Origin of the sequence: Salinivibrio sp. ML198 (assembly GCF_001996015.1) — a bacterium.
Lineage (GTDB): Bacteria > Pseudomonadota > Gammaproteobacteria > Enterobacterales > Vibrionaceae > Salinivibrio > Salinivibrio siamensis.
In genome coordinates this window covers 1-57,466 of record NZ_MUEZ01000008.1, presented here as the reverse complement: position 1 = coordinate 57,466, position 57,466 = coordinate 1, and the positions used below count along the sequence as shown (strand labels likewise).

Annotated in this window: 56 protein-coding genes (1 of these 56 cut by a window edge); 47 read left to right on the top strand and 9 right to left on the bottom strand. The window is 51.7% G+C overall.

Going from position 1 to position 57,466, the window contains the following annotated elements; all coding sequences use genetic code 11:
- From fliF to BZG25_RS07100, 26 genes are all read left to right on the top strand, one after another.
- Positions 1-1,194 carry the 3' portion of a flagellar basal-body MS-ring/collar protein FliF gene (gene fliF / locus BZG25_RS07225; RefSeq protein ID WP_077578003.1) on the top strand. Its footprint begins 582 nt before the window's first position, so only the last 1,194 of its 1,776 coding nucleotides appear in the window; the start codon falls outside the window, past its left edge; it ends in the stop codon at positions 1,192-1,194.
- Entirely contained in the window at positions 1,184-2,239 is a 1,056-nt protein-coding gene (gene fliG, locus BZG25_RS07220) for a flagellar motor switch protein FliG (RefSeq protein ID WP_046074947.1), read from the top strand. Before fliF ends, fliG begins: the two co-directional genes overlap by 11 nt.
- Before the next feature lie 22 nt (positions 2,240-2,261).
- Complete coding sequence (locus tag BZG25_RS07215) at positions 2,262-3,224, top strand: flagellar assembly protein FliH (RefSeq protein WP_077578004.1); 963 nt, start codon at positions 2,262-2,264, stop codon at positions 3,222-3,224.
- Positions 3,224-4,543, top strand: a complete 1,320-nt coding sequence (gene fliI, locus BZG25_RS07210) for a flagellar protein export ATPase FliI (protein ID WP_077638749.1) — start codon at positions 3,224-3,226, stop codon at positions 4,541-4,543. The genes BZG25_RS07215 and fliI overlap by 1 nt, the downstream gene beginning before the upstream one ends.
- Positions 4,544-4,546: 3 nt before the next feature.
- Complete coding sequence (gene fliJ / locus BZG25_RS07205) at positions 4,547-5,002, top strand: flagellar export protein FliJ (RefSeq protein ID WP_077606539.1); 456 nt, start codon at positions 4,547-4,549, stop codon at positions 5,000-5,002.
- An 88-nt stretch (positions 5,003-5,090) separates the two neighbouring features.
- The gene (locus BZG25_RS07200; RefSeq protein WP_077638748.1) at positions 5,091-6,719 is read left to right on the top strand and encodes a flagellar hook-length control protein FliK; all 1,629 of its coding nucleotides are present in this window, start codon (positions 5,091-5,093) and stop codon (positions 6,717-6,719) included.
- Positions 6,720-6,741: 22 nt separating this feature from the next.
- Positions 6,742-7,233 (top strand): flagellar basal body-associated protein FliL, encoded by a 492-nt coding sequence (gene fliL / locus BZG25_RS07195; protein ID WP_077638747.1) that lies wholly within the window; start codon positions 6,742-6,744, stop codon positions 7,231-7,233.
- Between the two features lie 8 nt (positions 7,234-7,241).
- Positions 7,242-8,312 (top strand): flagellar motor switch protein FliM, encoded by a 1,071-nt coding sequence (gene fliM, locus BZG25_RS07190; protein WP_077638746.1) that lies wholly within the window; start codon positions 7,242-7,244, stop codon positions 8,310-8,312.
- A gap of 29 nt (positions 8,313-8,341) precedes the next feature.
- Positions 8,342-8,740, top strand: a complete 399-nt coding sequence (fliN, locus tag BZG25_RS07185) for a flagellar motor switch protein FliN (RefSeq protein ID WP_046074940.1) — start codon at positions 8,342-8,344, stop codon at positions 8,738-8,740.
- An 8-nt stretch (positions 8,741-8,748) separates the two neighbouring features.
- Complete coding sequence (gene fliO / locus BZG25_RS07180) at positions 8,749-9,132, top strand: flagellar biosynthetic protein FliO (protein WP_158010009.1); 384 nt, start codon at positions 8,749-8,751, stop codon at positions 9,130-9,132.
- On the top strand, positions 9,129-9,968 hold the full coding sequence (fliP, locus tag BZG25_RS07175; protein ID WP_077578010.1) for a flagellar type III secretion system pore protein FliP: 840 nt from the start codon (positions 9,129-9,131) through the stop codon (positions 9,966-9,968). The genes fliO and fliP overlap by 4 nt, the downstream gene beginning before the upstream one ends.
- Positions 9,969-9,979: 11 nt before the next feature.
- Entirely contained in the window at positions 9,980-10,249 is a 270-nt protein-coding gene (fliQ, locus tag BZG25_RS07170) for a flagellar biosynthesis protein FliQ (protein WP_046074938.1), read from the top strand.
- Positions 10,250-10,260: 11 nt separating this feature from the next.
- Positions 10,261-11,043, top strand: coding sequence for a flagellar biosynthetic protein FliR (gene fliR / locus BZG25_RS07165; protein ID WP_077638745.1), 783 nt, complete (start codon positions 10,261-10,263; stop codon positions 11,041-11,043).
- A 6-nt stretch (positions 11,044-11,049) separates the two neighbouring features.
- Positions 11,050-12,186, top strand: a complete 1,137-nt coding sequence (gene flhB / locus BZG25_RS07160) for a flagellar biosynthesis protein FlhB (protein WP_077578011.1) — start codon at positions 11,050-11,052, stop codon at positions 12,184-12,186.
- 151 nt (positions 12,187-12,337) lie between these two features.
- Positions 12,338-14,443 carry a flagellar biosynthesis protein FlhA gene (gene flhA, locus BZG25_RS07155; protein WP_046074935.1) on the top strand — a complete coding sequence of 702 codons (2,106 nt, stop codon included), beginning with the start codon at positions 12,338-12,340 and terminating at the stop codon, positions 14,441-14,443.
- Between the two features lie 25 nt (positions 14,444-14,468).
- Positions 14,469-16,019: a flagellar biosynthesis protein FlhF gene (flhF, locus tag BZG25_RS07150; protein ID WP_077638744.1), complete on the top strand. Its 1,551-nt coding sequence runs from the start codon at positions 14,469-14,471 to the stop codon at positions 16,017-16,019.
- Positions 16,012-16,899 carry a MinD/ParA family protein gene (locus BZG25_RS07145; RefSeq protein ID WP_046074933.1) on the top strand — a complete coding sequence of 296 codons (888 nt, stop codon included), beginning with the start codon at positions 16,012-16,014 and terminating at the stop codon, positions 16,897-16,899. The genes flhF and BZG25_RS07145 overlap by 8 nt, the downstream gene beginning before the upstream one ends.
- Positions 16,892-17,617 (top strand): RNA polymerase sigma factor FliA, encoded by a 726-nt coding sequence (locus BZG25_RS07140; protein ID WP_077638743.1) that lies wholly within the window; start codon positions 16,892-16,894, stop codon positions 17,615-17,617. The genes BZG25_RS07145 and BZG25_RS07140 overlap by 8 nt, the downstream gene beginning before the upstream one ends.
- Before the next feature lie 55 nt (positions 17,618-17,672).
- Positions 17,673-18,041, top strand: coding sequence for a chemotaxis response regulator CheY (cheY, locus tag BZG25_RS07135; RefSeq protein ID WP_046074931.1), 369 nt, complete (start codon positions 17,673-17,675; stop codon positions 18,039-18,041).
- 30 nt (positions 18,042-18,071) lie between these two features.
- Positions 18,072-18,806: a protein phosphatase CheZ gene (locus tag BZG25_RS07130; protein ID WP_046074930.1), complete on the top strand. Its 735-nt coding sequence runs from the start codon at positions 18,072-18,074 to the stop codon at positions 18,804-18,806.
- A 9-nt stretch (positions 18,807-18,815) separates the two neighbouring features.
- On the top strand, positions 18,816-21,044 hold the full coding sequence (locus BZG25_RS07125) for a chemotaxis protein CheA (RefSeq protein ID WP_077638742.1): 2,229 nt from the start codon (positions 18,816-18,818) through the stop codon (positions 21,042-21,044).
- Between the two features lie 18 nt (positions 21,045-21,062).
- Positions 21,063-22,199, top strand: coding sequence for a chemotaxis response regulator protein-glutamate methylesterase (locus BZG25_RS07120; protein WP_077638741.1), 1,137 nt, complete (start codon positions 21,063-21,065; stop codon positions 22,197-22,199).
- A gap of 10 nt (positions 22,200-22,209) precedes the next feature.
- The gene (locus tag BZG25_RS07115; RefSeq protein ID WP_046074927.1) at positions 22,210-22,992 is read left to right on the top strand and encodes a ParA family protein; all 783 of its coding nucleotides are present in this window, start codon (positions 22,210-22,212) and stop codon (positions 22,990-22,992) included.
- Positions 22,979-24,130 carry a chemotaxis protein CheW gene (locus BZG25_RS07110; protein WP_077638740.1) on the top strand — a complete coding sequence of 384 codons (1,152 nt, stop codon included), beginning with the start codon at positions 22,979-22,981 and terminating at the stop codon, positions 24,128-24,130. Before BZG25_RS07115 ends, BZG25_RS07110 begins: the two co-directional genes overlap by 14 nt.
- A gap of 34 nt (positions 24,131-24,164) precedes the next feature.
- Entirely contained in the window at positions 24,165-24,653 is a 489-nt protein-coding gene (locus BZG25_RS07105) for a chemotaxis protein CheW (RefSeq protein ID WP_046074925.1), read from the top strand.
- Complete coding sequence (locus BZG25_RS07100) at positions 24,653-25,087, top strand: DUF2802 domain-containing protein (RefSeq protein WP_046074924.1); 435 nt, start codon at positions 24,653-24,655, stop codon at positions 25,085-25,087. Before BZG25_RS07105 ends, BZG25_RS07100 begins: the two co-directional genes overlap by 1 nt.
- 21 nt (positions 25,088-25,108) lie before the next feature.
- On the opposite strand, the gene BZG25_RS07095 is transcribed toward BZG25_RS07100, so the two are convergent.
- Both BZG25_RS07095 and BZG25_RS07090 read right to left on the bottom strand, forming a co-directional pair.
- Entirely contained in the window at positions 25,109-25,408 is a 300-nt protein-coding gene (locus BZG25_RS07095; protein WP_371326850.1) for an EscU/YscU/HrcU family type III secretion system export apparatus switch protein, read from the bottom strand.
- Positions 25,408-26,217, bottom strand: a complete 810-nt coding sequence (locus BZG25_RS07090) for a hypothetical protein (RefSeq protein WP_077638739.1) — start codon at positions 26,215-26,217, stop codon at positions 25,408-25,410. The genes BZG25_RS07095 and BZG25_RS07090 overlap by 1 nt, the downstream gene beginning before the upstream one ends.
- A 120-nt stretch (positions 26,218-26,337) precedes the next feature.
- Here BZG25_RS07090 and ccmA point away from each other — a divergent pair, with 120 nt between their 5' ends.
- The 10 genes from ccmA to BZG25_RS07040 all read left to right on the top strand — a co-directional run bounded on the left by ccmA (position 26,338) and on the right by BZG25_RS07040 (position 34,188).
- Positions 26,338-26,955, top strand: coding sequence for a cytochrome c biogenesis heme-transporting ATPase CcmA (gene ccmA, locus BZG25_RS07085; protein WP_077578018.1), 618 nt, complete (start codon positions 26,338-26,340; stop codon positions 26,953-26,955).
- Complete coding sequence (gene ccmB / locus BZG25_RS07080) at positions 26,952-27,620, top strand: heme exporter protein CcmB (RefSeq protein WP_077578019.1); 669 nt, start codon at positions 26,952-26,954, stop codon at positions 27,618-27,620. The genes ccmA and ccmB overlap by 4 nt, the downstream gene beginning before the upstream one ends.
- A 28-nt stretch (positions 27,621-27,648) precedes the next feature.
- Positions 27,649-28,386 carry a heme ABC transporter permease gene (locus BZG25_RS07075; RefSeq protein WP_046074920.1) on the top strand — a complete coding sequence of 246 codons (738 nt, stop codon included), beginning with the start codon at positions 27,649-27,651 and terminating at the stop codon, positions 28,384-28,386.
- Positions 28,386-28,592 (top strand): heme exporter protein CcmD, encoded by a 207-nt coding sequence (ccmD, locus tag BZG25_RS07070; RefSeq protein WP_077638738.1) that lies wholly within the window; start codon positions 28,386-28,388, stop codon positions 28,590-28,592. Before BZG25_RS07075 ends, ccmD begins: the two co-directional genes overlap by 1 nt.
- Positions 28,589-29,074 (top strand): cytochrome c maturation protein CcmE, encoded by a 486-nt coding sequence (gene ccmE / locus BZG25_RS07065; protein ID WP_046074918.1) that lies wholly within the window; start codon positions 28,589-28,591, stop codon positions 29,072-29,074. The genes ccmD and ccmE overlap by 4 nt, the downstream gene beginning before the upstream one ends.
- Complete coding sequence (locus tag BZG25_RS07060) at positions 29,071-31,035, top strand: heme lyase CcmF/NrfE family subunit (protein WP_077606548.1); 1,965 nt, start codon at positions 29,071-29,073, stop codon at positions 31,033-31,035. The genes ccmE and BZG25_RS07060 overlap by 4 nt, the downstream gene beginning before the upstream one ends.
- Positions 31,032-31,583, top strand: a complete 552-nt coding sequence (locus BZG25_RS07055; RefSeq protein WP_046074916.1) for a DsbE family thiol:disulfide interchange protein — start codon at positions 31,032-31,034, stop codon at positions 31,581-31,583. The genes BZG25_RS07060 and BZG25_RS07055 overlap by 4 nt, the downstream gene beginning before the upstream one ends.
- Positions 31,580-32,146 (top strand): cytochrome c-type biogenesis protein, encoded by a 567-nt coding sequence (locus BZG25_RS07050; protein ID WP_077638737.1) that lies wholly within the window; start codon positions 31,580-31,582, stop codon positions 32,144-32,146. The genes BZG25_RS07055 and BZG25_RS07050 overlap by 4 nt, the downstream gene beginning before the upstream one ends.
- The gene (gene ccmI, locus BZG25_RS07045; RefSeq protein WP_077578023.1) at positions 32,143-33,354 is read left to right on the top strand and encodes a c-type cytochrome biogenesis protein CcmI; all 1,212 of its coding nucleotides are present in this window, start codon (positions 32,143-32,145) and stop codon (positions 33,352-33,354) included. The genes BZG25_RS07050 and ccmI overlap by 4 nt, the downstream gene beginning before the upstream one ends.
- A 75-nt stretch (positions 33,355-33,429) precedes the next feature.
- Positions 33,430-34,188 (top strand): VacJ family lipoprotein, encoded by a 759-nt coding sequence (locus tag BZG25_RS07040; RefSeq protein WP_077578024.1) that lies wholly within the window; start codon positions 33,430-33,432, stop codon positions 34,186-34,188.
- A gap of 83 nt (positions 34,189-34,271) precedes the next feature.
- Here BZG25_RS07040 and BZG25_RS07035 read toward each other — a convergent pair whose 3' ends face one another.
- From BZG25_RS07035 to BZG25_RS07025, 3 genes are all read right to left on the bottom strand, one after another.
- On the bottom strand, positions 34,272-35,624 hold the full coding sequence (locus tag BZG25_RS07035) for an outer membrane protein transport protein (RefSeq protein ID WP_077638736.1): 1,353 nt from the start codon (positions 35,622-35,624) through the stop codon (positions 34,272-34,274).
- Positions 35,625-35,898: 274 nt separating this feature from the next.
- Positions 35,899-36,603, bottom strand: coding sequence for a DUF3379 family protein (locus tag BZG25_RS07030; RefSeq protein ID WP_077638735.1), 705 nt, complete (start codon positions 36,601-36,603; stop codon positions 35,899-35,901).
- The gene (locus tag BZG25_RS07025) at positions 36,590-37,108 is read right to left on the bottom strand and encodes a sigma-70 family RNA polymerase sigma factor (RefSeq protein ID WP_046074910.1); all 519 of its coding nucleotides are present in this window, start codon (positions 37,106-37,108) and stop codon (positions 36,590-36,592) included. Before BZG25_RS07025 ends, BZG25_RS07030 begins: the two co-directional genes overlap by 14 nt.
- A 484-nt stretch (positions 37,109-37,592) precedes the next feature.
- Between BZG25_RS07025 and fadI the strand changes: the two genes are divergently transcribed.
- On the top strand, positions 37,593-38,903 hold the full coding sequence (gene fadI, locus BZG25_RS07015) for an acetyl-CoA C-acyltransferase FadI (protein WP_077606550.1): 1,311 nt from the start codon (positions 37,593-37,595) through the stop codon (positions 38,901-38,903).
- Positions 38,903-41,038, top strand: coding sequence for a fatty acid oxidation complex subunit alpha FadJ (gene fadJ, locus BZG25_RS07010; protein WP_077606551.1), 2,136 nt, complete (start codon positions 38,903-38,905; stop codon positions 41,036-41,038). The genes fadI and fadJ overlap by 1 nt, the downstream gene beginning before the upstream one ends.
- Positions 41,039-41,099: 61 nt before the next feature.
- On the opposite strand, the gene BZG25_RS07005 is transcribed toward fadJ, so the two are convergent.
- Positions 41,100-43,877 carry an insulinase family protein gene (locus tag BZG25_RS07005; protein ID WP_046075041.1) on the bottom strand — a complete coding sequence of 926 codons (2,778 nt, stop codon included), beginning with the start codon at positions 43,875-43,877 and terminating at the stop codon, positions 41,100-41,102.
- 142 nt (positions 43,878-44,019) lie between these two features.
- Here BZG25_RS07005 and sixA point away from each other — a divergent pair, with 142 nt between their 5' ends.
- Positions 44,020-44,508 carry a phosphohistidine phosphatase SixA gene (gene sixA / locus BZG25_RS07000; protein WP_046074906.1) on the top strand — a complete coding sequence of 163 codons (489 nt, stop codon included), beginning with the start codon at positions 44,020-44,022 and terminating at the stop codon, positions 44,506-44,508.
- Positions 44,509-44,556: 48 nt separating this feature from the next.
- Here sixA and smrB read toward each other — a convergent pair whose 3' ends face one another.
- On the bottom strand, positions 44,557-45,087 hold the full coding sequence (smrB, locus tag BZG25_RS06995; RefSeq protein ID WP_077638734.1) for an endonuclease SmrB: 531 nt from the start codon (positions 45,085-45,087) through the stop codon (positions 44,557-44,559).
- 120 nt (positions 45,088-45,207) lie between these two features.
- Here smrB and prmB point away from each other — a divergent pair, with 120 nt between their 5' ends.
- Complete coding sequence (gene prmB, locus BZG25_RS06990) at positions 45,208-46,140, top strand: 50S ribosomal protein L3 N(5)-glutamine methyltransferase (RefSeq protein WP_077638774.1); 933 nt, start codon at positions 45,208-45,210, stop codon at positions 46,138-46,140.
- A gap of 176 nt (positions 46,141-46,316) precedes the next feature.
- Entirely contained in the window at positions 46,317-47,390 is a 1,074-nt protein-coding gene (gene aroC, locus BZG25_RS06985; protein WP_077638733.1) for a chorismate synthase, read from the top strand.
- Between the two features lie 57 nt (positions 47,391-47,447).
- On the opposite strand, the gene BZG25_RS06980 is transcribed toward aroC, so the two are convergent.
- A complete protein-coding gene (locus BZG25_RS06980; protein ID WP_077638732.1) occupies positions 47,448-48,071 on the bottom strand; it encodes a trimeric intracellular cation channel family protein in 624 nt (207 codons plus the stop codon).
- A gap of 201 nt (positions 48,072-48,272) precedes the next feature.
- Between BZG25_RS06980 and BZG25_RS06975 the strand changes: the two genes are divergently transcribed.
- Together BZG25_RS06975 and BZG25_RS06970 are read left to right on the top strand one after the other, a co-directional pair.
- Positions 48,273-48,824, top strand: coding sequence for an elongation factor P hydroxylase (locus BZG25_RS06975; protein ID WP_046074902.1), 552 nt, complete (start codon positions 48,273-48,275; stop codon positions 48,822-48,824).
- Between the two features lie 4 nt (positions 48,825-48,828).
- A complete protein-coding gene (locus BZG25_RS06970; protein WP_046074901.1) occupies positions 48,829-49,107 on the top strand; it encodes a YfcL family protein in 279 nt (92 codons plus the stop codon).
- Between the two features lie 106 nt (positions 49,108-49,213).
- Here the strand turns inward: BZG25_RS06970 and mnmC are convergent, their stop codons facing one another.
- Positions 49,214-51,214, bottom strand: a complete 2,001-nt coding sequence (gene mnmC / locus BZG25_RS06965; protein WP_077638731.1) for a bifunctional tRNA (5-methylaminomethyl-2-thiouridine)(34)-methyltransferase MnmD/FAD-dependent 5-carboxymethylaminomethyl-2-thiouridine(34) oxidoreductase MnmC — start codon at positions 51,212-51,214, stop codon at positions 49,214-49,216.
- 118 nt (positions 51,215-51,332) lie between these two features.
- Between mnmC and fabB the strand changes: the two genes are divergently transcribed.
- The 4 genes from fabB to BZG25_RS06945 form a co-directional block, all read left to right on the top strand.
- Entirely contained in the window at positions 51,333-52,547 is a 1,215-nt protein-coding gene (gene fabB, locus BZG25_RS06960) for a beta-ketoacyl-ACP synthase I (protein WP_046074899.1), read from the top strand.
- A 254-nt stretch (positions 52,548-52,801) separates the two neighbouring features.
- A complete protein-coding gene (locus BZG25_RS06955) occupies positions 52,802-53,956 on the top strand; it encodes a 4-phosphoerythronate dehydrogenase (protein WP_046074898.1) in 1,155 nt (384 codons plus the stop codon).
- Positions 53,953-54,966: an aspartate-semialdehyde dehydrogenase gene (locus BZG25_RS06950; protein WP_046074897.1), complete on the top strand. Its 1,014-nt coding sequence runs from the start codon at positions 53,953-53,955 to the stop codon at positions 54,964-54,966. Before BZG25_RS06955 ends, BZG25_RS06950 begins: the two co-directional genes overlap by 4 nt.
- Before the next feature lie 283 nt (positions 54,967-55,249).
- Positions 55,250-57,466, top strand: a 2,217-nt coding sequence (locus BZG25_RS06945) for a FimV/HubP family polar landmark protein (RefSeq protein ID WP_305794078.1), incomplete at its 3' end; no start/stop codon positions are given.

The window sequence follows — 57,466 nt, the reverse complement described above, 5'->3', positions numbered from 1 at the left end:
GTGCGCCACAATCAAGAGGCATCGGCCACGGTATTCTTAACCTTGGGAGGGACGAACACCTTGGGTCAAGAGGAAGTGGACTCCATTGTTGATATGGTTGCCTCTGCCGTCCCCTCGCTAAAACCCACGCGCGTCACCGTTACCGACCAACATGGTCGCTTGCTAAATTCTGGCAGTGAAGATCCTGCGTCAGCGGCGCGGCGCAAAGAGTACGAATTGGAGCGTAAACAAGAACGTCAATTGCGCGAAAAAATCGACTCAATACTGATCCCCGTACTAGGGCTGGGCAACTATACCTCGCAAGTCGATGTGTCACTGGATTTCAGTTCGCTAGAAGAAACGCAGCGTCAGTTTAACCCCAACACACCGGCAACACGCAGCGAATATACGCGCGAAGATTATAATGGCTCGGATCGTGTAGCGGGTATTCCAGGGGCGTTAAGCAACCAACCGCCGGCCGATGCCTCCATCCCGGAAGACGTCAGGGATCTTAAAAATGGTGCAGGCGGTACCGGGTCAGTGAGCCGTGAAGCCACCCGCAACTTTGAACTCGACACCACCATTCGCCACCGCCGCGCACAGTCAGGCGTTATTGATCGGCAAACTGTTTCTGTGGCGGTGAACTTTAAACAAAGTGTCGATCCTGAAACCGGGGATACGGTCAAGCAGCCGTTGTCAGACGATGAATTGGCCAAAATCCGCCGTCTCCTAATGGGCGGGGTGGGCTTTAGCGAACAACGTGGGGATGTACTTGAAGTCATCGCCGTCCCGTTTGTTGAGCCAGAGCAAGCGGCAGAGCAAGATGTGCCGATTTGGGATCATCCCAACTTTAATGACTGGGTACGGTGGTTAGCGGCCGCCTTGGTGATCATTGTCATTATCGTGGTGTTGGTGCGTCCAGCGATGAAAAAGCTACTTTATCCAAATACCGACGAAGATGGCAATACCGTGGGGCCCAATGGCGAAATCCTTGGCCCAGATGGCTTACCTATCACCCCAGATGGGGATGATGTTGGCTTGATAGGCTCTGAGCTTGACGGCTCTAGCAACTTTGCGATGTCAGCGTCGGATGTGGAGCTGCCAAACTTACATAAAGATGAAGACTTGTTAAAAGCGGTGCGGGCGCTGGTGGCCAATGAGCCAGACCTGGCCGCACAAGCGGTGAAAAATTGGGTAACCGAAGATGGCAAATGAAGTCGCAACCACAGGCGGTGATGAGCAAGCAGGCTCAAACTTCGATATCAGCTCGTTGAGTGGGATTGAAAAAGCCGCCATTTTGCTGCTCAGTTTAAGTGAACAAGACGCCGCGAGTATCATTCGCCACCTTGAGCCGAAACAGGTTCAACGGGTGGGCGCGGCCATGACCTCGATGACTGACCTTAATTCGGACAAAGTGGCTGCGGTCCATCGTGCTTTTTTGGAGGAAATCCAAAAATACACCTCGATTGGGATGGGGAGTGAAGACTTTGTGCGCAACGCCCTGGTGGCAGCCTTGGGTGAGGACAAAGCGAATAACTTGGTCGATCAGATCTTGTTGGGTAGCGGCTCGAAAGGCTTAGACTCACTGAAATGGATGGATCCGCGCCAAGTGGCCAGCATTATTATCAACGAGCACCCGCAAATCCAAACTATCGTCTTATCCTATTTGGATCCCGAGCATTCGGCAGAGATCCTCTCGCAATTTGTAGAGCGCGACCGTCTCGATTTAATGATGCGGATTGCCAACCTTGAAGAAGTGCAACCAGCCGCGCTCCATGAGCTGAATGAGATCATGGAGAAACAGTTTGCAGGTCAAGCAGGGGCACAAGCGGCCAAAATTGGTGGCTTGAAAGCGGCAGCGGAAATCATGAACTACATGGACAACAGCGTCGAAGGGGTGTTGATGGACTCGATTCGCGATCAAGACGAAGAGATGGCCTCACAAATCCAAGACTTGATGTTCGTGTTTGATAACTTGATTGATGTGGACGATCGCGGCGTACAAACCTTGCTACGTGATGTACCGCAAGAAGTGCTGCAAAAAGCGCTCAAAGGGGCGGAAGATAACTTGCGCGAGAAAATCTATCGCAACATGTCTAAACGTGCAGCAGAAATGTTGCAAGATGATATCGAAGCCATGGGGCCAATCCGGGTTTCAGACGTGGAAGGGGCGCAGAAAGAGATTCTATCTGTCGCACGCCGTCTCGCTGATGCAGGTGAAATCATGCTTACCGGAGGCGGCGGCGATGAATTCGTCTAAGTCGTTTTTGTAAGGGGCAACGATGAGTTTAGAAAAACGCCGTGGCTATATCCGCGTCGATGAGGCCGATGCCGAAAGCATTGATAGGTGGGCACTGCCCCCTTACAACGAAGGCGAAAACCTGCCCAAAGAGACCGCACTCAATTACGACCCCAGTTGGGAGCCGGACGTTGAGGTGGAGCCGGAGGAAAACGAGCCAGCCCCCGAACCTTTAACCGCTGATGCCCTCGATGCTATTCGCCAGCAGGGCTATGACGAAGGGTATGAAGAAGGCAAGCAGCTGGGGCATGCTGAGGGGCTCGAAGCCGGTTTAGAACAAGGGCATGAGAAAGGCCATGAAGAAGGAAAAAAGGCAGGGTTTGAGCAAGGCCTCGCCGATGGCCAAGCGCTGATTGAAGCGCGTTGCCAGCAGCTTGACAGTATTCTCAATCAGCTAAGTCATCCATTAGAAAAGCTGGATATCGATGTCGAGCAACAACTGTTGGTGATGGTCCAGACCTTGACGAAATCATTGACAGGCGTGGAGCTAGACACTAATCCTCAGGTGATTCTACACACCTTACGGGCCGCCATTGCCGCTTTGCCAGTGGCCGACCACCCGGTTACTGCTGCTTTGCATCCAGATGACTATGCCATTGTCACCGACGCGTATGACGACGATATGCTGGCTGCCCGCGACTGGACTTTGCAATCAGAGCCCGCACTCTCGCGTGGAGACGTCCATGTAAAAGCCAAAGATTCAGTCGTCGACTATCGCTATGCTGACCGCGTGGACGCGTTATTAAGAGAGTTTCAAGGGCAGAATCAACCCCGGCAATCCACGCCATCAGACGGCGCAACGGTAGAGCCTGTTGATACTGGCGCCTATGCCAACGAATCAGCGACCGCTGAGCGCGAGCCGTCGAGTGACGAACCCGTTGAGCAAGACGCCACGGCCACGACGCAAGATGAACCCACATCGACTGAGGATCCAGGGCAATCATAATGAGCCAACTCGCTGAGCGGTTAAAACAATGTCAGCTTGATAATTTAGCCCCCAAGCCAGTGGCGTCGGGCAAATTGGTGCGTATGGTTGGGCTGACACTTGAAGCGATAGGCTGTCGCGCGCCCATTGGGTCTGTTTGTTCGGTTGAAACCCTTAATGGCACTATTGAAGCCGAAGTCGTGGGATTTGCCGACGAACTTTTATATCTGATGCCCAACGAGCAAGTATCAGGCGTATTTCCAGGTGCAAGAGTGACGCCTTTGTCTGAACGTAGTCAACTCTCGGTAGGTATGGAGCTGTTGGGACGAGTTATTGATGGCATGGGCAATCCACTGGACGGTAAAGGCGACATCTACACGGATAAACAGGCGAGCTTGGAGGGTATGCCCATTAACCCCTTATCACGTCAACCCATCCGTGAGCCGCTTGATGTTGGCATCAAAGCGATCAATGGTCTATTGACGGTGGGGAAAGGGCAGCGTATCGGCTTGTTTGCCGGCTCTGGGGTGGGTAAATCTGTCACCTTAGGGATGATGACACGCGGTACCACTGCACAAGTGGTGGTCGTGGGGTTGATTGGTGAGCGTGGCCGAGAAGTGAAAGAGTTTATCGATGATATCCTCGGAGAAGAAGGCCGTGCCCGAGCGGTAGTGGTTGCCGCGCCTGCCGACGCCTCACCGCTGGTGCGGTTAAAAGGCTGCCAAACGGCGTTGACCATTGCTGAGTATTTTCGCGATCTGGGTCTTGATGTTCTCTTATTGATGGACTCGTTAACGCGGTTTGCGCAGGCTCAGCGCGAAATTGCGTTGTCTGTGGGCGAGCCACCCGCGACCAAAGGGTATCCGCCTTCGGTGTTTGCGCGCTTACCCTCATTGGTTGAGCGCGCGGGGAACGGTGCCGTTGGGCAAGGGTCGATCACGGCCTTTTTTACCGTGCTGACCGAGGGGGATGATTTACAAGACCCTATTGCCGATGCAGCACGAGCGATACTCGATGGTCATATTGTGCTATCGCGCGAGTTAGCAGATAGCGGTCATTATCCTGCCATTGATGTTGAGCGTTCAGTGAGTCGAGTGATGCCCAATATTACCAGCGATGAGCAAATTTTGATGTCGAAAGCGGTGCGGCAAGTGTTGTCCGTGTGCCGTAAAAACCAAGATCTGGTCTCGATAGGCGCCTACAAACCTGGCAGTGATGCGGCGGTTGATCAGGCGTTTAGCTTGAAGCCCAAGCTCGACAATTACCTGCAGCAAGGGATCAAAGAAGTGGTTCCTTTTGATATGTGTGTCAACATGTTGCGTTCAACCTTACAGGGGTAACCGATGGCCGATCACGCACTTCAGTTGCTGTTAGACAAGGCGCAAGAAGATGAAAAGCAGGCCCAGCTCAGTGTGAGCGCGGCTCAGCAATCACTTGATGATTACTATCGCCAGTTGGAGCAAATTGAACAGTACCGGCTTGAGTATTGCCGTCAGATGTCTGAGCGTGGTCAGTCAGGCCTATCGGCCAGCGCCTTTGGTCATTTAAATAAATTCATTGTTCAGCTTGATGAAACCTTGGCAAAACAAAGAGATGCAGAGCATCAATTTAAAGATCATTTAGAGCAGTGCCGTCAGACATGGCAACAAACCCGCCAGCACCGGCAATCACTAGAGTGGCTGATAGAAAAACGAGAACGTGAGGAAGCAGAGCGTGCTCGTTACCAAGAACAACGACAAATGGATGAAATGGCAGCGATTATCGCACGTCGACGCCCCTCGTCCTTCTCTTCACAATAAAATGGCGCGATAATTGCTTTCTCATTACCGACGCGCCAGCTGATGCCAAGCTGACGCATAGGTAACCATAGGTAATGATGAGAAACTTATGACGCAGTCAATGCTGACACTTTCCAATGTTTCGAGTAAAACCCTGCCTGCGCCGAGTGAGGGCGCGTCCAGCGAGGTGAAAGGAGAGCAAAGTGCCGGCTTTTTGTCCGCTTTGCATCAATCCCTCGATGGAAGTGAAGGACAAGGGGAGTCTATCAAGCTAACCCCTGATGGCAAAACATTACTCGTCGATGGTCAGGCCATTGATGCGGAAGCCATGTTGGCTGACGGTGTTTTCAGCGAGGCGGAGATGGAAAAAATTGCCGATATGACGGCAATGGAAGAAAGCCAATCTTTATTAATGCGTTTGAATCAAGCGGCGGACATGCTTACTGGCAAAACCTTGCCTGCCGGTGGGGATACCACGGCATTATCTACCGATGCATTACCGATGAGCGACGCTGACAGTAACGCGCGAGTAGACCTCCAGGGTCAAGAGGGTGAAGTAGACAAACAAGCACTGCTTTCCGAACTCTCTAAAGCGCTGCCGGATGAGGTTTCCGCGGAGGAGGTATTGGCACAGTTATCGCCCGAACAACTCGCCGCGTTAGTCGCCCAGGTTAAAGCCACGCAAGATCGTGGCGCCGCATTGGAACAAGGTGCTGGGCGCCAAGTGGCGCTTGATAGCAGTGGTGAGATGCCTAAAGGGGGGCAATCTCTCTCAGTGGATGGACCGGCGATCAAATGGGCGGCCATGAAGGCGCAGCAGGAGAGTCAACATGGGGCTGCCGCCGCTAAGATGGCGCCCGGTGAGTCTGCCTTAGGCGATGCTGCGTCAGTCAATAAAGAGTCTGCGCTCAAAGATTTGTTGGCCAAAGAAGGGGCGACGACGAAAACGAACGAGCTGGCTGATAAGCTGCGACAGGCGACTGGCCTACCACAAAATATGGCAAACCCTGACGTAAAAGGTGGCGCAACAGGCAACCCGAATGCCGCTTCTATGTTAGCCGGGCAAAATGAACGGTCAGACAATGTCAGTAAAGCGGCATTGAAAGCGATGGCAGAACAGGCGGTTCAAACTGACGCCGCATTGGCTGCAGGCAGCGCTGCAAGCGCGGCGGAAGGGGCCTCACGAGGCGAGAACTTGGCCCAGCAATTGGCAAGCAGTCTAGGCACACCAAGCGCGAACGCAGCGACAGCACGACAAGATATTCAGGTCGCTCAAACTGCGCAGGCCCCGCTACCTTTGGGGCAAACACCTAGCGAAGCGGGCGCGGCACTGACTGAGCGAATCAATGTCATGTTGTCTAAAAACCTCAAGCAAGTGGATATTCGTCTCGACCCACCCGAGCTTGGACGCATGCAAATTAAGTTGGGGATAAACAACGACCAAGCCTCTGTGCATATCACGGTGGCGAACCAGCAAGCGCGTGATGCTGTCGAGCAAGCGATGCCAAGATTGCGCGATATGTTGCAGCAACAAGGGCTACAGTTAGCCCAGGGGTCGGTTCAACAGCAAGACAGTGGTGCACAACAGATGGCCTATGGCCAGCATGGCGATGGTGCTGGCAATGCAGGTGGGGCACCACGTGGCACGACAGGGCCGGATGATGGCGATGATGCCATGCTAGCCGGGCAAACGCTGAACGTCTCACACAGTGATCGCGCCGTCGATTACTACGCTTAAATAACAAGGAGCAAGACCAGCCATGGCAGATGATAACGCAACCCCAGAGCAAGGTGGGAGCAAGAAAAAGCTGATTATTATCATTGTCGCCGCCGTTGTATTGCTCGCGGCGGTAGGCGGTGCGGCGTTCTTTTTCCTATCTGGTGATGACGGCAGCCAAGAAGACATTGTCCTCGAGGAACAAAACAATGCCCTGCCCGCGATTTATGTCACCTTGCCTAAACCCTTTGTTTTTAATGTCACCGGTGATGAGCAACAACGACTGGTGCAAGTCAATACCCAGTTGTTAGTGCGTGGCAGTGAGATGGAAACCCTAGCGAAGGAAAACTTACCGCTGATTGAGCACGCGCTTCTTAATACGTTTGGTGCGGCCACGGTGGAGCAACTGCGCACACCACAAGGCCAACTCGAAATTCGTCGCCAGTCGGCAGAAAATGTGCGCGCGGCCTTAATCAAAGTAACGGGCGAGCCGGTGGTAGAGCGTGTGCTCTTTACTGGATTTGTGATGCAATAGGTGATGACGTGACTGACTTACTCAGCCAAGACGAGATTGATGCGCTTCTTCACGGTGTTGATGACGTTGAAGAGGAGGATAACGAGCCCGAAGTAGGTGAAGGTGGTGCGGTTCAGTTTGATTTCTCGTCACAAGACAGAATTGTGCGTGGGCGGATGCCGACGCTCGAGCTTATTAATGAGCGCTTTGCCCGTCATATGCGCATTAGCTTGTTTAACATGCTGCGTAAAACCGCCGAAGTGTCGATCAACGGCGTGCAGATGATGAAGTTTGGCGAGTATCAAAACACCTTGTACGTGCCGACCAGTTTGAATATGGTGCGTTTTCGCCCATTAAAAGGTACCAGCTTGATCACCATGGAAGCCCGTCTGGTGTTCATATTGGTGGAAAACTTTTTTGGTGGCGATGGGCGCTTTCATGCTCGCATTGAAGGGCGGGAGTTTACCCCGACAGAGCGGCGTGTGATCCAGATGCTGCTGAAGTTGATGTTTGAGGATTACAAAGACGCGTGGGCGCCCGTGATGGAAGTGGCCTTTGAGTATTTAGACTCAGAGGTTAATCCGGCAATGGCCAACATTGTCAGCCCTTCAGAAGTGATAGTGGTGAGCTCATTCCATATCGAGCTTGATGGTGGTGGCGGTGACATTCATATGGTCATGCCCTACTCAATGCTGGAGCCGATTCGCGAGCTACTTGATGCCGGGGTACAAAGTGACAAGATGGATACCGATGTGCGCTGGAGTAAAGCGCTAAGGGATGAAATCTTGGATGTGAATGTTGAATTGAGTGCCAAGCTTTTAGATGTCACTTTATCCTTGCGCGACCTGATGGAGCTGCAAAAAGGCGATGTGATTCCGGTTGATATGCCGGATGCGTGTACGGTGTTCGTGGAAGACTTGCCCACCTATCGCGCGAAGATGGGACAATCTAACGATAAGCTGGCACTGAAAATTGTGGAAAAACTTAAGCGTCCTGAAATGGCGAAATCGGATATTTCGTTGTTGCAGGATAAACCTGAGCTACTCGATGATCTCGAGGAAGATTTACCCATCGATGATAAACAAGGTAATGCTCAGTGATCAGAATCTGTAAACAAGGGTGAGACGTCATGGATCAAAATGATGTAGACGATGATTGGGCTGCAGCCCTGGCTGAGCAATCTGATGCCGAGGGCTCTGATGATGTACAAGCGGCACCACTTGAAGAGCTCACTGATGACAGCGAGCAAAAAATGGGGGCGGATGAACAGCGCAAACTGGACGCGATCCTCGATATTCCAGTGACCATTTCTATGGAAGTGGGGCATACGCAAATTAACATCCGTAACCTGCTTCAGCTCAACCAAGGCTCGGTGGTTGAGTTAGATAGGTTGGCCGGGGAGTCGCTCGATGTGCTGGTCAATGGCACGCTTATCGCACACGGTGAAGTGGTGGTCGTTAACGACAAGTTTGGTATCCGCCTCACGGATGTGATTAGCCAAACTGAACGGATTAAGAAACTACGATAGGGATGACGGTGAACCGACGCGTTTGGGGTGTACTCTTGGTGCCAATGCCCGTGTGGGCGGCGGCGCCCGAGGTCAGTATAGTGACAATGCTGTTGTCGTTAGGATTAGTGCTAGGGCTTATCTTTGCTCTGGCCTGGTTGCTGCGACGATTAAAAGTGCCGGGGCTGGCACAGCAAAGTGACGGAATCACGATCGTCAGCCAATTGGCAGTGGGTCAAAAGGAGCGCATTCTGGTGGTCGATATCCACGGCGAGCAGCTGGTTGTCGGCGTAACGGCTACCAGCGTGAACGTGTTAAAAACACTGGATAACCCCATTCCAACGGCGACGCCAGCGTCTGACAAGCCTTCTCGCTTTGCCAATCAGCTTAGCCAACTGTTGAATCGAAAATGACGATACGAATGTTATTGGCCGCTTGGGTCTGGGTGGCAGCTACCTTATTTACACCGTTTGCTGCAGCCGAACAAGAAGCGACGCCAGCACAAGAAAGCATCACCACCGAATCGATTAGCGAAAGTGGTGAGGCGGCACGTTTAGAAGTGGGTCGCAATACGGGAGGCGGGATCCCAGCGGTCACGATGCGTGTCAACCCGGATGGTAGTGAAGACTACTCCGTCACGTTGCAAATTCTGGCAATAATGACCGCGCTGGGCTTTTTGCCAGCGGTTGTCATTTTAATGACGTCGTTCACTCGGATCGTGGTGGTGATGGCCATTTTGCGTCAAGCCATGGGGTTACAGCAAACGCCATCGAACCAAGTGATCATTGGCATCGCGATGTTTTTGACCTTATTTATTATGTCACCTGTGATTGACCGAATGAACACAGAGGCGATTCAGCCTTATATCAATGAACAAGTCACAGCGCGGGAAGCCTTTGATCGGGTACAGGTGCCGCTGCGTGAGTTTATGCTCCGGCAAACGCGGGTTAAAGATTTGGAAACCTTCGTCAATATGTCTGGGTCGCAAGTCGATGAGCCTGAACAAGTGCCGATGACGGTGCTGATCCCCGCGTTTGTGACGTCAGAGCTCAAAACCGCGTTCCAAATTGGCTTTATGTTGTTCTTGCCATTTTTGGTGATTGACTTGGTCGTGGCGTCGGTATTGATGGCGATGGGTATGATGATGCTATCGCCCATGATAGTGTCGTTACCCTTCAAGTTAATGCTTTTTGTCTTGGTTGATGGGTGGAATCTTATCCTCTCCACCTTGGCAGCCAGTTTCGGCTAAAGGAGGCAGCGATGGCCCCAGAAGCGTTTGTCGAGCTTTTCCAAGATGCGCTCTATTTGGTGTTACTCCTCGTCTCAGCGATTGTGGTGCCTGGTTTGTTGGTTGGCCTGATTGTCGCCATCTTTCAAGCGGCAACCTCGATTAACGAGCAAACGCTGAGCTTTTTACCGCGTTTGATCGCGACCTTTATCGCGTTGATGTTTTTTGGCCACTGGATGACGCGAATGCTGATGGAGTATTTCTATCGCTTGATTGATCACATCCCCAACATTCTCTACTGACGAGGCAAGCCATGGAATATCCAGCCTCGGTGATTTTATCTTGGATGGCTAACTACTTTTGGCCCTTTACCCGTATTTCGTCAATGATGATGGCGATGACCTTCTTTGGCGCACGATTTGTGCCAGTGAGGATCCGCCTCTATCTGTCACTGGCGATTACCTTTGCCGTGATGCCTGCGTTACCGGCCGCCCCCGAGAATATAGAGCTGGTTTCCTTTGCCGGTTTTACCGTGCTCGCGCAGCAAGTGGTCATTGGTGTGGCGATGGGGATGGTTACCCAATTTATCACCCAAACGTTTGTGGTGTTAGGGCAAATTTTGGGGATGCAATCGAGCTTGGGTTTTGCATCCATGGTCGACCCGGCTAATGGTCAGAATACCCCTTTGCTAGGGCAGTTTTACTTGTTTTTGGCCGTGATGTTGTTTCTCGCCACGGATGGGCATCTAAAAATGCTTAACCTGGTAGTGATGAGTTTTGACACCTTACCGATTGGCGAAATGATTGGTGCCGCCGACTACCGTAGTTTGGCACAGTGGTTTGGCATCATGTTTAAAGTAGCACTCAGTATTTCCCTGGCCGGCGTCATTGCCTTGCTGGTGGTTAACTTGTCTTTTGGTGTGATGACGCGGGCTGCGCCGCAGCTAAACATTTTCTCTCTTGGCTTCGCTTTTGCATTGTTAATGGGGTTGCTGATCAGCTGGTATTTGCTGTTCGGTATGTTGACGCATTACAACAATCATTGGGAAACAGGGTTGAACCAAGTTTGTTCGCTGATTCGAATTAACTGTGGATAGAAGCTGATGGCAGAGAGCGACGGTCAGGAAAGAACAGAAGACGCCACGCCCCGAAGGCAGGAGCAGGCGCGGGAAAAGGGCCAAGTACCGCGCTCAAGAGAACTGGCTTCCGTGGCAGTGTTAGTGGTCGGGGCGATCAGTTTGATGTGGTTCGGGCAAGCGCTGGGCGAAGCCCTAATGGCATTGATGACGCGCCTATTCTCCTTGTCACGTGCAGAGATCTTTGATAGCTCAGAGCTGATGCTGGTGGTGGTCGGTGAGCTACTGCATTTGATTCTGCCACTTGGGCTGATCTTGATTGTGCTATTTATCTCCGGCCTCGTGGGGGCGGCCGGGCTCGGTGGTGTGAGTTTCTCTTGGGAAGCCGCACGGCCTAAGCTGTCGAAAATGAGTCCGCTTTCTGGGTTCAAGCGTATGTTTGGTACCCAAGGCTTGGTCGAGCTATTGAAGTCTGTCCTCAAAGTGCTGTTGGTCGCGGGCGTGGCGGCTTATCTGGTTTATGTGAACCTGGAAGACTTCTTTGAGCTGACCATTGATACCTTTCCCAGTAATCTCTATCACGCGCTCGACATTTTACTGAACTTCGTATTGCTCGTGTGTTGCTCACTGTTGGTTGTGGTGGTCATTGATGTGCCGTTTCAAATTTGGCAACACAATGAGCAGCTTAAAATGACCAAGCAAGAGGTAAAAGACGAGCACAAAGAAACTGAGGGTAGCCCAGAAGTGAAAGGGCGTATCCGAATGTTACAGCGTGAGATGGCGCAACGCCGGATGATGGCGGACGTTCCTCAAGCCGATGTGGTCGTGACTAACCCCGAACACTACTCCGTGGCGCTACGCTACAACAGTGATATCGATAGTGCGCCCGTCGTGATAGCCAAAGGCTCGGACTTTACTGCATTGAAAATACGAGAAATTGCGGCTGAATATGACATTGCCATTGTCCCCGCTCCCCCTCTGGCGCGGGCATTGTATTTTAGCACCGAGCTTGAGCAACAGATCCCTGACGGTTTGTTTACCGCCGTCGCGCAGGTCTTGGCGTATGTCTTCCAGCTTAAGCAATACAAAAAAGGACGGGGTCGACGGCCCACTCGTCCTGATGACGCTTATTTACCTATCCCTTCCGACTTGCAACATGACTAAGCGTTGCCGAACGCGGCAATGTCAGCGCAGTGCCAAAATGCTGACACTTTATTGTCTTTTTTTGGCGTAAAACTTGCTTCCTCTGCATTCCCGTTTTGATTATACGCGGCACCAGGCCCGCGTTCACCAATCATGGATTTGAACGCTTAACATGTTAAAAGCCAACTGGCGATTGCCATTTTCTGACAAAGTGCCTTACCACAGGTTAGGAGCGATGCCGGCTATCGGCGCGCCAGCACTGGTATTAGCGACCTTAGCGATGGTGGTTCTGCCTGTTCCACCGATGCTGCTCGACTTGATGTTCTCATTTAACATTGCATTGTCGCTCGTGGTCTTGCTGGTCACCATTTATACACGGCGCCCACTTGAGTTTGCGGCTTTCCCAGCGGTGCTCTTGATTGCAACGTTAATGCGGCTGGCGCTTAACGTTGCTTCCACGCGTGTGGTTTTGCTTTATGGGCACGAGGGCCCGGATGCAGCAGGCCAAGTGATTGGTGCCTTTGGCTCGGTGGTCATTGGTGGTAACTATGCCGTGGGCTTGGTGGTCTTTCTTATCCTGATGATCATTAACTTCATGGTCGTCACCAAAGGTGCGGGCCGGATTTCAGAAGTGACCGCGCGTTTTACCTTGGATGCATTGCCGGGTAAACAAATGGCGATCGATGCCGACTTAAACGCAGGGCTTATCGACCAAGAACAAGCACGGTCACGACGCCAAGAAGTCACGCAAGAAGCGGATTTTTATGGCTCAATGGACGGTGCGTCTAAATTCGTTAAAGGCGATGCCATCGCCGGTATTTTGATCCTTTTCATCAACATTGTGGGTGGCTTGTCTATCGGGATGGGCCAACATGGCTTGGGTTTTTCCGAGGCGTTGGAGGTATATACCTTACTGACCATTGGTGATGGTCTGGTTGCACAAATACCGTCGTTGCTGCTGTCGATAGGCGCCGCCATCATGGTGACGCGACAAAACACCGAAGAAGACATGGGACAGCAGGTGGTGTTCCAGCTGTTTGATAATCCGCGTGCGTTGATGATTGCCACCGGTATTTTGACGGTGATGGGGCTAGTACCGGGGATGCCTCATGTGCCTTTCTTGCTGCTGGCAGTGATTTGTGGTGGCCTGGCGTACTGGAAATACAAGCAATATCAAAAAGCACAGCAAGCGCCGGAGCAAACCGATCTTCCCGAAGCCGCGCCCGCTAAACCGAAAGAGTTATCGTGGGACGATGTGCAGCCGGTGGATGTTATCGGACTGGAGGTTGGATATCGTCTGATTGCCATGGTCGATCGTGATCAGGGCGGAGAGCTGCTCGACCGAGTCAAAGGCGTACGTAAAAAGCTGTCGCAAGATTTTGGTTTTTTGATCCCACCGGTACATATTCGCGACAACCTTGAACTGCCACCCCATAACTATCGCATCACCTTAATGGGGGTCGCTGTCGGAGAAGCCGAAGTCCACCCTCAACATGAACTCGCGATCAACCCAGGTCAAGTTTTTGGCCCTATCGACGGCGAGCCCACCCAGGATCCGGCTTTCGGCCTTGAGGCGGTTTGGATTGAGCCAAGCCAACGAGAGCATGCCCAAGCACTCGGTTACACCGTGGTTGACTCTGCCACTGTGTTGGCCACCCACCTTAGCCAGATGTTGACCAACAACGCCGAGCGTTTATTGGGTCATGAGGAAGCGCAAAATCTGGTCGATATGTTAGGTAAGCAAGTACCGCGCTTGGTTGAAGGACTGATCCCGGATCAAATTCCGCTCAGTGTGCTAGTCAAAGTACTGCAAAACTTACTGAGTGAAGCGATCCCTATTCGTGATATTCGCACTATCGTGCAAACCATGGCTGAGTATACCGGTAAGAGTCAAGATCCTGACATTTTAACCGCAGCGGTCAGGATTGCGTTGCGTCGTCTGATCGTTCAAGAAATCAATGGCAGCGCCCCTGAACTGCCAGTTATTACGCTTGTTCCTGAACTGGAACAGATGTTGCATAAAACTATGCAGGCATCCGGTGGCGAGTCGACAGGGATTGAGCCGGGTCTGGCTGAGCGGTTGCAGTCTTCGTTGGCAGAAGCGACGCAACAACAAGAGTTGCAAGGAGAGCCGGCCGTATTGCTAACGTCTGGCGTGCTACGAGCGACATTGGCGAAATTTGTTAAAAACACAATACCGACGCTACGCGTCTTGTCTTATCAAGAAGTGCCTGATGAAAAACAAATTCGTATCGTCAATGCGGTTGGCAACAATTAACATCGTTTATGAGTAGGGCAGTGCTTTGAAAATAAAACGTTTTTTTGCAAAGGATATGAGAGCAGCTTTAAGCCAAGTGAAAGAAGAACTTGGCGCTGATGCGGTGATCATGTCTAACAAAAAAGTGACAGGCGGCGTAGAAATTGTCGCGGCGGTTGATGCGGATACAGAGCCAATGCCTGATAAGCCCGCACCAAAAGCGCAGCAACAATCTGCTCAGGCTTATTCTCAGGCTCACCGCCAACTTGCGGATGATCAAGTGCAACTGCGTCAACGGCAACAGGCAGGTGGTCGTCAAAACGGTCATACTAAGCGCCCACCTCGTTTTTCTGCCATGTTGGATGAGTACCGTGACCAATCTCAGCCCGCGGAACCAGAAACAGAAGCTGACTCGTTGAGCGCGTTGCTACAACGCCAACAAAAGCAGCCAGCACGGAGCCCATCGCCATCAGGGGCTGACGAACGGCCTGCCGCGCTAGGACGCGGTTATGAGCCTCGTCGTCAACTTAAAAGTAGCAGTCGTTCTGGCTGGCAAACGGCTGCCAATAAGTCGAGCGGTCCGCATGCATCTCCGTCAACGTCCAAGCCTAAGCTAGATCCATCCCGGTTTGAGGCACGTCAATCTCAGGCTTCTCATCAAGAAATTGATGCAATGCGTCAGGAAATGGCATCAATTCGAAGCTTATTAGAACACCAATTGTCGGGGCTTATGTGGCAAGAGGTAGAGCGGCGAGAGCCGTTACGCGCCATGCTTATCAAACGCTTAGAGCGTATGGGACTATCTTCTGAGCTAGCGGATCAACTGGCCTGTTATATCCCAGAAGAGACACCACCGAATGAGGCGTGGCAAGCGCTCCTTGACCTGGTTGCGGATCAGGTGATCACGGTTGACGAGAATATGCTAGAAACCGGCGGCGTGATTGCACTTCTTGGTCCGACAGGGGTCGGGAAAACCACCACGATTGCTAAGCTGGCGGCGCGAGCCGCGATGGAATTTGGCCCGGAAGATATTGCCTTGGTGACCACAGATACATTCCGTATCGGTGCCCATGAACAGTTAGCCACGTACGGCCGTATCCTTGGTTGCCCCGTTAAAGTGGCTAAAGATGCCGATGAGCTTGCCGACATCCTTTATCAGCTGCGTCATAGACGCTTGATATTGCTAGATACCGCCGGGATGGGGCAGCGTGATCTTCGCTTGTCGGAACAGCTCGATACCCTGATGCAAAATAGTGGCTCGCATATTCGTAGCCTACTGGTGTTACCGGCGACATCACAACGCCGCGTATTGCAAGAAACCATTGAACATTTTCGCCGCATCCCGTTATCGGGATGTGTTCTGACCAAACTCGATGAATCGCTCAGCCTCGGTGAACTGTTGTGTGTCACCATCGAAAATGCCCTGCCTGTGGCCTACTTAGCCGACGGGCAACGTGTGCCGGAAGATATCCGCCAAGCCACGGGACAGTTCCTGGTTAGCAAAGCCAGTGAAATGTTGGAGTCAGGTGCGGATCAGCACAATCACTTCTGGAACAGTGATGTCCCAGAGTCGAATGGGGCGGACTTTTATGATTGAGACAAGCATGCAAGATCAAGCAAGCGGCCTGCGCCGTTTAACCAATCCGTCACGCACCAAGGTTATTACCGTAACCGGGGGAAAAGGTGGCGTAGGAAAAACCAATGTCACGCTGGGAATGGCCGCGTCTATGGCTCGCCAAGGGAAAAAAGTCATGGTATTGGATGCCGACCTTGGCCTCGCCAATGTGGATGTGTTACTTGGCCTAAGAGCGGGCAAGAATCTGTCTCATGTGCTTCAAGGCGTCTGTGATCTGAAAGATATTATTCTCGAAGGTCCGCACGGTATGAAAATCGTACCTGCATCGTCTGGTCTTCAAGGTATGACGGAGCTCACACCGGCGCAACATGCTGGTTTAATTCGCGCTTTTGGTACACTCGAAGAAGAGGTTGATGTACTCTTAGTGGATACTGCCGCGGGGATTTCAGACATGGTACTGAGTTTCTCGCGCGCCGCACAAGATGTCGTCATTGTGGTCTGTGATGAACCTACATCAATTACTGATGCGTATGCATTGATTAAAGTACTCAGCCGTGAACATGGTGTGACACGCTTTAAAGTTGTTGCAAATATGGTCAGAAGCTACCGTGAAGGACGAGACTTGTTCACAAAATTAACGCGAGTCACTGAAAGGTTTCTCAATGCTAATCTAGAATTAGTAGCATGTGTTCCCGTTGACGAAAGGGTGAGGCAAGCAGTGAGAAAACAAAAAGTTGTCATTGACGCATTTCCTCGCTCGCCCGCATCATTGGCAATGAATGCGCTGGCGAACAAAGCGCTGACTTGGCCGGTGCCGCGAAATCCGGGAGGCCATCTGGAGTTTTTTGTTGAGCGGTTGCTTATCAAAAATGATGACGCAGGAGAGTTAGTTCGTGAATAGAGCGCTCACGTATAGCCGCACAGGGGCAGATCGCCAAGCGGTACTTGAGCGTTATTCGAGTTTGGTCAAGCGCATCGCGCATCACTTGATGGGGCGCTTGCCACCGAGTGTTCAAGTAGAAGATTTGATCCAAGCTGGTATGGTCGGCCTCCTTGAGGCACAGCAAAATTATGACCCCTCCAAAGGGGCGAGTTTTGAAACTTATGCCGGTATTCGAATTCGCGGTGCTATGCTGGATGATATGCGCCGCGGTGACTGGGTGCCACGGTCTGTCCACAAGGCGAGTCGTTCAATCAGTGAGGCTATCGCATCGCTAGAAAAAGCGTTAGGTCGGGATCCAACCGACGTGGAGGTTGCAGAAAAGCTTGATATGAGCTTAGAGCAGTACCATCAGGCGCTTAACGATGTAAACTGTGGGCGTTTGATCGGGATGGATGATCTGGGCGTCTCTGAAGATGCATTCACAACAGAGAGTCGCCGTAATGACAACACTCCCTTTCAGGGTGTTGCGGAAGACAGTTTCAAAGCCGCATTAGCGGCGGCGATCAAAAGTCTTCCTGAAAGAGAGGCGCTGGTGCTATCTCTTTATTATGATGAGGAATTAAACCTCAAAGAGATAGGAGCAGTGATAGGGGTCAGTGAATCCCGGGTCTGTCAGATTCAAAGTCAGGCTACGCAACGTTTGAGAGCTAAGCTATCCGCTTGGCATAGTGAGTAAGTAACTGTTTCGACAATAAAACGAGACCTCACCGGAGGCAACCTTGGATAAAAACATGAAAATTCTCGTTGTTGATGATTTTTCAACAATGCGCCGTATCGTAAAGAATCTTCTTCGTGACTTAGGTTTCAACAATACCGTTGAAGCGGATGACGGCTTAACCGCGCTGCCAATCCTCAAAAAAGGCGGTATTGATTTTGTCGTGACCGATTGGAATATGCCTGGTATGCAGGGGATTGACTTGCTTAAAGAAATCCGTAAGGACGGCGATCTTAAGCACCTGCCTGTATTGATGATCACCGCTGAGGCGAAGCGCGAGCAAATTGTAGAAGCCGCGCAAGCAGGGGTGAACGGTTACATTGTTAAACCTTTTACTGCCGCTACGTTGAAAGAAAAGCTCGATAAGATTTTCGAGCGTATGTAATTCGCAAGCGCACAGTAAGAAGGAACCGCCATGATCAATCTGGACCAAGCGAAACAATTGGTCGCGTATCTTGAAAACGGAGAGCAAGATAACGCTAATACGCTTCTTACCGAAATAGCGAAAGAAGCGCGTGACCCACTGTTCAATGAAGTGGGGAAGCTAACCCGCCAATTACATGACTCGATTACTGACTTTCGTTTGGATCCTAGAGTGAGTGATTTGGCCAACGTGGATATCCCTGACGCTCGCGACAGGCTCACGTATGTCATGCAGAAAACCGAATTGGCCGCCAACAAAACCATGGATTCGGTTGAACGAACCATGCCGATAGCAAGCGAGCTGCAAGACAACTTGCAAGCTGTTCGTCCCAACTGGAACAGCCTGATGCGCGGTGAGATTGCCTTGGATGAGTTCAAGTCGTTGTGTCACAACATTGACGAACTCTTGACCCAAGTAGAAGGGGGCGCGACAGAATTGCACGCGCACCTGACTGAAATCCTCATGGCACAAGACTTTCAAGACTTAACCGGCCAAGTGATTCGGCGCGTGATTGAATTGGTGCAAGAAGTTGAGCAACAGCTGGTAGAAATACTTACCGCCTTTGGCATGGATAGCGCTGCGATTGACGCAGCACCGGCGAAAAAAGCAGATGATACCACCGATAAGTCAGCCCCTGAGGGTCCTGTGATTCACCCTGAAGAGCGCGATGACGTGGTTCACAGCCAAGATGATGTTGACGATTTATTATCGAGTTTGGGTTTTTAGAGGTGCGCTATGAGCTTTGAGATGGATGAAGAAATCCTTCAGGACTTTTTGATTGAAGCGGGAGAGATCCTCGAGCAGATGTCTGAGCAGCTGGTCGATTTGGAGCGTGCCCCTGATGATGCAGACTTACTAAACAGTATTTTCCGTGGCTTCCACACGGTAAAAGGTGGCGCGGGCTTTCTTGGCTTAAATGCGCTGGTCGATACGTGCCACGGTGCTGAAAACGTCTTTGACAACTTACGTAATCACGGACGTGAGGTGACATCAGATGTTATGGACACCATTTTGCAGGCGCTGGACACTGTCAATGATCAATTCGCCGCGGTACAAAACCGCGAAGAGCCAGTACCAGCCGATGGCGCCTTGCTCGAAGCACTGCACCGCTATGCGAAACCCGCGAGTGAAGATGAGGCTGTGGCGGAAGAGCCTGCACCTGAACCAGACCCCGAGCCAGAACCCGAACCTGAGGCGTCTGAAAGTGACGCATCAAGCCAAGAAGACAGTGCGATCAGTGGCGACTCAGTGGATGAGATCACCCAAGATGAATTCGACAAGTTGCTCGATCAGCTCCATGGTGAGGGAAAAGCACCCACGGCGTCTGATTCAGCATCAGAAAAGCCTGAGGTGGTGGAAAGCACTGAGGCGGATAGCGGCGATATTACCGACGACGAGTTCGAAAAACTGCTTGATGATTTGCACGGTGCAGGTAAAGGCCCTGCTGGAGGGGCAAGCGACACCAGCAATGAAAGTCCATCAGCGCCATCGGATAAGCCCGCTTCGGCGTCGTCCCCATCTGGTGGTGATGAGCTAATCGATGACGACGAGTTTGAAAAGCTCTTAGACGAGTTGCATGGTAAAGGCAAAGGCCCCGCCGCCGAAGCGGAGAAAGCGAAAGCGGATGCCGATAAGGTGGATGCGCAAGCCAAACCTCAGCCAAAGTCCGAGCCTGCGCCCGCACAAAAAGCGAGCAAGCCTGAGCTCGCGAAAGAAAGCACACCGAAAAGTGCCGGCGCGGGTGCTAAAGCACCTGCTGCGGCAGAAAAGGCACCTGAGAAGAAGCCACCGGCCGCCCCTCAACAAGAGCAAACGGTACGAGTTAATACCTCCACGCTCGACGGCATTATGAATATGGTCGGTGAGCTGGTGTTGGTGCGTAACCGCTTAGTGAGTCTGGGCCAAAGCAGCAACGATGAAAGCATGGCCAAGGCGGTTACCAACCTAGATGTGGTCACTGCCGACTTGCAAGGCGCGGTGATGAAAACGCGTATGCAGCCAATTAAAAAAGTATTTGGCCGCTTCCCCCGCGTTGTCCGTGACTTAGCACGTAGCTTGAAAAAAGAAATCGTCCTGGAAATGCAGGGCGAAGAAACCGATCTGGATAAAAACCTGGTCGAAGCACTGGCTGACCCTATGGTCCACTTGGTACGTAACTCGGTGGATCACGGTATTGAAATGCCTGATGAGCGTGAAAAAGCGGGTAAACCTCGTGTCGGTACCATCACCCTCAAAGCGTCACAAGAAGGGGATCATATTCTCCTGACCATTGCTGATGACGGTGGCGGTATGGATGCTGAAAAGCTGAAGAGCATTGCGGTTGACCGTGGTGTCCTTGATGCAGAAGCGGCGGCTCGCTTAAGTAATAGTGAAGCGTACAACCTGATTTTTGCACCTGGCTTTTCAACCAAAACCGAGATTTCCGATATTTCTGGTCGTGGTGTGGGGATGGATGTGGTGAAAACCGGCATCACCAAGCTTAATGGCTCGATTAATATCGACTCTGAACTCGGCCGAGGGACGGTTCTGGAAATCAAGGTACCATTGACACTGGCGATATTGCCAACCCTCATGGTCGGCGTCGGTGATAACCCGTTTGCGTTCCCTCTGTCGAATGTCAGTGAAATTATCAGTTTGGATATGTCCAGAACCAATACGGTTGATGGCCAGCTAACCTTAATCGTACGCGATAAAGCGATCCCACTGTTCTTCTTGCAAGATTGGTTGTGTAAAGGATCAACTGATATCGATAAAACCAAGGGGCATGTGGTGATCGTGCAAATCGCGCATCAACGCATCGCGTTTGTGGTAGACACCTTGTTTGGTCAAGAGGAGGTGGTCATTAAGCCACTTGACGAACTACTTCAAGGGACGCCGGGAATGGCAGGGGCAACCATCACCAGTGATGGTCATATTGCTCTGATCTTGGATGTGCCCAACCTGTTGAAACATTACGCAGGTTAATTTGAGAAAAGGACGCCCATGGCAGTAAAAGTATTGGTGGTAGATGACTCCAGTTTCTTCCGTCGCCGTGTTAGTGAAATCATCAATGCCGATCCGAGAATGGAGGTCATTGATAGTGCAGTGAATGGCAAGGAAGCGGTGGAAAAAACCGCCCAACTCAAGCCTGACGTTGTCACTATGGATGTGGAGATGCCAGTACTTGATGGTATCTCGGCGGTGCGCCAGATCATGGCGCAAACGCCCACACCAATTTTGATGTTTTCATCGTTGACGCATGATGGGGCGAAAGCCACGTTAGATGCACTTGAAGCTGGGGCGCTCGACTTTCTTCCTAAAAAGTTTGAGGACATCGCTCGCAATCGCGAAGAAGCGACCAGTTTACTGCAACAGCGCGTACTCGAAATTGCGCGTAAACGGCCAGTACTTCGACGTGCGACGCGCCCATCCTCCCCAGGCAGTACCGGGCAAACGGCTTCGCCATCGGGCGGTGTGCGCACGCCTGCGCGCCCAGCGTCCCGCCCTGCGGCGGGGGCGAGTGCGCCGTCCAAGGCGCCAGCGCGATTTACCGCCACAGGTAAACGTTACCAATTGATGGCGATTGGTACGTCGACCGGTGGTCCCGTTGCGCTGCAAAAAGTACTGACCAAGCTACCCGCAAACTTTCCGCTGCCGATTGTTTTGATTCAACATATGCCTGCCACATTCACATCGGCGTTTGCGCAGCGCCTGAATGGACTGAGCAAAATCACTGTCGTTGAAGCGAAAGATGGGGACACGCTCAAACCTGGGCACGCCTACCTGGCGCCGGGAGGGATGCAAATGATGATTGATGGCAGACCAGGCGCGGCACGTCTAAAAATTCTCGACGGCGGCGAGCGGATGAATTACAAGCCTTGTGTGGATGTGACCTTTGGCTCCGCCGCTAAAATATATGGCGATAAGGTTCTGTCGATGGTGCTCACCGGTATGGGCGCAGATGGTCGAGAGGGCGCACGTATGCTAAAAAGCGCGGGGGCAACTATCTGGGCACAGGACGAAGAAAGCTGTGTCGTTTATGGCATGCCGCAAGCAGTGGCGAAAGCGGGTATCTCGTCGGAAGACTTACCGCTGGAGAGGATCGCCGAACGCATCATGGTTGAGCTGAATTTAAAATAAGGAGTGGGGCTTGATAGTCTGGAGTATCGCCAACCAAAAGGGCGGTGTTGGTAAGACAACCACCACGGTGACATTGGCAGGATTGATTAGTGAACGTAAGAAACGTGTCCTGCTAGTGGATACGGATCCACACGCTTCTCTCTCGACCTATTTGAATTTTGATTCAGAGCAGCTGCCAGCGAGCTTGTTTGATTTGTTTCAACTACAAACTGTCAATAAAGAGACGGTGAAGCCGCTCATTGTCAAAACACAGTTTGAGAATATGGACTTAATTCCTGCACACATGTCGCTGGCGACGTTAGACCGTGTGATGGGGAACCGGGGTGGCATGGGGTTGGTGCTAAAAAAAGCACTGGATGCATTGGCTGACGAATATGACTATGTGTTGATTGATTGCCCACCGATTTTGGGCGTGATGATGGTCAACGCGTTGGCGGCCAGTCATCGTGTATTGATCCCGGTTCAGACCGAGTTTTTGGCGATGAAAGGGTTGGAACGTATGATGCGCACGTTGCAGATCATGCAAAAGTCTCGTAGCTCTAACTTTAATCTCACTATCATTCCAACCATGTACGACAAGCGTACGCGGGCATCGCTGGAAACCCTACAGGAGCTTAAAATTCGCTATAGCGATCAGGTCTGGGCCTCAGCCGTGCCTATCGATACTAAGTTTCGAGATGCAAGCTTAAAGCATATGCCAGCGTCTTTCTATGCGAAAAATTGCCGTGGTGTATTTGCCTACAAAACTCTATTAACCTATTTGGAGCGACTGGAGCAGGATGAACAAGCATAATGCCCTATCCAGTGGTCAAGCGCTCGACGATTACTTTGAGGCCCTGCTGGATGACTTAGGTGAGGTAGCCCAACCAGGCAAACAGCCTGTAGAGCCCGCTCGTGCCACGCCGGAGGTGTCGTCTGCATCGTACCTCGGTGATGCTTCCCCACGGCTTCAGCCACAACCTGTCACGGAGGCAGTAACACCAGAACCGGTCGCGTATGCTGAACCAGAACGTGACTTGGCGGAAGTTGAGCGGTTACTTGCCCAGCTCAAAGTCGATGAAGAGGCGGAGCTGGAAGCGAAAACGGCGACCCAAACTGAGGAAGACGTTGCCCAAGAGACGGCCGAGCAGGTTGTCGATCCTGTTGTGGAAGAGGCACAAGAGCAAACCCTTGAAACCTATACCATGGCCGATTGGGGGCTTGATGTTGAGGAGCAGGTTCAGGTAGACGAGGCGGTCCCTGAGGTAGAAACTCTTACCGAGACCGAGACCGAGACCGAGACCGAGACCGAGACCGAGACCGAGACCGAGACCGAGACCGAGACCGAGGAAGAGGTCAGCGTAGAGGCCGACGTCGTTGCCCCTGAAGCCGATATCGGGGTGACTGAAGAGGTTGAGCAAGCAGCCCACACGCAGGAAACGGTGGAGGCTGACACCCAAGCGGGAGAAGATCTTCCTCCTACTCAATGGGAAAATGCTGAAACTGAAGCAGAGTTTCAGGTATTATTCTTTGAAAGTATGGGCGTGACCTACGCGGTCCCTTTAGCCGAACTTGGCGGTATTCATCAATTGGGCGAGTGCAATCGCCTTATCGGTCGGCCTGATTGGTATCTAGGATTACAGACAGAAAAGCAACAACAGCTTGATGTTGTCGATACCGCTCGCTGGGTGATGCCAGAAAAACTGGCAGATAATCAGCACAGGGACGACTATAATTATATTGTGATTCTGGGCGATAGTAAGTGGGGGCTGGCGTGTGATCAGTTACTCGGCACCCAGGCGCTCAGTGGCAAAGCGATTCGCTGGCGAAAACAAGCGGGAAAGCGGCCTTGGCTAGCGGGCATGGTAAAAGAAAAAATGTGTGCTCTGATCCATGTTCAAGCATTTATTGCTATGTTAAATCAGGGGATTGACGCCAAGGCGATGGCGTAATAACTAGTTACACAGCGCGTAAAGAGGAAAATCAATGTCTCAGGTAGCTGAAGTTCAAAAAGAAGGCGTCAATGACGAGGTGTTGCAGTGGGTTACTTTTCAGCTCGAAGAAGAGACCTACGGCATTAATGTGATGCAGGTGCGTGAAGTGCTGCGTTACACCGAAATTGCACCCGTACCGGGCGCCCCTGACTATGTATTAGGTATTATCAACTTGCGCGGCAACGTCGTTACCGTGATCGACACGCGTTCACGTTTTGGCTTAGCCTCTACCGAAGTGACGGATAATACCCGCGTGATCGTTATCGAAGCCGAGACCCAGGTGATTGGTATTATGGTTGATAGCGTCGCGGAAGTGGTGTATCTGAAAACATCAGAAATCGATACCACGCCAAGTGTTGGCACTGAAGAAAGCGCTAAGTTTATTCAAGGCGTGAGCAACCGCAATGGCGAGCTTCTTATCTTGGTTGATCTCAACAAGCTGTTGACCGACGAAGAATGGAATGAGATGGCAATGCTGTAATGATGGAGCTTGTGCTGACGTGGTCGCCTGTTGCTGTGACGGTGGTGTTTGCCATCGTTGCTTTATGGCGCCTTCGCGCAGAAAAGCGTGCCAGGCAGCGACTAGAGAATAAGCTGCAAGCTATGGAAACCGTGCTCAAGAGTGCGCGTCAACGCCATGACAGCTTAGCGAAGCAATTTAATGAATTGCGGGCAGGTAGCATGGGGATGGGGCAGAAGCTCGCCGATTTATCTGCCAATGTGGATGAGTTGTTAGAAAAGCATGTTGAGCTTGAAATGCAGGATTCGGAAAGCCGTCTCTATAGTCGAGCCAGTAAAATGGTTGATTTGGGCGCGGATGTTGACGAGTTAATGCAAGAGTGTGATCTCCCCAAAGCAGAGGCCGAATTGCTGCTTAATCTGCGTAAACGACAAGCTGCCAATCAGCAGCGCTAACCACCCAAGCTCTCCGATACCCTATACCAAGGTGTCTATCGGTGTATGTCCCTGCCAACCTGGCGGGGTCTTTCCTTCCAGTACCCAAGCGTACGCAATCAATTCGGCAATCACTCGATAGAGCTCAGGTGGAATCTCATCATCTTTATCTAATCGGTCTAGCCAGGCGAGTAAATGAGCATCTTGATGAATGAGTGCACCTTGTTCACTCAAGGCCTCAATCAGCTCCAGTGCGAGTTTATCCGTGGCTTTTGCTTTGACTTTTGGGGCATGGTAGCCGTCATACCCGAGAGCCACTGCGCGTTGTTTATCTTTCATCATTAAACCCTCATGGAAATGCCAGCGGCTGGCACATCACCCTCTGATTCTGGTTCGGTTTCATCGATCTCTTCACTGATCGCTATATCTAAGGCAATCGCTTGATGCGCAAACCGCTCACTGAGCCAGTCAAGCGTTTGATGAATGCGGTGTTTGAGTGTCGTTGTCGGTGCGGTCAGTGTGAGTGCTCTTTCGTGCTTGGACAAGGTTAAATCGGCACGGACAAATTGGTGCCTAACGGGAAGATATAGGCGAACGTGCCACTGAACCGTTTCCTCAGTGGAGGGGGATGTTTGTTCACCTTGTTTTTTTGCCGTGACACGAACGGGCGGCCGCTGGAGATCGGAAAAAGGTAATACCCATTGCCACTCGCCAGGGCGTGATGACTCAGCCACTCTTTGCTCGGCCATCAGTCTTAATGCACCCGTAAGATTATCGCCCTCTGACTGGGGCGAGAGCCATTGCTTGAGTAGTGTGGCAAGCAACTTATCGGCAGGGCGTTGTGTGAGCCACTGGACAATGGTGTCTGAACTGGTTCCCTGTTGATGGCCGGGAGTGGGAAGCGTCCAAGCGGTAAGTAGTGATTGCATTAACGCTTGGGTTGATGCCGGTTGTTGTCTCATGGTGGCAGTCAGTGCAGGTAACAAATGTAACTGGGCTAACACATCGGCCAACCCTGTGCTGGCCGCGGTATGAATTAGGGTAAATTGTGCCTGCGACAGCGCGCGGCCATCGATTGATGGCAAGGACGGTGAGGCGATGGCTGCGGGTTTTACCATCAAATGCTGTAGATTGGTTGGTGCAATCTTCATGGTTTCTCACAATTATTTACGCGAGTCACACTTTGCAACCCTGTGGTAACTAACAGTCATTTTGACCATTGTGGTACTATGCGTCCACTTTTGTAACACAAGCAGGATGCAACATTTGTCATGTTGGAAGTGAAACAGCTTTGCTGTGTTCGTGATGACCGAGTGTTGTTTGATGCGCTGACATTCTCTCTGGCTCCTGGTGATCTCGTACAAGTAGAAGGCCCAAATGGAGCAGGCAAAACCACATTATTGCGTATCATCGCTGGCCTTGGGTTGGCGGACAGTGGCGAGGTCTGTTGGCAGCAGCAGGCGATCACCCAACAACGCGATGCCTTTTATCGCGATCTTCTTTTTTTAGGTCACACCACAGGGGTCAAGCGCGAACTCACCGCGTTTGAAAATCTGGCCTATTACATGCAGATGCATGGACGGTGTGATCATGATGCAATTTGGCAAGCACTTGCCAAGGTCGGTTTGGCGGGGCGTGAGGATATCCCCGCGGGACAGCTGTCTGCGGGACAAAACCGGCGCGTTGCCCTCGCACGGCTTTGGTTAAGTGACCGGCGATTGTGGATTCTCGATGAGCCGCTGACGGCGATTGATAAACAAGGGGTGAAAGTGCTTGAAGCTGTGTTTGAGCGGCATGTGCAACAAGGCGGAATGGTGCTATTTACCACTCACCAGGACATGTTTGTGGGTCACCCGCTATTGCGTCGTATTCGTTTGGGGGCGCAATGATCAAAGCGATGTGGTTGATTATTCGCCGAGAGCTAAAAGTCGCTTTTCGTCAGCCGGCTGATAGTCTGAACCCTTTGTGGTTTTTTATTATTGTGATCACCTTATTCCCGCTCGGTGTTGGGCCAGGCCCTCAGTTACTGCAGACCATCGCCCCCGGCATTATCTGGGTCGCGGCATTACTGTCTGCACTGCTGTCACTTGAGCGTTTGTTCCGTGATGACTACCTTGATGGGTCGCTTGAGCAAATGATGTTGATGCCCGTCCCCTTGCCGCTGTTAGTGATTGCTAAAGTCATTGCCCACTGGTTATTGACCGGCTTGCCCTTGTTATTAGTCAGCCCAGTGTTGGCGTTATTACTATCGCTAGATGGGGTCCAGTATCAAGCGGTGGTGATGACCCTATTGTTGGGCACGCCCACATTGAGTTTTGTTGGCGCGATCGGGGTTGCCTTAACAGTGGGTCTTCGCAAGGGAGGTGTTCTTCTGAGCTTGCTGATCCTCCCGCTTTATATTCCTGTACTGATTTTTGCCACCTCAGCAATTGATATGGCGGGATTCGGTGCAGACATCAATGGACAGCTGGCGATCCTTGGCGCCATGTTGGCCGGGTCCGTCACCCTGGCCCCCTTTGCTATCGCCGCCGCATTGCGTGTGAGCGTGAACTAATTATTAATCAGGAAGTAGAGCAATTGTCATGTGGAAGTGGCTTCACCCTTACGCAAAGCCGGAAGTGAGCTACCGGCTGTGTGGAAAACTTCTCCCTTGGTTTGCTGTGTTGGCAGGCTTGAGCTTGGTTGTGGGCATGGTTTGGGGCTTAGCCTTCGCGCCAGCAGACTACCAACAAGGCGATAGTTTTCGCATTATCTATATTCATGTCCCTGCCGCTATTTGGTCGATGGGCGCCTATATGTCGATGGCCATCGCGGCGTTTATTGGTCGAGTTTGGCAGTTAAAAATGGCGGATTGGGCGGTGGGTGCTATTGCACCAGTGGGGGCCGTGTTCACCTTTATCGCCTTAGTCACTGGGGCCATTTGGGGCAAGCCCATGTGGGGCGCGTGGTGGGTGTGGGATGCACGCCTCACGTCTGAGTTAATTCTATTGTTCCTCTACATTGGTGTCATGGCTTTGTATAACGCGTTTGACGATGCACGCACGGCCTCGCAAGCGGCGGGGATCTTGGCGATGGTGGGAGTGATTAACCTGCCTATTATCCACTTTTCGGTTGAATGGTGGAACACGCTGCATCAAGGCGCCACGATCACTAAGTTTGCCCGCCCTTCGATCGACCCTGGGATGCTTTGGCCGTTACTTGTTTGTTTATTAGGCTTTGCCTGCTTTTTTGTCGCCTTGACCTTGATGGGACTGCGTAATCAAATTTTATTAAGAGAGTCTCACCGGCCTTGGGTACGTGCACTGGCGGAGGGGAAATAATGCATTTTGAGAGTTTTAGTGCGTTTTTAGCGATGGGAGGCTATGCCGCTTATGTCTGGAGCGCATTTGGTATCACGGCGGCTGCGATGCTGGCACTCATCCTTGGTTATCGACGGACACATAAAAAACGCCTGCAAGCGGTCAAACAGCAAATCGCCCGTGAGCAGCGAATAAAAGATGCACAAGCACTGGAGAACACATTATGACCCCCCGACGTAAAAAACGGTTGTGGATCACGTTAGCGTTGCTAATTGGTGTTTCGACCACTATCGGTTTGGTTTTGTATGCCTTGAACCAAAATATGGATCTGTTCTACACACCGACTGAAATCGTGCAAGGCAAGCCGGATGGAAGCAAGCCCGAGGTGGGCCAGCGCTTAAGAATTGGCGGCATGGTGGTGGAAGGTTCAGTGAAGCGCGATCAGGAATCGTTGCAAATTCAGTTTGACGTTGCCGATGTGGGTCCCGCCGTCACCGTGACGTATGAAGGTATTTTGCCGGACCTTTTTCGGGAGGGGCAAGGTATTGTCGCCCAAGGCGTGCTGGTTAACTCACGCACTGTGAAAGCGAGTGAGGTGTTGGCTAAGCATGATGAAGAGTATATGCCGCCTGAGATAGCCGAGGCGATGGAAAAGAATCATCAGCCGCTTGAATACACAGAGGAGCAAAAACAAGGTAGTCAGTTATGATTGTTGAGCTCGGGCATTATGCGTTAATCCTGTCGTTGGGACTGGCGCTGTTATTGAGTTTCTATCCGCTGTATGGCGCCAATCAGGGCCATGAAGGGATGATGAAAATGGCGCGTCCTCTCTCTTTGGGGATGTTCGCCATGTTGCTGTTTTCTTTTATCGCGTTGAGTTGGGCATTTTATACCAACGACTTTACGGTGGCCTATGTCGCGAGCAACTCCAACAGCGCCTTGCCTTGGTACTATCGCTTAACCGCAGTTTGGGGGGCGCACGAGGGGTCACTGTTACTTTGGGTGCTGATTCAGGCACTTTGGACCGTGGCGGTGGCGGTATTTAGCCGTGGCATGCCGTTGTCTTCGGTCGCACGGGTATTGGCCGTGATGGGAATGATTTCGGTCGGTTTCTTGTTGTTTATTATTCTTACCTCGAACCCGTTTGACCGCACCTTGCCTTATTTCCCCGTCGACGGGCGTGACCTCAACCCATTGTTGCAAGATCCGGGACTCATTGTGCACCCTCCTATTTTGTACATGGGGTATGTAGGTTTTTCGGTCGCCTTTGCGTTTGCTATTGGTTCACTGCTCGCGGGACGTTTGGACACCGCGTGGGCGCGCTGGTCGCGTCCTTGGACCACCGCCGCATGGTTATTTTTAACCTTGGGCATCGCGCTCGGCTCTTGGTGGGCCTATTACGAGCTTGGCTGGGGCGGCTGGTGGTTCTGGGATCCGGTCGAAAACGCCTCATTTATGCCTTGGCTGGCGGGAACCGCTTTGATGCACTCTTTAGCGGTGACAGAAAAGCGTGGCACCTTTAAAGCGTGGACGGTATTACTCGCCATTTCTGCGTTCTCACTTAGCTTATTAGGGACATTCTTGGTGCGCTCCGGGGTGCTGGTATCGGTGCATTCGTTCGCCTCCGATCCGGCGCGTGGCTTGTTTATTCTTGGCTTTCTTGTGGTGGTGATTGGCGGTTCATTGCTGCTTTATGCGATGCGCGCCTCTGAGATCAAAGGGCGCACAAAGGTGTCGTTCATTTCACGAGAAAATGCCTTGCTGGTTAACAATACCTTATTAATGACAGCGCTTGTCATCGTCCTCATTGGCACCTTATTGCCGCTTGTGCACAAGCAGTTGGGCCTTGGCTCGGTGTCGATTGGCGAGCCCTTCTTTAACTTCCTGTTTGCGTGGCTGATGCTACCGTTTGCCTTTTTCCTCGGCATTGGACCTTTGATTCGCTGGAAGCGTGACAAGCTGTCAACCTTAGCCAAACCGATGCTCGTGAGTGGTATTGCGGCTGTTGTTCTAGGTGTCGGTGCCATCGCAACCTTAGCGGACAGTTTCAAAGCGATGGCGGCAATGGGCGTAACCATGGCGCTGTGGATCACCTTCCTACATGGCTATGAGCTTCACTTGCGTGCTACCCATCGTCATGCCTTTACGGTAGGGATTAAAAAACTGGGGCGCAGCCATTGGGCCATGGTGCTGGGTCATATCGGCCTTGCGATCACCATTATTGGGGTGGCAATGGTCGAGAATTATGACATTGAGCGTGATGTCAAAATGGCGCCGGGCAGCAGCGTCACTTTGCAAGGTTATACCTTTAAGTTTACGGACTTATCAGACAAGCAAGGACCTAACTACCAGGGTTACGTGGCCTCGTTTGATGTATACCGTGGTGATACCTTTATCAACCATTTGGATGCCGAAAAGCGGTTCTATTCCGTGCAGCGCTCGATGATGACAGAAGCCACGATTGATCGCGGCTTCACCCGTGATCTCTATATTGCCATGGGTGAAGAGCTGCCTGATGGCTCATGGGCAATGCGACTTTACTACAAACCCTTTGTGCGCTGGATTTGGTTCGGTGCCATTGTCATGGCATTAGGTGGTGCGTTAGCGATCAGCGATAAGCGCTACCGGTTTCGTCGCAAGCAGGCACCGAAGCAGGAGGCCAGCGTATGAAGAAGTTACTTTGGTTTTTGCCATTATTGGCGTTTGCGGCACTGGCGGGCTTTTTTGTCGCTCAACTCGACAACAACGCCAAAGGGGATGATCCGACCAAGTTAGAGTCAGTATTAGTGGGCAAGCCTGTGCCCGCTTTTCACCTTGAGGATCTACAAACCCCGAGCAAGGAGTATGACCAAGCCATTTTCACGGGCGAGCCACTGCTGCTGAACGTATGGGCCACCTGGTGCCCGACCTGTTATGCCGAACACCAGTTTTTGAATAAACTGGCGGCGCAAGGGGTAAAAATCATTGGGCTTAATTACAAAGATGATAGGCAAAAAGCGGTCAAATGGCTGAACAACCTGGGCAACCCCTATCAGATTAGTTTGTACGACGGTGATGGGATGTTAGGGCTTGATTTGGGTGTGTACGGTGCGCCTGAAACGTTTTTGATTGATGCTAACGGCGTGATTCAGTACCGGCACGTGGGTGATGTGAACGCTCGTAATTGGCAGGAGACCCTCAAGCCGAAGTTCGACGCATTGAAGGAGGTTGACGGATGAAGCGACTGATCCTACTCAGCGTGCTGTGGCTGAGCGCGACCTTGGCGTTAGCGAATGCGATTGACGTGTACCAATTCGACTCGGCCGAGCAAGAGGCTCGGTTTCGTGCCCTCACCAGTGAGTTACGCTGTCCCAAGTGTCAAAATAACAGCATTGCCGATTCTAACGCTGAGCTTGCGCAGGATTTACGCCAAAAAGTGCACCAAATGTTACAGCAAGGTCGGACGGATGAGGAAATTCGCAGCTTTATGATCGCGCGTTACGGCAACTTTGTGACTTACAATCCGCCCGTCACCGCATCAACTGTGATTCTATGGCTGGCGCCTGCGCTGGTGCTGATGTCTGGCGTGGGGGTGATGATAGTGCGCAGCCGACGTGCCAAGCAGACCATCAATCACGCGTTGAGCGATGAGGAGCAGCAACGACTCGATGCGCTGTTGTCATCGACAGAAGGGGATGATGATTCACCTGCAGGCACCTCAGCAACGAACATGGATACCCCCGCGGAGCAACCGGCGTCATCTGAGCATGCGTCAACCCAGCAAAATAAGGAGCCAAAATGATTGAGTTTTGGGGCGCGACCTTGGTGTTTTTTGTCCTTGGCGCAGTGATGTTTTTGTGGCCCCTTTGGCAAAAAAGTGAGCACGATCATCAGGGGAGCCGTGATGCACTCAATAAAGCCTTTTACTTTGACCGTGTGGAAGAAATTGAAGCGGAAAGTGCTGAAGGCTTAATCGATAATGCACGCGATCTGAGGCAGGATCTGCAGCAATCATTGCTGGACGATATCCCAGAAAAGGAGAAAGCCAAACAAGCGCGTCATTTGCGCCTGACGCCGATGCAGTGGGTGCCAGGTTTAGTCGTACTAGCGGTGGTCAGCTTCGGCTTGTATGGCATTGAGGGCAGTGCCAACCAAGTGGCACAGTGGCAACAAACTGCCCAACAGTTACCGTCATTGTCCAAGCGTCTACTGGACAATGAACAGCCGCTGACGCAACAAGAGATGCAAGACTTAACCTTGGCGCTGCGCACGCGCTTGCAGCATGAGCCGACCGATAGTACAGGGTGGCTGTTGCTGGGTCGTATTGGCCTTGCTAATCGAGACGGTGAAACGGCCAAGGGCGCAATGGAAAAAGCCTATGCCTTGGCGCCTTCACAACCTGATGTTCAAGTCGGGCTGGCGCAAGCCTTGCTGTTTGCCGGTGATGAGGCAGACAGTGTGCGGGCGCAGAATTTATTAAAATCCGTGGTGAAAGCGGATCCCTTTAATCTGCAGGCGATGTCGTTGCTCGCTTATCAAGCGTTCGAGCAAGGGCGATATCAAGATGCCATTGCCACGTGGAAGGCGATGAAAACCTTGATAGGCAGTGACGATCCGCGTAACCAGACGTTAGATCAGTCGATCGCACGTGCGAAGCTAGCGCTTAACAGCGCCGATGGTGCGAAAGTCGCGGTAACAGTGGCACTGGGTCAGCAAGTGCAGTTACCCCAGGACGGCGTGGTGATTATTTCCGCGCATGCATCGGCAAACTCACCGATGCCAATCGCGGCCAAGCGCCTGCCTTTATCGAAGTTTCCCTTGTCTGTAGATTTAGCAGACACTGACAGCTTAAATCCTAATCAGGCGTTATCCTCGTATGATAAGGTGGTGATTCGGGCGCGGATTGACCAAGACGGCAATGTGGCCACCAAGCAAGGTGATTGGATTGGGCAGAGTTCTGAGGTAAGCGTGGGCAGCCAGGCTGAACTGGTTATCGACAAACAGCAATAACCAAGACAGAATAGTCATCATTGTTAGCAAGGCTGGGCATTCCCAGCCTTTCATTATGTAGAGGAATGCCATTTAATGTGGAAACGTCTGTGTTTGATGGTGGCGGTACTTGGCCTGCTAACCGGTTGTGTATCACGTCCACCAGGGGCAGAGCCGCACCCTGAAGACCCGCTAGAAGGCTTTAACCGTGCGATGTGGACGGTCAATTACGATTACTTGGATCCCTATGTCGCGCGCCCCGTCTCGATTGCGTATGTCGATTATGTGCCGAGCCCCGTGCGTACCGGGATTTCTAACTTTTTGGGCAACCTCGAAGAGCCTGCCAGCTTTTTGAATAGTTTGATCATGCTGGAAGGCGAGAAAGCCGCGACCCATTTTAACCGCTTTTGGATAAATACCTTTTTTGGCTTGGGTGGCTTGATTGATATCGCGTCAGCGGCTGATATTCAAAAATATGATCAGCGCGAATTTGGTGATGCGATCGGACACTATGATGTGGGAACGGGCGCGTACATTATGCTGCCTGGCTATGGCCCCACCTCGGTGAGAGAGGGCGCGGGCGAAGTCGTTGATGGCCTGTATCCGCCGCTTGCGTTACTCACCCTGCCGCAGTCGGTTTTAAAATGGATGTTTGATGGGATGGAGTCGCGCGCCGCGTTAGTGTCTCAAGAGTCGCAATTGGATAACTCACCGGACCCTTACGCGTTTGCCCGTGAGGCTTACCTGCAAAACCGCCGCTATCGTGCCAAAGGGGATGAAGCGCTTGAGCAACAACCTGCTTTGGATGATGAGTTTCTCGATGATTTTATCGATGATATCGATGCCGCGCCGTAAATCAGCGTAAGCGAGTTAGGTAAAACGCGATAAAAAACACCACGGCCAAAGCCGTGGTGTTTTTGTTGGATAAGGCGTGATGCTTAGAAACGATAGCTGGCTTGCACGCCGACTAACCACACATTACCGGTGGTTTCGCCTTCAAAGTTACCACCAAACGCTGAGCCTGACTGGTCGGACTCAATACCATCACGCGGCTCTTTCACCGGGGCATCTTTGGCAAACACATAGGTAAACGCCGCATCCAGCGTGAGCTTGGGGGTCACGTCATAGCCGGCGCCCACACTCAACCACGTCCGGTCAGTTTCTGGGATAGTCAGGGTGCGGTTTTTATCGCTTACCGCCGAGGTGTCATAGGCAACGCCTGAGCGCAACGTCAGTTTCTGATCCCACTGATAGGTGGTGCCGATGGCAAAGCGGTAGTTATCTTCCCAGTTTTCTACTTTCACCATCTTTGGATCACTCGAAAGGGAGGGAATGTTCGCCTCGAGTTTGTCAAAGCTGCTCCACTCGGTCCAGTTAATACTGGTGTGTACCGCCCACTGCTCAGTCAGTTGATGCAACGAAGAGAGCTCGGCGGTCGCGGGGAGGGTGAGATCCATACTGCCTGAATAGTGGTTATCACTCAGATAATCTGCTCCAGCAAGTTGACCTTTTTGAATCGCTGCTAGGTTGTAAGTTAGCCCTTCTGCATGCCCATCTAATGTCAGGTTTACTTCAGAGCGATAGTTAACGCCGACCCGATGCTTGTCATTGAGGTCGTACACGGCACCCAATTGCCAACCCCAAGCACGATCATCGCCTTCCATGTACTTCAGAGTGCTGTGGTCAGGAACAGGGCTGCCAGCAAGTGGGCCTGCGCTAGTAGGTAGTTGAGCGTCTTTACTACTTTTCGCTCCAATACTGCCTTCCCCCAACACATAGCGGATACCGGCGCCGAGGCGTAATTGCTCGGTGGCTTTCCAAGCGATATTAGGGTTGATTTCAAAGGTAGTCACCGCCGCTTCGTTACCAAACTGGGTCCCAGTAAAGTCATTGCCCAAATCGGTTTCCATGCCAAAGTTGGTCGCCAGAGCTAAGCCCGCGGTAAAGCGATCGTCGATTTGATGGGCGAAATAGAAATTAGGGATCACGGCATCATGGGCAACATCATCGGTTGATGTTTGACCGTACTGAGAGTTTTTACCATCAATATCGACGTTAGGGTTCACGTAGATGCCACCGGCTGATACTTGCGTGTCGGCAAGGTAGCTTAATAGCGCAGGGTTACGAAATTGCGCACTGGCGTTATCCGCCATTGCTGCTTCCCCTGCGAAAGCGCGGCCAAGGCCGGTTGCTGAGGTTTCTGCGAGCTGAAAACCGGCACTGTGTGCGGTCGTGGAAAGAGAGCCGAGCGCCGTGGCGACGGCAAGATAAACGATCTTATTATTTTTCATCTGCTTACTTGTTCGCTGTATAAAGGGAGGCCTAGAGTAAAAGCTCGCGTGCGTAAATCAATTTCTCGCTACGATAAAGGGTAAAAACAAAATAATGAAACAACAAAAAACGAGTTTTTAGTGTTTTTATCTGCTGTGTTGGCGGGGATTTAAGCGCCGAAGGGTGAACTCAGCGCACACCTGTTACACATTAGGAGGCGAAAAGTCGTTGGCGCGGAAGGAAAAATCACAGCATGCGCCCTCTCTGCCTGCCGAGAGGGCGCACAATACGCGGTTAGATCGCTCTGGGGGTGAGTTGCTGTTGCAGTTGCTCAGCAATGGGGGCGGCAGCGCTTGTTGCCTCGCCGACCACGATCACGCTCGCCGATTGCACTGGACGGCTGATGGCTTGCATTTTGCCATCATTTTTCTGCGCGGGTGCCTGACTGGCAGACGGCACCACAAACACCGTATACGCTTGTCCATCCGTTTCCATCACCATGTGCAAGGCATGGTGATCACCGAAACTACAATGGTTGATGTAAGTGACTTGGCCTGGTAGCGCATTAAAGGCCTTGCCAAACGGTTGTAACTTCGCATTGACTTGCTCAATGGTCGCCCCCTCGTTAATGCCTTCGATAAAAGCATGCTCGTGATAATAGTGCGCCAATGCCGTTTGATTAAGATCCAGCGTGGCACTGCCCCAGTTAAATTGACCGAGCGCGATGCCAAACACAAACGCAATAGAGGCCGCGATGGCAAGGTGCCAGCGAGGACGTTTTACCTGTTGCGCCACATCGGTGGTTTGTAAAAACAAAATTTTATCGGGCAAATCTTCAGGCACCTCAACGCGAAGTGCCTGGTCGATTTTACTGTCCAACTCCGCGATATCGTCCGCATAACGCTGGTGGTGGGTGGACTCAGTTTTGGCAGCTTGCAACTCAGGATCGGTATCATAAGGGTCTGCAAGTAGGCGGCGGCGAAATTCAAGATCGTCCATACTGTTGGCCTCCTGAGGTTGCGGCGGTATCCAGTGCTTCTTTAAGTTGGGCGCGAGCGCGAAAAAGACGAGTCATCACTGTGTTTTTGTTCAAATCCAAGATTTGGGCGATTTCGTCGCCGCTAAAACCGGCAATTACTTGTAAGACCAAGGGCTCGCGATATTCCGGTGATAAAGCGGCAATCTGCCGGTGTAGCCAGCGTTGTTCCATGGACGCTTCTTCGCTGGGTCGCGTTTTGTCTTCCAATTCGCCATCGTCAATGTCCACATGGTCAAACTGCTTCCGTTCGAAGCGCCTCGCATTCTCTCGGCGCAAAATGGTGATTAGCCAGGCTTTGGCTGCCTTGTCATCTTGCAAACTGTCTAACGAGCGCCAAGCGCGTAAGCAGGTTTCTTGCACCAAGTCTTCCGCGATATGCGGGTCTTTTGCTAACCAGTAGGCATAGCGGTAGAGGTCACGATGCCATGCGCGCACCAATGCCTCGTATCGTGCTTGTCGGGTCATACCGGATGAGCCTTTATCCATGGATTAGTCAGCCTATAAAGACCGAGTGATTTGTCATTTTATTTCATCTTAGGTGAAAAATCGGTACAAGTTTGATCTGTTTCAATATTAGAACCCGACAAGTCGGTAAAGTGACTCCTGTCGTTATCGGCCATGTGTCGACACTCGTGAGGTTGAGTGAACGGCGTTTCCTTTTTGAATGATATGACTTTCTGTTCGGATCTGGGTGCGGGAAAAGCACTGCACACTTCCCAGATTATCGTTTTGCTTTCCAATATTTTTGGGGCCTGCGTTCGCGCAAGGCCCCTTTTTTTATTTTTCTTTTTGCTTTTTCGTTTGTTTACCATGAACCATTGTGGTGACACGGGTAGCGGATCTGTGCGCCTGTTGGCAATCTTACCAATCAATTAAAACGGATGTTTTAAGCTGGTAACAATTTGGTTACACTTGTGGTCAGACCTGTAGAACATCCTAAGGAGCAGTGATGACGTCTCAGCAACACCTCAAAACCAGCAATGGTGATCGCATTGCTATTGTGTCTGGGCTACGCACACCCTTTGCCCGCCAATCAACCGCTTATACTGACGTGCCAGCGGTTGATCTCGGCAAAATGGTGGTACAAGAGATGCTCAACCGAAGCAGTATTTCCCCGAAAGACATTGATCAAGTGGTGTTTGGTCAGGTGGTGCAAATGCCTGAAGCGCCAAACATTGCTCGCGAAATCGTGCTAGGTACTGGCATGGATATTCACACCGATGCCTACAGTGTTACGCGTGCCTGTGCCACCAGCTTTCAGGCGGTCGCCAATGTGGCAGAGAGTATGGTTGCAGGCACTATTCAAGTGGGTATTGCCGGCGGGGCGGATTCATCATCCGTACTGCCCATCGGCGTTAGCAAAAAACTGGCGCGGACATTACTAGACTTGAGCAAGGCGAAAACCATGAGCAAGCGATTAAAGTTGCTCAGTAAGCTTTCAGTGAAAGATCTGGCACCGGTTCCGCCCGCCGTGGCTGAATATTCGACGGGGCTGAGCATGGGGCAAACGGCCGAGCAAATGGCAAAGTCTCATCAGATCCCACGCAAAGAGCAAGATGCGCTAGCGCTGCGCTCCCATCAACTGGCGAGCAAAGCTTGGGACGAAGGCTTGCTCAGCGATGAAGTGATGACGGCCTATCCCGAACCTTACAAAACATGGATTGCACAAGATAATAACCTGCGCCCCGACTCCACGCTGGAGGACTACGCTAAGTTGCGTCCTGCATTCGACCGTAAGCATGGCTCGGTCACGGCGGCCAATAGCACGCCGCTGACTGATGGTGCGGCTGCGGTATTAATGATGCCAGAAAGTCGCGCGAAAGCATTGGGTCTTGAGGTGCTCGGTTACATTCGCTCGTATGCGTTCTCCGCCATCGGGGTAGAAAAAGACATGCTGATGGGCCCTTCTTACGCCACACCACTTGCGCTTGATCGTGCGGGGATTTCTCTTTCGGACTTAACCTTGATTGATATGCACGAGGCGTTCGCTGCGCAAACCTTATCCAATGTTAAAATGTTTGCCTCTGACGCCTTTGCTCGTGAGCATTTAAATCGTGACCGCGCGATTGGTGACATCGATATGGATAAATTCAACGTGTTAGGGGGGTCAATCGCCTACGGCCATCCATTTGCCGCGACAGGCGCGCGGATGATCACCCAAACCTTACGTGAATTAAAACGTCGTGGCGGCGGATTAGCATTGAACACAGCCTGTGCAGCAGGTGGCCTAGGCGCAGCAATGATCTTGGAGGCAGAATAATGACCACAGAAACCCATCAAGCCTTTCATTTAACGGTTGCTGATAACCAAATAGCCTGGCTGACCATTGATGTGCCGGGCGAGAGCATGAATACGCTGCAGGCAAGCTTTGTTGAGGGCGTTTCCGCGGTATTAGACCAACTCGAAAACGATAAAAGCGTGAAAGGGCTAGTGATTCACTCTGGTAAGCCAGATAACTTTGTGGCCGGTGCAGACGTGCGCATGCTCGAAGGCTGTGACAGCGCCGAGCAAGCCCGCGATATTGCCGCGCAAGGTCAGGCTCTGTTTTCACGCATTGAAAAGCTTCCATTTCACGTGGTGGCCGCCATTCATGGCCCTTGCCTAGGTGGTGGGCTGGAGCTCGCGCTTGCCTGTCACAGCCGTGTAGCCACAGATTGGGATAAAACGCGCCTTGGCCTGCCAGAAGTACAACTCGGCTTGTTGCCAGGGTCGGGCGGTACACAGCGACTCCCTCGCCTTATCGGTGTGCCTGACGCACTCGATATGATGCTAACAGGCAAACAGTTACGCGCCAAAAAAGCGAAAAAGCTGGGTGTGGTGGATGACTGTGTGCCAGATACCGTTTTGCTCGACGTGGCCGAGCAGTTGGCGCAGAAATCGAAACCAAAACGCAACCGCAGCTGGCAAAGCTGGATGCTGAGTGGGAATGCGGTTGGGCGTAACATCGTCTTTGATCAAGCAGGCAAAAAAGCGCGAGCGAAAACCCGTGGTAATTACCCTGCCGCCGATGCCATTTTATCCGTGGTGAAAAAGGGCCTCGATAAAGGTTTGGAAGCCGGCTTTGAGGAAGAAGCGCGCCAGTTTGGTGAGCTGGTGATGACGTCGGAGTCTAAAGCTCTTCGAAGCATTTTCTTCGCGACCACCGCGATGAAAAAAGAAAACGGTGCCGATGCTGAGCCCAGCGATATCAGTCGTATTGGCGTGCTTGGCGGTGGCTTGATGGGCGCGGGAATTGCGCATGTTTCGGTCGCAAAAGCGGGTTATCCCGTACGCGTGAAAGATGTGAGCGAAGATGGCATTTTGAATGCTCTGCGGTATAGCTATCAACTGCTGGACAAAAAACGCAAGCGTAAACAGCTCAGTAAGGCCGAGCTGCAAGCGACGATGATGCAGCTATCGGGCGATACACAGGCGACGACCCTCTCTAACTCGGATGTGGTGATCGAAGCGGTATTTGAAGATTTATCGCTTAAACACCGCATGGTGGAAGAGATGGAGTCCATCACCGAGAAGGACGCGATTTTTGCTACCAATACCTCGTCATTGCCTATCCACCAAATCGCTGAAGGCAGCCAGCGCCCGGAAAACATTGTGGGCTTGCACTACTTTAGCCCGGTAGAAAAAATGCCACTGGTGGAGGTGATCCCCCATAAAAACACCAGTGATAAGACGATTTCGACTGTGGTTAAGCTGGCGCGCCAGCAAGGTAAAACGCCGATTGTGGTCGGTGATAGTGGAGGCTTTTACGTCAACCGGATCCTTGCCCCTTATATGAATGAGGCCGCGCGCGTGTTGTTGGCTGGAGAAAGCATTGAGCATATCGACACCGCGCTATTGGACTTTGGCTTCCCTGTTGGGCCTATCACCTTACTTGATGAGGTGGGCATTGATATTGGCGCTAAGATAGCGCCTATCCTGACGCAAGAGCTGGGGGAGCGTTTTGAAGCGCCGGATGTCTTCGATGTGCTGCTGAATGACGACCGCAAAGGGCGTAAAACAGGTAAGGGCTTCTATCGCTACGATGCCAGCAAAAAAGGCAGCAAGGCTAAGCAGGCCGATAAGAAAGTCTACAGCTTGCTCAATATTACCCTTAACGCCCAGTTGTCTGGTCATGAGGTGGCGCAGCGCTGCGTATTGATGATGCTCAATGAAGCGGCACGATGCCTCGATGAGGGCGTGATTCGTTCTGCACGTGACGGTGACATCGGTGCGATCTTTGGTATCGGCTTCCCGCCGTTCTTGGGCGGACCTTTCCGCTATATGGACCATATCGGCATTGACCGTGTGGTCAACTTGCTCAACGAGCATCAAAATCGTTACGGTGAACGATTTGCTCCTTGTGAGCGCTTAACCGTGATGGCCAAAGAAGGGCAGGTGTTTTACCCCGAAAGCTAACCGTTAGCCAGCCAATGATAGAAAGGGCAGCCAGTGGCTGCCCTTTCTATTGATTGGGAGATTAGTCCTCACTACGCTGACATAAAGCGCGGAAGGCAGCGATATCCGCAATCGGATAGGCACCGTCTAGGTGTGCATCTTGTTGATGTTCAGTCCCGCAACTGTGCATGACTAACCTATCTGCGGTTCTCGGCTTGAGTGTATTGACCACAAACCGCACCATATCCGCGCGACTGAGTGTCGCCATCGCCTCTGCAACCTGCTCGCGACGTTGGTATTGATAGTCTTTGTTGCCAATACTGATCCAGTAACGTTGAGCGCGAGCTCGTAGGTTATTATCCGGCTCTCTCACTTGTGCCAATAAGCTTTGCTTGCTGCTTTGCCAGCTTGCCTCCGTCATTTCTAACAGCACCATGAAAAAAGCATTGAGAAAGTCGTCAATCGCTGCCATTAACTGGTTGGGGCCTGCCATGGGGGACTGCACATAAAAAATCAGTCCAGGGTGGCGGTTTAGCGGTAAGTTATTAGCACCAACCATATAACCTAATTGCTGTTTGGTGCGCAGTTCGTTGAAAAAAGTCGCCGACATCAGGTGGTTGGCCAAGGTGTAGGTCGCCACGGCTTGAGGGTCGGTCGATGGGCTTTGGTAATACACTAAAAGCGCTGACTCAGCATGCGCAAGAGGGCGCTCAAAACTGACGGTACCGACGCCCTCAAGTAAGGTCAACGGACGCACAGACTCCTGATACGCTTGTCCTTTCACGCGCAAACTGTCTTTGACAGTTTCTGCTAAGGCCTTGGCATGATGGCGGTGCCAATTACCATACATAAACATATCGACATGCAAGGTGGCGAGCATGGCATCGACAAAGTCAGGTAAGTCACTCAGGGTCACCGTTTCCAATGCCGCTAAAAGGGCGTGATACGGTGGATTATTAGGCTGAAGCAGCCCGGTCATGCTGTTATATAATTGGCTCAGCGGCTTGTTCTTTTCTGCGTTTTCCCAGCTGCGTTGCAGCTGCGCTTTTATGGTCTCGAAGCGCTCAGGGTTGAAACTGCGCTGAGAGAAGGTTTTCAAGATAAGTTCGAGCAATAGCGGCTGCTTGTCATTGAAGCCACTGAGTGTCAGCGTTACCCCACCTTGGTGCGCGTATAAATTGTAATTTATTCCCGCAATTTCAGCCTGATAGGCTTGCTCATTTAGGGCTTCGAGCAACATTTCAACACTTAAACGGGTCATGACAATGTTTTTCACCGTCGCCACGGCATGTGGGCTATCGATGGCGATATAGATGTGGCCTTTAGGCACGCGAAAGTGGGGTTCTTGGCCATGCCAAAGGCGGAAACCAGGTAGCGCTTCAATTAAGCTTGGTACCTCGCTGGCATCTTGCTCGATAGCCAGTGGATGCAGGGCATCGGCAATATAAGGGTTGGGGTCAGGCAGTGTCAGTGCCGGTGAAATGTAATCGGTTTTCCATTTGGCAATTTGTTGCGTAGAAAAGCGTTTCACCGCGTAGGGCGTGTGATACCAATCGGCGCACTGATCGTAACTTAGCCCTTTGGCAACCAGCATCACGCGAAGATTATCGACGCTCATATGTTGTAGCATGGCTTGAATCTGGTGGCGATCAAACCCTGTCATCATGTAGTCGCCATACAGAAGATCGGCTGGCGCATAATGCTGCATGTTCATCACCAAATGACTGACGGTATCAATGGGTCGGTGCGGGTCTTGGTAATGAAATGCCAGCTCTTGGACTTGTCGTTTTTCTTGATAACGCCAAGGTTGTAATCCATCGCGCCGAATGAGGGCAATGGCTTGAAAAACATAGGCAATAATGTCGTCGAGATGGCTAAGCCCTAATGGCGTCAACGAAAAGCCGAGGGTAAATTCACGAAAATCTCGCCCGCTGATCCCACCACCTGCAGACAAGGTGTTGATATAGCCCTTATTTTTTAATAGTGACATTAAACTCCCTGGCCCCTCATACCCCAATAAATGGGCAATGTAAGACAAAGGCTTAGTGCGGTATTGCTCGGGACTTTCAGGGACAGAAAACGCCAAGGTGAGCTTACGAACGTCTTTTAAAGGTTCAATACTCACCCATTGATGCTGCTCATTTTTGGTGACCAAGGGCGCATTGATGGCAAGTTCGGGGTAGTGATGGTTGGCAATGGCGGAAAAATATTGTTTCGCGAAGCGCTCAAGCTCATCCAATGACTGTGGCCCGGTCAATGCCAGTGTCATAAGATTGGCGCTGTAGTTAGCTTGGTAAAAGGCGATGAGATCATCACGCACATTGGAATCATCGCGGTCCGCGAGCGTCTCGACACTGCCAACGGAGAACTTGGCAAATGGATGGTTGGGGTTGATGGTTTCTTTATGAACTTGATAGATACGTCGCACGTCGTCATTGAGCTTCATGCGATACTCGGCGTCGACCGATTGGCGCTCTTTATCCACGGCATCAGCATCAAAACGCGGTGAAATGAAAAATGCGCTGAAGCGATCTAAGCTCGCGGCGAACTGGCGGGGGCGAATATCGAAAAAGAAGGTAGTGTGTTCTGTGCCTGTCCACGCGTTATTGTGGCCACCATGCTGGCTAATAAAGCGCTGAAAGTCACCGATGACGGGGTACTGCTCAGTCCCCAAAAAAAGCATATGCTCAAGAAAGTGGGCCAGCCCTTGTCGCTCGTCTGGATCGTGGAAGTGACCGACATTCACTGACAATGCTGCGGCACTACGATGCGCATATGGGTCATTCACCAATAAGACACGTAATGCGTTAGGAAGCGTGATATAACGGTAGTGTTTATGGTCGTTAGGGCTAACGTGCACAAGCATCTCACTATCAGAGTAAATAAGTTAGTAGTAAGTATGACTACCAGTGACCAGAGTCGCAAACCACTTATTTGGTCTTTTGCGGTTCATCTTGATAGCATGCAGCCAATCTTGGCATATGAATGTGGGTATTAAGGCGATGAAAGTAATCATAATGCGTCATGGCGAAGCGCAAGCATTTGCGGCCAGTGATAGCGACCGCGCGCTAACTGCCAATGGTGAACAACAAAGTAAACAGATGGCGACGTGGCTGAACCAGCAATTAGATGGAAAAATGATTGATAAAGTGTTGGTGAGCCCTTACTTACGTGCGCAACAGACATGGCAGGTATGTGCGCCTTTATTACCCGATGCAAAAGAGGTGATCACGGAAGAAGAGATCACCCCTTATGGGCAAAGTGATCGTGTCTATGATTATGTCAATGCAATGATAGAGGTTGAGACGCTCGACGTGGTCTTGGTGGTCTCTCATCTGCCCTTAGTCGGATACCTCACTAACGAGTGGGTGCAAGAGGGGCAACCGCCAATGTTTGCAACCTCAGCCATGGCCATGATAGAAGTGGATGTCACGACCCATCAGGCGTCGCTGAGTGCGCATATGTCACCACGACAGCTTTTGAATCGTTAATAGATAAAGCGGCTTGATGCTGACCTGTTTCTTTAGCGACAGGTTGCTTTAGCGCTCAGGCACTTCAATCAACACCAGCAAGGCGGCATCCCCACCAAACTCACGTGGGGCTTGGTGAAACGCCATCACACTGGGGTGTTGTGCTAGCCACAGTGGAATTTTGTCTTTGAGTACGCGTTTACCAATCCCGTGCATTACGCTGGCGCAACGAATACCGTCTTTCACACAGGCCGCGAGCATCGCCCCCAGCTCTCGTTTGGCTTCTGTTTGGGTCATCCCGTGTAAATCGAGATAGATATCGGGCACATACACACCACGGCGAAGCCGCTTGACCTCGTATTTAGAGACATCCTGGCGAGCGTACTGCATCGGACCCGATTCACTGAGCAGCGGCTCGAACTCATCGGAAAAGTAAAACGCATGATCGCTACTCTGTCGCTCAAACTGACGTTGTTTGCGCGTTTTGGTCGTCTGGCGTTGTGGCGGGTTTATGGTATCCTGCTTCAACTTTTTTGCGCCTTTGACGGCATCACGGAATAGCGCCAAGTCCTCTTCCGTCATCGATGGTTTTTTGCTCATAAAAACTGTCCCCGAGGTGATGACCTGAATTGTACATTCAGCCAGCTCAAAATGCTGCTTATTGTACTGACCTCGCGTCAAAGGGCGACCCCCAATTGCATGAAGCCGATGGAGGCCAATGTGGATACGATTTTTACTGAAGAGGTGGTCAGCGAGTTACATACGCTGCAAGACATGCTGCGCTGGACCGTCAGTCGTTTCAATGCGGCAGGCTTGTTTTATGGCCACGGCACCGATAACGCGTGGGATGAGGCGGTACAGCTGGTCTTACCGACACTCTACTTGCCGATCGATGTGCCCTCAGAAACGCGCTTTTCGCGTCTGACCACCAGTGAAAAGCATCGTATTGTTGAGCGTGTCATTGCACGTATCAATGATAAAACACCGGTTGCCTATCTGACCAACAAAGCGTATTTCTGTGGCTTAGAGTTTTTTGTCGACGAGCGCGTGCTCGTTCCACGTTCACCGATTGGTGAGCTTATCCAGCAAGAATTCGCTGGCATCTTGCCTCACCCGCCTCGCCGGATTATGGATTTATGCACGGGCAGTGGTTGTATCGCTATCGCGTGTGCTTATGCGTTCCCAGAGGCAGAGATCGATGCGGTGGATATTTCCACCGACGCGCTGGATGTGGCTGAAATCAATATTCAGGATCATGGCTTGGAAGAGCAAGTGATCCCGATGCGATCGGATTTACTAAAAGATGTCCCGCACGATAAATACGAATTAATTGTGAGCAACCCACCGTATGTTGACGCGGAGGATATGGACGACTTACCGGATGAGTTTCGCCATGAACCTGAGCTGGGGCTTGCCGCCGGCACGGATGGCTTAAAGTTAGTACGGCGTATGCTTGCTAATGCCCCCGATTATCTCACAGAAGAGGGCGTATTGGTCTGTGAAGTCGGCAACTCGATCGTGCATATGCAAGAGCAGTATGGTCATTTGCCTTTGCACTGGATTGAGTTTGAAAACGGCGGTCATGGCGTGTTTATGATCAGCCGCCATGACCTCGTTGCGTGTGCCGATGAATTTGCGCTTTATCGCGATTAGCGGCAAGGCATCTTTTCGATATAAAGCCAGCCTCGAGCTGGCTTTTTTATTCTCTATCACTGACAAGCGTTGCCTCATGCGCCTGGATTTTTTTTGCGTCTTTGGTTGCTTTATGGTTAATTGCTAACAAAGTACGCAAAAATACAACAATGCCGATCAGGCAAATAGAGGAAGGCATGGCAGGCAACACGATAGGACAGATATTTCGCGTCACGACCTTTGGAGAAAGCCACGGCGTTGCGTTGGGGGCGATTATTGACGGCTGCCCGCCGGGGTTAGCACTGAGCGAAGCGGATATGCAGCATGATCTCGATCGCCGTCGTCCCGGCACGTCGAAATACACCACACAGCGTCGTGAACCGGATGCGGTGAAAATCCTTTCTGGGGTGTTTGAGGGGAAAACCACGGGGACATCGATCGGGTTGATGATCGAAAACACCGACCAGCGCTCGAAAGACTACTCCAAAATCAAAGATGTGTTTCGTCCCGGTCATGCGGACTTTACCTACCATCACAAATACGGCATCCGCGACTACCGCGGCGGTGGTCGTTCGTCAGCGCGTGAAACGGCGATGCGCGTGGCTGCAGGCGCGGTGGCTAAAAAATACCTCGCGCAAGTACATGGCATTCAAGTGCGTGCTTACTTGGCGCAGATGGGAGAGGTGACCATAGACACGGTCGATTGGGCGCAAGTCGAGCAAAACCCCTTCTTCTGCCCGGACGCAAATAAGCTCGAGGAGTTAGATGCACTTATCCGTCAGCTCAAAAAAGACGGCGACTCAATTGGTGCCAAACTGACCGTGGTGGCGGAGAACCTGCCGGTAGGCCTAGGTGAGCCGGTATTTGATCGCTTAGATGCAGATATTGCCCATGCGCTAATGGGGATCAATGCGGTAAAAGGGGTCGAAATTGGTGATGGTTTTGATGTGGTGCAGCAGCGTGGCAGTGAACATCGCGATGAAATTCACCCTGAAGGGTTTGCCTCAAACCATGCTGGTGGCATTCTCGGTGGGATCTCTTCAGGCCAGCCATTGGTGGCACATTTAGCGCTCAAACCCACTTCGAGCATTACCGTGCCGGGCAAGAGTATTGATGTTCACGGTGAATCCGCGGATGTGGTGACGCGTGGTCGTCATGACCCGTGTGTGGGTATCCGTGCCGTGCCGATTGCCGAAGCGATGGTGGCGATTGTGTTGATGGACCACTTGCTGCGTCATCGTGGACAAATGGGCGAAAACCCCAGCACTTAACAGCGCGTTCTTCTCACGCGACAGACAAAAACCGCACTACGTTGTGCGGTTTTTTTATCAGTGTAGAGAGGAAGGGGCTTCAAAGCGGAAAACCGGTAACGACCAGCTAAAGCGAACAGCCGCCATTCGGAATCCAAAACCAATCACTAAACTGGCGACGGTTGCAATCAGTTCACCGACATCAAGTCGAATCAAACTAAAGTAGAGCGCACCGGTGACAAAGGCGACCAAGGCATACAGCTCTTTGTGCAATACCATAGGCGATTGACGACAGATCAAGTCGCGCAATAGCCCACCAAAAATACCGGTAATCAAGGATGAAACCATGCAAATTAACGGGTGTAACCCCATATCCATCACCACACGGCAACCGATAATACTAAAAGCGGCAAGGCCCAGTGCATCTAGGGTAACAAAGAGTTTATAATTGCGAGCAACCCAACTGGCAATCCATGGCGTGATCAAGCCGGCGAGGCAGGTGATCACGAGAAAGTGTGGGTTAGCGACCCAGGTTAGAGGGTAGTGGCCAAAAAGAATATCGCGGACTGTCCCGCCTCCGATAGCGGTGGCACTAGCGACAAACATCACCCCAAACCAGTCCATGTGTTTTCGCCCGGCACTGAGCGCGCCTGTCATGGCTTCCGCGGTAATGCCTATGACATAAAGCGTCAATAACAACATACAACCCGACACCTTACATTGAGATTAGAAATTGACGCGCATTGTAGTGGCCTTATTTGCCTTTCACAATCAAATTTGTAGTAAAAAATACATTAAAAAGAATGTGTATATTGAAAGGTTTAGCCGAGGTATGTGCGGCTTTTTATCGCTAAGAGCGTGTTTTTGTTTTCTTATTGATATTTGATCTTATTAAAGAGCAGTATGACCCACGATTATCACGACTTGATCCAACTTTTTAACCAAACCTTTCTTGCCTCTTTCAATACTGAGCTGGTGCGTGGCGGGGATGAACCTATTTACCTACCTGCAGATGCGGTGCACCCGCATCACCGCGTGATCTTTGCCCGCGGATTTTTTGCCTCTGCCTTACACGAAATTGCACACTGGACCATTGCCGGTGAGCAGCGCCGTCAATGGGAAGACTATGGCTATTGGTATCATCCGGATGGCCGTGACGCTGACACGCAAGCGGCCTTCGAGGTGGTCGAAGTGAAGCCGCAAGCGATTGAATGGATCCTCTCTGCAAGCTGTGGGTTTCGCTTTCAAGTGAGCTGCGACAATTTAAGTGGTGTTGAGCCCGATCGCCACGCGTTTACTGATAAAGTTCGGCAACAAGTCGTACAATATGTCTCGGATGCATCGACAAGCGCCGCTTTGCCCGTGCGCGCCAAGCAGTTTTCTGATACCTTGCGAGACTTTTATGGTGTTGCACCGTTGACGCCAGATACCTTTACGTTGCCAAGCCAAGGTTAAAAAGATGAAAGTTCAAGACTACGAAGCACGCATTCTAGCGTTAATCGATGAGATGGTAGAAACCGCCTCAGACGATGAATTGTTTGCCAGTGGCTATTTACGTGGCCACGTTTCTTTAGCGGCAGCGGACTGTGAGTTGGAAGGCGTTGATGAGGTGCCAGCATTGAAAGCGCGCGTCGATGCCAGTCTCAATGACAATGCCAGTGAGCTGTCACCCGGCGACCAACGTCTCGTCGGAGCGCTGTGGGATCTATTGCAGCAGCAAGTGGAAAAAGACGCGTAACGTGCTGTTTTAAATGGAACATTAAGCGGTATCACAAACGATACGTCTTGAAAAAAGAAAGCCATCGCCTCGACGATGGCTTTTTTGTTGACCTTGTCCGAGGGGGCTATAGTGCTTTACCTTTTAGCAGCTTACGAACCCACATCCGCCCTGGGTGCAGAGTGTCTAGAACCGACTGAGGTAAAGGTAAAGGCTCGTCACACAGCTGAGCTGCTAGCACTTCTGCCGCCAATGGCGCTGAGGTGAGGCCGCGAGAGCCGAGCCCCAGTAAGCAAAATAGTCCTGGGTAAACGGGAACGGCGTCCGCCTTTTCTTTGTCTTTTTGCAAGGTTTGGTAGGTGGAAACCAAGGCGTTGTAATCACAGACGTTGCCCACAAAGGGTAAATGGTCGCGACTGGCGCAGCGCACCCCAACGCGTCCTTCTTCCGCCAGTGGCACCGCGCGTGCCCACTCAGTGTCGATACAATCGGTTAAGCGTTGTTGATTTTCTAGCTGATCGGCAGCTTGGAACGCTAAGTCAGCATTATTGCGACGATAGCTGGCGCCTAGACAATGTTCCTCCCCCTGATTAGCCGGTGTTAAATAGCCCTCGAAACACAATACAGTGTTGAGCTTACTGAGTTCGGTATTGGTGGGCACATGGCTGACTTGACCGCGCACGGGGTAAACCGGAATAGGCTGTGTTTGGCTGAAGCTATCTGCTTGGTGGCCATTGGCGATCACCACATTTTGATGACAAACCTCACCCATGCTGGTATCGAGTGTCCAACCATTGTCCGATTGCGTCAGCGCATTCACATGACAACCAAAATAAGCATCAAGCTGCCCGCTGGCTATCGCTGCATCAATCACGCCCGCGGTAAACTGTTGCGGGCTCATCCAGCCGCCAAGCGGATAAAACACGCCGGCATGTCCGGTTTCTAAACCGACTTTCTCGCTCACGCCATCGACATTTAACGGTGTGACCAATGCTTCAGGAAAGGCACCATCGACCATCTTAGCGAGCTTAGCGGCACTTTTTTCGTCGTAGCCGAGTTGCGTGACGCCACACCAGTCGTGTTCAAATGGGATACCTCGCGTGCGTTGCTGATCGATAAATTGGCGAGAAAACAAAAAGGCGGGGGCAAAAAACTGGCTTAAATTATCGTTATTGCCATTTAAAAGCGGATAAATGGCGCCTTGATGGTTCCCAGATGCGCCAGCCGCAGGGCGCGGGTCTTGGCAATACAGCGTGACTTGCTTGCCCCGTTGTAGCAATGCGGTGATTAAGGCGGCACTGGCAATGCCACCGCCAATAATGGCGATGTCGTCCGCTGTTGAGGCGGGGGAGCGTGCATACCAAGGTGAGTAGCTTGCAGCGGCTTGGCGAGCAGGTAATGTGCCTGACAACATGTCGCGTTTGAAGCCGAAGCCTTTTACCTTTTTCATCTCAAAACCGGCCTCGATAAGGCCACGGCGCACAAATCCCGCCGCTGTGAAGGTGGCGCAGGTACATTGCTCGCGCGCAAGTCGTGCCATGCCATTAAACAAGGCTTGATTCCACATCTCTGGGTTTTTGCTTGGGGCAAAGCCGTCTAAATACCAAGCATCCACGATCCCTTCAGGGCTCGTTGGCACTTGTGGTAACCAATCTTTAATATCACCAAACCACAAATCGAGTGTAATCTGACCTTGAGCCAAGACGATACGTTGACAACCCGCGAGCGGGACGGGGTAATAGGCACGTAATTGCTCAGCATAGCTTGCCAGCTCTGGCCAAGCTTGATGTGCACGGGCGAGATCCTCTACTGTCAGGGGGTACTTCTCAAAACTGATAAAGTGAAGCTGGGTCACAGGTGCATTTGGATGGGTTTGACGGAACTGCTCGAATGCTGCCCAAGTAGCCAGAAAGTTGAGCCCAGTGCCAAAGCCGGTTTCCGCAATCACAAACCGGGACGATGTGGCGGTTTGCCAACGTGCGGGAAGTTGGTTTTGTTCGATGAACACATAGCGGGTCTCGGCCAAACCGTCGTGATTGGAAAAGTAGACGTCATCAAACTGTTTCGCGACGGGGGTGCCCGTATCATTCCAGCTGATTTTTGCGTGGTCGATCGAGGGAGTGCTCACAAATGCCTCTTACACAGGAAAGGAAAAAGCAAATTGTACTGGCTCTAAGGAAAGCTGACCACTTATCAGCTTTAAAAACGCTATCATCCACTGCGAAATTAACGTCTAGGAAAGAATCATGAAACGAGCTGTCATTACAGGCATGGGGATTGTTTCCAGTATTGGTAACAACGTCAAAGAAGTGCTGGAGTCGCTCAAAGCGGGAAAATCTGGCATTAACTTTTCTCAGCAGTTTGCAGATATGAAGCTGCGCAGCAATGTTTGGGGTGATCTCAAACTCAACCCCGCCGACCATATTGATCGCAAAAGAATGCGCTTTATGGGTGACGCGGCGGGTTTTGCCTACCTAGCGATGGAACAGGCAATCGAAGACTCGGGCTTAGCCCCTGAGCAGGTTTCTAACCCACGAACTGGTTTAGTTGCCGGGTCGGGGGGCGCGTCATCCGTTAACCAAGTTACCGCCGTTGATACATTGCGCGAGAAAGGGGTTAAACGTGTTGGCCCTTACATGGTGCCGCGCACCATGTCATCAACTGTTTCAGCGTGTTTGGCGACTCCGTTCCAAATCAAAGGGGTGAACTACACCATGAGCTCTGCATGTGCGACTTCGGCACATTGTATTGGCCATGCCCTAGAGCTGATTCAACTGGGTAAACAAGATGTGGTGTTTGCCGGTGGCGGTGAAGAGCTGGATTGGTCGCTTACCATGATGTTTGACGCGATGGGAGCCCTTTCAACCAAATACAATGATGATCCGCAAAAGGCATCACGCACCTATGACGCGGACCGGGACGGTTTCGTCATTTCAGGTGGCGGCGGCATGCTGGTCGTGGAAGAGCTGGAGCATGCGTTGGCGCGTGGTGCGACCATCTACGGTGAAATTGTCGGTTACGGTGCAACGTCTGACGGGTATGACATGGTGGCACCGTCGGGTGAAGGCGCTGTGCGCTGTATGAATATGGCGATGCAAGATGTGGATGGTGAGGTTGATTACATCAATACGCATGGTACATCAACGCCTGTGGGTGATGTGAAAGAGCTAGGCGCAATTCAAGAAGTATTTGGCGGTAAGAGCCCAGCCATTTCTGCGACTAAGTCAATGACAGGTCACGCGCTCGGTGCTGCTGGTGTGCACGAAGCCATCTATTCAACCTTGATGCTTGAACAAGGCTTTGTCGCGCCAAGTATCAATGTGGAGAACTTGGATCCCGCGGCTGAAGGGTTAGATATTGTGACCCAACCGCGAGAGCAAGCACTGACGCGCGTGATGTCGAACAGCTTTGGGTTCGGTGGTACCAACGCCACCTTGGTGATTGAAAAGTATCGCGGCTGATCCCGCGCCTGTTTCCAGGTTTGCAGAGAGACTCTGCCATCAGACACGGATCATTATCGTTGAGAGCCGTTAATGGTCTTTTCAGGTCCTGGATTTACCCGGCTTCGGCCGGGTTTTTTTATGCCTGAGGCCACCCGGTAAGCCGGGGTAACCCGCTCAGCTGAAGGGTGTTTTCTTACCGTGAGACAGATACAATAACCTTCTCGCATTTAGCATCCGATAAGCGATGCACCGACTCACATAGGACGTTGAACGTGAAAATTGTCGTAGACGAAAACATGCCTTATGCCCAAACCTTGTTTAGTCAATTGGGTGAGGTGGTTGCATTACCCGGGCGCGCAATCCGTGCCGCGGATTTAATCGATGCTGATGCATTAATGGTGAGAAGCGTCACGCAAGTGAACCATGCGCTGATTGACGGTGCCACCCGTCTGCGTTTTGTCGGTTCAGCCACCGCTGGTGAAGATCATCTTGATTTTAACGCCTTGCACGCACAAGGCATCCATGGCACGGCAGCGCCAGGTTGTAATAAGGTTGGGGTCGCGGAGTATGTGATCAGTGCTTTATTGGTATTGGCACAACAGCAAGGGTTTAAATTGACCGACCGCACAGTCGGTATTATTGGCGTGGGTCATGTGGGGGACTACTTGGCTGCGCGGCTTGCGGCACTTGGGATTAAAACCTTACTTTGCGACCCACCTCGTCAGGCTCGAGAGAACCTTGCTGACATGGTGGACATTGACACTCTGATCGCAAAATCGGACGTGGTCACTTTCCATACGCCTTTGACCACGACTGGTGAGCACCCCACTTACCACCTCATGAATCAAGCTCGGTTAGAGGCGCTCGCGTCAGGCAGCATTTTGATAAATGCTGCGCGTGGTCCGATTGTTGACAACCATGCACTTAAAGCGCGGTTAGCACGAGGCGACATTGATGCGGTGTTGGATGTTTATGAACATGAGCCTGAGGTCGACCTTGCCCTTATGGACCAGCTCACGTTTGCTACACCTCATATTGCAGGCTATGGTCTGGAAGGAAAAGCCCGCGGTACCACCATGGTCTTTAACGCACTGTGTGAACACCTTGACCTGCCTCATCGTGTGCATGCCAGTGAGCTGCTGCCCACGGCGCCGATTCCACAGGTTGCCTTGGCACAGCCGTGGCAACAAAGCGATCTGATGGCACTGACCCAATTGGTCTACGATATTCGCCGAGATGACAGTGATTTTCGTCGTGCCATGCATACCGCAGGTGATGACAAACAGGCTCAGCGTACAGCCTTTGACCAATTGCGAAAAAATTACTGGGATCGACGCGAGTACAGTGCGATCACGGTAGCCGGACAGGCTGATTTCGGGTTACAGTCGCTGGCTAAGCTGGGCTTTAGTATTGAGGAGCATGCATGACACAAGCATTTGACGTTGCCATTTTGGGCGCAACCGGTGCGGTAGGGCGCACCATGATCGAGATTTTAGAAGAGCGCGATTTTCCCATTGGCACGCTACACCTCCTCGCCAGTGAGCGAAGTGCAGGTGAAACCATTAGCTTCAAAGGTGAGAGCTTGCGTGTGCAAAATGTCGACAAGTTTGATTGGACACAGGTTCAGCTTGGCTTGTTCTCGGCGGGCGCACAGGCTTCTGCGCACTGGGCGCCGATTGCAGCAGATGCGGGCGTCGTCGTTATCGATAACACGTCGCAGTTCCGCTATGACTTCGACGTACCCTTGGTGGTGCCTGAGGTGAACGCCGCCGCGATTGGTGACTTTCGTAACCGTAATATTATTGCTAACCCAAATTGCTCGACGATTCAGATGCTGGTGGCATTAAAACCTATTTACGATGCCGTCGGTATCGAACGCTTAAATGTGTCTACCTACCAATCGGTCTCTGGGTCAGGGAAAGCAGGCGTCGATGAGCTTGCCGGACAGACGGTTAAATTGCTTAATAGCCAAGATGCGGAGCCTGCACTATACAGCAAGCAAATTGCCTTTAATTGTTTGCCCCAGATTGATCAGTTTATGGAAAATGGCTACACCAAAGAAGAAATGAAAATGGTGTGGGAAACCCAGAAAATTCTTGCCGATGAGATGATAGGGGTTAACCCTACTTGTGTGAGAGTGCCCGTGTTTTACGGTCATGCTGAAGCTGTGCACCTTGAGTGCCGTCAACCGATTGACGCGACGGAAGCGGTGGCAATCTTGAGTCAGCATGAACATATCGAGGTCTTTGAAGGGGAAGACTATCCCACCCAGGTGAAAGAAGGCACTGGCTCAGATAAAGTGCTCGTCGGGCGTATTCGCAATGATATCAGCCACCCTAATGGACTCAACCTCTGGGTGGTGGCAGACAATGTGCGTAAAGGCGCAGCGACGAACTCAGTGCAAATTGCTGAAGTACTGGTTCGCGATTACCTTTAATCAACAAGCCTATGATCCGTAAAAGAGCGTGATAGCCCGCCCATCACCACACTAGGTTGATTGATACCCCATCCGTTGATGGGGTATTTTTTTAGGCATTAAATTTGCAAAGATGGACGATACGCGACGTGTGACGATGCTATCATCGAGTCAAAACTGAGGCAGAGCGCCCACAGTTTGATCGCGCAACACACTTTTATATCACCAAACTACAGTTTTTAGCATGGCTTCCGATATAGTTAGATATTTAGTGAGGCCATTTTTGCCATAAGGGAGTGCGGGTGTGTCCAACGCACAGCAAAGTGAACAGTCTTCTTCTCAAACTCGATTGACCAAAACCCCGCATCGCGTTAAGCGGCATCTCATTGCCGTCGCAGGGGTATTGGCGGTTGCGCTTGTCAGTGTTTCAACGGTGCCGGTCGAAGCGGCAATACGCATTCTTGGTCCGCAAGATGAAATGGCGGCCGAAACCGCCTCGCCCCAACCGACGCCAGCGGTTGCATCGGCACAACAATATGGCCCAACTGGGGCCAACGAAACCTTGTGGTCGATTGCGACTCAAATGCGTCCTAATACGCAAGTAAGTGTGTATCAGACGCTCGGTGCGATTTTTCGTCTTAATACCGACGCATTCACCAACAACAATATTCATAGCTTGCAGCCGGGTAGCACCTTAGTGATGCCGACGCTGACGCAAATTGAGCGAGAAAGCACCCAGGACGTGATCAATCGGCTTGAAATTGATGAAGCGCGTAAGCAAGCCCAAAATACCACGCCCCTGAGCGAACAGGTTGAGCAACCGAGTCCACAACCACAGTCAGCACAAGCCGATAATAACCAAGCTGCGCAGACCCAACCAGCGCCAAATAGCGAAGACGCGTCAGACGCCCAACCTAGTGGTGAGAGCTCGACAGCGAGCGCCCCAGAGCCACAAGTGGTACAAAACTTACAGTCTCAGCTGCAAGCCTCTGATCAAGAGATGACTCGCCTGGTTGAGAGCAATCATGTGCTCAAGGTCCGTCTGTCTGAAGTGCAGCACGAGTTGAGCGCGTTAAAAGAACAGGTAAGTGGTGATGCCGAGCTTAATAAAGAGATCCGAGCATTTTTAGAAACCCAACGTCAGCAACAGGTGGCAAAGGATACCCAACCCCCATCCGCGGTTGAATCTTTACTTGATAGCCCATTATTGCTTGCCATGTTGGCCATCATTCCTGGGGCCTTGATTGCAGGCGCGATATTCTTCTTCCTCGCACGTCGTAGAAAGCAAGAGGAAGACGCGGAAGAGCCTGCGGCGCTGGATCATGATGATATGGACGATATGCCTGTGGTCATGGTGCCCGATCCGGATGACGATGAAAGCGATGTTGACGATCCGCAAGATGACGATGAGCTAGAGATCACCGATGACGGTAAGGGATACGAGGATGTCGCGTTTGGCGATGATACCGACCTGGACGATCTGGATCTTGATGACGAACTCGATGACATGGCTGGCAATGAATCGAGTGTCGCGCCCACCAGCGATGATGCTATCGGTCTTGAAGACATGGAGCGCGCGCTGGATGAACTGGCAGATGCGCCGCCGGCTGATACGGAAAGCGCCGCCGATGACACATCATCCGACGATGACAGCGAATTAGAAACGGGCGAGGCAGAGCAACCTGAAGAGGAAATGAGTGCTGATGAAGCACTTGCCGCAGAGTGGGCCAAAGCGCTCGAAGAAGGCAATGACAGTGATGTCGACGATATCGATGCCTTGTTGGCAGGCGAAACGGGTGAAGACACGACTGCCGATGAGGTCTCCGCTGCTGATGAGCCTGAGGACGAAAATACCGAGACCAAAGAACAGGCTTCACAAGAGAACGAAGACAATGACGAGCAAGCGCCTAATGACGCCTTGTTTGACTCGGTGCTGGACGATGAGCCTGAGCTGGATTTAAGCCAAGATATTGACTTATCAGATGATGATAACGATGACGATGCCGTTTCTCTTGATAACACGACAGAGTTGCTTGATGAACTTGTCGGTGATGAAGAAGACGAGGACAGCTGGCTAAATGAAGGGGATGATACCGAGGACGAATTCGATGAAAGTAGTGATGCATTACTGGATGAAGTCTTAGACAAAGATGATGATCCTCATCTAGAAGATTCTGACGCTTTACTAGAAGAAGTGTTGGGGGATGACGATGAACCAGACCCACTCGCTGACGAGGACGATCCGGCACTGTGGGGAGAAGAAGATGACAGTGATCCGAACGAAGCGGAGCTCGAGCAACTTCTTTATGCGTCGGATGAGCAAGCAGAAGAAACACCTACAAGTGATCAAGGCTCAGAGACGCGCGTCGAGCAAGACAACGATGCCGACGACGAGCCGCAAGCAGAGTTAAATGAAGATGACGCACCGGCGGACGAGCCAGCTGAGCCAGAGGCTACTCGCGAGGCAGATGAAACGGCTGACGAGGACGCTGATGACGAGCCGCAAGCAGAGCTAAACGAA

Excerpts from the sequence above, each read along its gene's own strand:
- BZG25_RS07110 (WP_077638740.1), top strand. The coding sequence starts at position 22,979 with ATGAACAAGCATAATGCCCTATCCAGTGGTCAAGCGCTCGACGATTAC.
- BZG25_RS07100 (WP_046074924.1), top strand. The coding sequence starts at position 24,653 with ATGATGGAGCTTGTGCTGACGTGGTCGCCTGTTGCTGTGACGGTGGTG.
- BZG25_RS07105 (WP_046074925.1), top strand. The coding sequence starts at position 24,165 with ATGTCTCAGGTAGCTGAAGTTCAAAAAGAAGGCGTCAATGACGAGGTG.
- fliL (WP_077638747.1), top strand. The coding sequence starts at position 6,742 with ATGGCAGATGATAACGCAACCCCAGAGCAAGGTGGGAGCAAGAAAAAG.
- BZG25_RS06975 (WP_046074902.1), top strand. The coding sequence starts at position 48,273 with ATGACCCACGATTATCACGACTTGATCCAACTTTTTAACCAAACCTTT.
- sixA (WP_046074906.1), top strand. The coding sequence starts at position 44,020 with ATGAAAGTAATCATAATGCGTCATGGCGAAGCGCAAGCATTTGCGGCC.
- BZG25_RS07145 (WP_046074933.1), top strand. The coding sequence starts at position 16,012 with ATGATTGAGACAAGCATGCAAGATCAAGCAAGCGGCCTGCGCCGTTTA.
- fabB (WP_046074899.1), top strand. The coding sequence starts at position 51,333 with ATGAAACGAGCTGTCATTACAGGCATGGGGATTGTTTCCAGTATTGGT.
- BZG25_RS07030 (WP_077638735.1), bottom strand. The coding sequence starts at position 36,603 with ATGGACGATCTTGAATTTCGCCGCCGCCTACTTGCAGACCCTTATGAT.
- BZG25_RS07130 (WP_046074930.1), top strand. The coding sequence starts at position 18,072 with ATGATCAATCTGGACCAAGCGAAACAATTGGTCGCGTATCTTGAAAAC.
- BZG25_RS07090 (WP_077638739.1), bottom strand. The coding sequence starts at position 26,217 with ATGAAGATTGCACCAACCAATCTACAGCATTTGATGGTAAAACCCGCA.
- BZG25_RS06950 (WP_046074897.1), top strand. The coding sequence starts at position 53,953 with ATGACACAAGCATTTGACGTTGCCATTTTGGGCGCAACCGGTGCGGTA.
- aroC (WP_077638733.1), top strand. The coding sequence starts at position 46,317 with ATGGCAGGCAACACGATAGGACAGATATTTCGCGTCACGACCTTTGGA.
- BZG25_RS07055 (WP_046074916.1), top strand. The coding sequence starts at position 31,032 with ATGAAGAAGTTACTTTGGTTTTTGCCATTATTGGCGTTTGCGGCACTG.
- fliP (WP_077578010.1), top strand. The coding sequence starts at position 9,129 with ATGACGATACGAATGTTATTGGCCGCTTGGGTCTGGGTGGCAGCTACC.
- fliQ (WP_046074938.1), top strand. The coding sequence starts at position 9,980 with ATGGCCCCAGAAGCGTTTGTCGAGCTTTTCCAAGATGCGCTCTATTTG.
- fliG (WP_046074947.1), top strand. The coding sequence starts at position 1,184 with ATGGCAAATGAAGTCGCAACCACAGGCGGTGATGAGCAAGCAGGCTCA.
- BZG25_RS07035 (WP_077638736.1), bottom strand. The coding sequence starts at position 35,624 with ATGAAAAATAATAAGATCGTTTATCTTGCCGTCGCCACGGCGCTCGGC.
- BZG25_RS07125 (WP_077638742.1), top strand. The coding sequence starts at position 18,816 with ATGAGCTTTGAGATGGATGAAGAAATCCTTCAGGACTTTTTGATTGAA.
- BZG25_RS07120 (WP_077638741.1), top strand. The coding sequence starts at position 21,063 with ATGGCAGTAAAAGTATTGGTGGTAGATGACTCCAGTTTCTTCCGTCGC.
- BZG25_RS07040 (WP_077578024.1), top strand. The coding sequence starts at position 33,430 with ATGTGGAAACGTCTGTGTTTGATGGTGGCGGTACTTGGCCTGCTAACC.
- cheY (WP_046074931.1), top strand. The coding sequence starts at position 17,673 with ATGAAAATTCTCGTTGTTGATGATTTTTCAACAATGCGCCGTATCGTA.
- BZG25_RS07060 (WP_077606548.1), top strand. The coding sequence starts at position 29,071 with ATGATTGTTGAGCTCGGGCATTATGCGTTAATCCTGTCGTTGGGACTG.
- flhA (WP_046074935.1), top strand. The coding sequence starts at position 12,338 with ATGTTAAAAGCCAACTGGCGATTGCCATTTTCTGACAAAGTGCCTTAC.
- ccmE (WP_046074918.1), top strand. The coding sequence starts at position 28,589 with ATGACCCCCCGACGTAAAAAACGGTTGTGGATCACGTTAGCGTTGCTA.
- BZG25_RS06980 (WP_077638732.1), bottom strand. The coding sequence starts at position 48,071 with ATGTTGTTATTGACGCTTTATGTCATAGGCATTACCGCGGAAGCCATG.
- fliR (WP_077638745.1), top strand. The coding sequence starts at position 10,261 with ATGGAATATCCAGCCTCGGTGATTTTATCTTGGATGGCTAACTACTTT.
- BZG25_RS07025 (WP_046074910.1), bottom strand. The coding sequence starts at position 37,108 with ATGACCCGACAAGCACGATACGAGGCATTGGTGCGCGCATGGCATCGT.
- ccmA (WP_077578018.1), top strand. The coding sequence starts at position 26,338 with ATGTTGGAAGTGAAACAGCTTTGCTGTGTTCGTGATGACCGAGTGTTG.
- BZG25_RS07050 (WP_077638737.1), top strand. The coding sequence starts at position 31,580 with ATGAAGCGACTGATCCTACTCAGCGTGCTGTGGCTGAGCGCGACCTTG.
- fliJ (WP_077606539.1), top strand. The coding sequence starts at position 4,547 with ATGGCCGATCACGCACTTCAGTTGCTGTTAGACAAGGCGCAAGAAGAT.
- ccmB (WP_077578019.1), top strand. The coding sequence starts at position 26,952 with ATGATCAAAGCGATGTGGTTGATTATTCGCCGAGAGCTAAAAGTCGCT.
- BZG25_RS06970 (WP_046074901.1), top strand. The coding sequence starts at position 48,829 with ATGAAAGTTCAAGACTACGAAGCACGCATTCTAGCGTTAATCGATGAG.
- fliN (WP_046074940.1), top strand. The coding sequence starts at position 8,342 with ATGGATCAAAATGATGTAGACGATGATTGGGCTGCAGCCCTGGCTGAG.
- smrB (WP_077638734.1), bottom strand. The coding sequence starts at position 45,087 with ATGAGCAAAAAACCATCGATGACGGAAGAGGACTTGGCGCTATTCCGT.
- fadI (WP_077606550.1), top strand. The coding sequence starts at position 37,593 with ATGACGTCTCAGCAACACCTCAAAACCAGCAATGGTGATCGCATTGCT.
- flhB (WP_077578011.1), top strand. The coding sequence starts at position 11,050 with ATGGCAGAGAGCGACGGTCAGGAAAGAACAGAAGACGCCACGCCCCGA.
- ccmI (WP_077578023.1), top strand. The coding sequence starts at position 32,143 with ATGATTGAGTTTTGGGGCGCGACCTTGGTGTTTTTTGTCCTTGGCGCA.
- fliI (WP_077638749.1), top strand. The coding sequence starts at position 3,224 with ATGAGCCAACTCGCTGAGCGGTTAAAACAATGTCAGCTTGATAATTTA.
- BZG25_RS07200 (WP_077638748.1), top strand. The coding sequence starts at position 5,091 with ATGACGCAGTCAATGCTGACACTTTCCAATGTTTCGAGTAAAACCCTG.
- BZG25_RS07095 (WP_371326850.1), bottom strand. The coding sequence starts at position 25,408 with ATGATGAAAGATAAACAACGCGCAGTGGCTCTCGGGTATGACGGCTAC.
- BZG25_RS07215 (WP_077578004.1), top strand. The coding sequence starts at position 2,262 with ATGAGTTTAGAAAAACGCCGTGGCTATATCCGCGTCGATGAGGCCGAT.
- BZG25_RS07075 (WP_046074920.1), top strand. The coding sequence starts at position 27,649 with ATGTGGAAGTGGCTTCACCCTTACGCAAAGCCGGAAGTGAGCTACCGG.
- fadJ (WP_077606551.1), top strand. The coding sequence starts at position 38,903 with ATGACCACAGAAACCCATCAAGCCTTTCATTTAACGGTTGCTGATAAC.
- ccmD (WP_077638738.1), top strand. The coding sequence starts at position 28,386 with ATGCATTTTGAGAGTTTTAGTGCGTTTTTAGCGATGGGAGGCTATGCC.